Origin of the sequence: Rhodococcus sp. NKCM2511, assembly GCF_014905595.1 — a bacterium.
In the GTDB taxonomy this organism is placed as follows: domain Bacteria; phylum Actinomycetota; class Actinomycetes; order Mycobacteriales; family Mycobacteriaceae; genus Rhodococcoides; species Rhodococcoides fascians.
In genome coordinates this window covers 349,548-407,218 of sequence record NZ_BNHJ02000001.1, presented here as the reverse complement: position 1 = coordinate 407,218, position 57,671 = coordinate 349,548, and the positions used below count along the sequence as shown (strand labels likewise).

The 57,671-nt window shown below is 65.2% G+C and carries 51 protein-coding genes, 4 tRNA genes and 1 pseudogene (2 of these 56 cut by a window edge); 37 read left to right on the top strand and 19 right to left on the bottom strand.

What is annotated here, in order from left to right; genetic code table 11:
• The 4 genes in view from JLZ96_RS01700 to JLZ96_RS01685 are tightly spaced (at most 5 nt apart) and all read left to right on the top strand, a layout consistent with a single transcriptional unit that may run on beyond the window.
• Nucleotides 1-1,041: the 3' portion of a protoporphyrinogen oxidase gene (locus JLZ96_RS01700; protein ID WP_032388684.1), read on the top strand. The gene continues 315 nt to the left of window position 1, outside the view; 1,041 of the gene's 1,356 nt are visible here — the last part of the coding sequence; its start codon lies beyond the left edge, outside the window; it ends in the stop codon at nucleotides 1,039-1,041.
• A 5-nt stretch (nucleotides 1,042-1,046) separates the two neighbouring features.
• Complete coding sequence (hemQ, locus tag JLZ96_RS01695) at nucleotides 1,047-1,742, top strand: hydrogen peroxide-dependent heme synthase (RefSeq protein WP_027496920.1); 696 nt, start codon at nucleotides 1,047-1,049, stop codon at nucleotides 1,740-1,742.
• Nucleotides 1,739-2,443, top strand: a complete 705-nt coding sequence (locus JLZ96_RS01690; protein WP_230073514.1) for an HAD family hydrolase — start codon at nucleotides 1,739-1,741, stop codon at nucleotides 2,441-2,443. The genes hemQ and JLZ96_RS01690 overlap by 4 nt, the downstream gene beginning before the upstream one ends.
• Nucleotides 2,440-4,761 carry a molybdopterin-dependent oxidoreductase gene (locus JLZ96_RS01685; RefSeq protein ID WP_236253805.1) on the top strand — a complete coding sequence of 774 codons (2,322 nt, stop codon included), beginning with the start codon at nucleotides 2,440-2,442 and terminating at the stop codon, nucleotides 4,759-4,761. Before JLZ96_RS01690 ends, JLZ96_RS01685 begins: the two co-directional genes overlap by 4 nt.
• Here the strand turns inward: JLZ96_RS01685 and JLZ96_RS01680 are convergent.
• The 6 genes from JLZ96_RS01680 to JLZ96_RS01655 form a co-directional block, all read right to left on the bottom strand.
• Nucleotides 4,739-5,197, bottom strand: a complete 459-nt coding sequence (locus JLZ96_RS01680; protein WP_027496923.1) for a MaoC family dehydratase — start codon at nucleotides 5,195-5,197, stop codon at nucleotides 4,739-4,741. The genes JLZ96_RS01685 and JLZ96_RS01680 overlap by 23 nt on opposite strands.
• Before the next feature lie 88 nt (nucleotides 5,198-5,285).
• On the bottom strand, nucleotides 5,286-6,098 hold the full coding sequence (locus JLZ96_RS01675) for a polysaccharide pyruvyl transferase family protein (RefSeq protein ID WP_201009395.1): 813 nt from the start codon (nucleotides 6,096-6,098) through the stop codon (nucleotides 5,286-5,288).
• 124 nt (nucleotides 6,099-6,222) lie between these two features.
• Complete coding sequence (msrB, locus tag JLZ96_RS01670) at nucleotides 6,223-6,651, bottom strand: peptide-methionine (R)-S-oxide reductase MsrB (RefSeq protein ID WP_027496925.1); 429 nt, start codon at nucleotides 6,649-6,651, stop codon at nucleotides 6,223-6,225.
• Nucleotides 6,652-6,678: 27 nt separating this feature from the next.
• Entirely contained in the window at nucleotides 6,679-7,956 is a 1,278-nt protein-coding gene (locus tag JLZ96_RS01665) for a glycosyltransferase family 87 protein (RefSeq protein ID WP_239536511.1), read from the bottom strand.
• Between the two features lie 47 nt (nucleotides 7,957-8,003).
• A complete protein-coding gene (locus JLZ96_RS01660) occupies nucleotides 8,004-9,578 on the bottom strand; it encodes an alpha/beta fold hydrolase (RefSeq protein ID WP_201009394.1) in 1,575 nt (524 codons plus the stop codon).
• 48 nt (nucleotides 9,579-9,626) lie between these two features.
• On the bottom strand, nucleotides 9,627-10,412 hold the full coding sequence (locus JLZ96_RS01655; protein ID WP_032370461.1) for a pyrimidine reductase family protein: 786 nt from the start codon (nucleotides 10,410-10,412) through the stop codon (nucleotides 9,627-9,629).
• A gap of 34 nt (nucleotides 10,413-10,446) precedes the next feature.
• On the opposite strand from JLZ96_RS01655, the gene zapE reads away from it, so the two are divergent.
• Nucleotides 10,447-11,460: a cell division protein ZapE gene (gene zapE, locus JLZ96_RS01650; RefSeq protein WP_032365070.1), complete on the top strand. Its 1,014-nt coding sequence runs from the start codon at nucleotides 10,447-10,449 to the stop codon at nucleotides 11,458-11,460.
• Between the two features lie 21 nt (nucleotides 11,461-11,481).
• Here the strand turns inward: zapE and JLZ96_RS01645 are convergent, their stop codons facing one another.
• From JLZ96_RS01645 to JLZ96_RS01620, 7 genes are all read right to left on the bottom strand, one after another.
• The gene (locus tag JLZ96_RS01645) at nucleotides 11,482-12,009 is read right to left on the bottom strand and encodes a GNAT family N-acetyltransferase (protein WP_236253804.1); all 528 of its coding nucleotides are present in this window, start codon (nucleotides 12,007-12,009) and stop codon (nucleotides 11,482-11,484) included.
• Complete coding sequence (locus JLZ96_RS24910) at nucleotides 12,006-12,458, bottom strand: hypothetical protein (protein ID WP_027496931.1); 453 nt, start codon at nucleotides 12,456-12,458, stop codon at nucleotides 12,006-12,008. The genes JLZ96_RS01645 and JLZ96_RS24910 overlap by 4 nt, the downstream gene beginning before the upstream one ends.
• A 17-nt stretch (nucleotides 12,459-12,475) precedes the next feature.
• Nucleotides 12,476-13,183: an alpha/beta family hydrolase gene (locus JLZ96_RS01640; protein WP_201009392.1), complete on the bottom strand. Its 708-nt coding sequence runs from the start codon at nucleotides 13,181-13,183 to the stop codon at nucleotides 12,476-12,478.
• On the bottom strand, nucleotides 13,176-13,526 hold the full coding sequence (locus JLZ96_RS01635; RefSeq protein ID WP_201010777.1) for a hypothetical protein: 351 nt from the start codon (nucleotides 13,524-13,526) through the stop codon (nucleotides 13,176-13,178). Before JLZ96_RS01635 ends, JLZ96_RS01640 begins: the two co-directional genes overlap by 8 nt.
• 126 nt (nucleotides 13,527-13,652) lie before the next feature.
• A tRNA-Val gene (locus JLZ96_RS01630) sits at nucleotides 13,653-13,727 on the bottom strand.
• A 38-nt stretch (nucleotides 13,728-13,765) separates the two neighbouring features.
• A tRNA-Cys gene (locus tag JLZ96_RS01625) sits at nucleotides 13,766-13,836 on the bottom strand.
• A gap of 17 nt (nucleotides 13,837-13,853) precedes the next feature.
• Nucleotides 13,854-13,925: transfer RNA gene (locus JLZ96_RS01620), tRNA-Gly, on the bottom strand.
• A gap of 265 nt (nucleotides 13,926-14,190) precedes the next feature.
• On the opposite strand from JLZ96_RS01620, the gene JLZ96_RS01615 reads away from it, so the two are divergent.
• The 9 genes from JLZ96_RS01615 to pdxS all read left to right on the top strand — a co-directional run bounded on the left by JLZ96_RS01615 (nucleotide 14,191) and on the right by pdxS (nucleotide 22,392).
• A tRNA-Val gene (locus JLZ96_RS01615) sits at nucleotides 14,191-14,262 on the top strand.
• 147 nt (nucleotides 14,263-14,409) lie between these two features.
• Nucleotides 14,410-14,802 (top strand): TIGR02611 family protein, encoded by a 393-nt coding sequence (locus JLZ96_RS01610; protein ID WP_094621941.1) that lies wholly within the window; start codon nucleotides 14,410-14,412, stop codon nucleotides 14,800-14,802.
• Nucleotides 14,803-14,903: 101 nt separating this feature from the next.
• The gene (gene thrS, locus JLZ96_RS01605) at nucleotides 14,904-16,964 is read left to right on the top strand and encodes a threonine--tRNA ligase (RefSeq protein ID WP_032391465.1); all 2,061 of its coding nucleotides are present in this window, start codon (nucleotides 14,904-14,906) and stop codon (nucleotides 16,962-16,964) included.
• Between the two features lies 1 nt (nucleotide 16,965).
• Nucleotides 16,966-17,520: an HIT domain-containing protein gene (locus JLZ96_RS01600; RefSeq protein ID WP_032365076.1), complete on the top strand. Its 555-nt coding sequence runs from the start codon at nucleotides 16,966-16,968 to the stop codon at nucleotides 17,518-17,520.
• A gap of 25 nt (nucleotides 17,521-17,545) precedes the next feature.
• The gene (gene pgsA / locus JLZ96_RS01595) at nucleotides 17,546-18,229 is read left to right on the top strand and encodes a phosphatidylinositol phosphate synthase (protein ID WP_027496936.1); all 684 of its coding nucleotides are present in this window, start codon (nucleotides 17,546-17,548) and stop codon (nucleotides 18,227-18,229) included.
• Nucleotides 18,226-19,131, top strand: a complete 906-nt coding sequence (locus tag JLZ96_RS01590) for a phosphatidylinositol mannoside acyltransferase (protein ID WP_032372505.1) — start codon at nucleotides 18,226-18,228, stop codon at nucleotides 19,129-19,131. The genes pgsA and JLZ96_RS01590 overlap by 4 nt, the downstream gene beginning before the upstream one ends.
• Nucleotides 19,128-20,252: a glycosyltransferase family 4 protein gene (locus JLZ96_RS01585; protein WP_027496938.1), complete on the top strand. Its 1,125-nt coding sequence runs from the start codon at nucleotides 19,128-19,130 to the stop codon at nucleotides 20,250-20,252. The genes JLZ96_RS01590 and JLZ96_RS01585 overlap by 4 nt, the downstream gene beginning before the upstream one ends.
• Entirely contained in the window at nucleotides 20,252-21,277 is a 1,026-nt protein-coding gene (locus tag JLZ96_RS01580; RefSeq protein WP_201009391.1) for an NUDIX domain-containing protein, read from the top strand. Before JLZ96_RS01585 ends, JLZ96_RS01580 begins: the two co-directional genes overlap by 1 nt.
• A 239-nt stretch (nucleotides 21,278-21,516) precedes the next feature.
• Nucleotides 21,517-22,392, top strand: coding sequence for a pyridoxal 5'-phosphate synthase lyase subunit PdxS (pdxS, locus tag JLZ96_RS01575; protein ID WP_094652899.1), 876 nt, complete (start codon nucleotides 21,517-21,519; stop codon nucleotides 22,390-22,392).
• Between the two features lie 22 nt (nucleotides 22,393-22,414).
• On the opposite strand, the gene JLZ96_RS01570 is transcribed toward pdxS, so the two are convergent.
• The gene (locus JLZ96_RS01570; RefSeq protein ID WP_230591905.1) at nucleotides 22,415-23,068 is read right to left on the bottom strand and encodes a hypothetical protein; all 654 of its coding nucleotides are present in this window, start codon (nucleotides 23,066-23,068) and stop codon (nucleotides 22,415-22,417) included.
• A 40-nt stretch (nucleotides 23,069-23,108) separates the two neighbouring features.
• Here JLZ96_RS01570 and JLZ96_RS01565 point away from each other — a divergent pair, with 40 nt between their 5' ends.
• The 12 genes from JLZ96_RS01565 to JLZ96_RS01510 all read left to right on the top strand — a co-directional run bounded on the left by JLZ96_RS01565 (nucleotide 23,109) and on the right by JLZ96_RS01510 (nucleotide 36,325).
• On the top strand, nucleotides 23,109-23,960 hold the full coding sequence (locus tag JLZ96_RS01565; protein ID WP_027496942.1) for an acyl-CoA thioesterase II: 852 nt from the start codon (nucleotides 23,109-23,111) through the stop codon (nucleotides 23,958-23,960).
• Nucleotides 23,957-24,559, top strand: coding sequence for a pyridoxal 5'-phosphate synthase glutaminase subunit PdxT (pdxT, locus tag JLZ96_RS01560; RefSeq protein WP_027496943.1), 603 nt, complete (start codon nucleotides 23,957-23,959; stop codon nucleotides 24,557-24,559). Before JLZ96_RS01565 ends, pdxT begins: the two co-directional genes overlap by 4 nt.
• Nucleotides 24,560-24,647: 88 nt before the next feature.
• Nucleotides 24,648-25,406, top strand: a complete 759-nt coding sequence (locus JLZ96_RS01555; protein WP_027496944.1) for a YebC/PmpR family DNA-binding transcriptional regulator — start codon at nucleotides 24,648-24,650, stop codon at nucleotides 25,404-25,406.
• Between the two features lie 106 nt (nucleotides 25,407-25,512).
• Entirely contained in the window at nucleotides 25,513-26,130 is a 618-nt protein-coding gene (ruvC, locus tag JLZ96_RS01550; RefSeq protein ID WP_032370470.1) for a crossover junction endodeoxyribonuclease RuvC, read from the top strand.
• A complete protein-coding gene (gene ruvA, locus JLZ96_RS01545) occupies nucleotides 26,127-26,732 on the top strand; it encodes a Holliday junction branch migration protein RuvA (protein ID WP_201009390.1) in 606 nt (201 codons plus the stop codon). Before ruvC ends, ruvA begins: the two co-directional genes overlap by 4 nt.
• A gap of 54 nt (nucleotides 26,733-26,786) precedes the next feature.
• The gene (ruvB, locus tag JLZ96_RS01540; RefSeq protein ID WP_045841916.1) at nucleotides 26,787-27,815 is read left to right on the top strand and encodes a Holliday junction branch migration DNA helicase RuvB; all 1,029 of its coding nucleotides are present in this window, start codon (nucleotides 26,787-26,789) and stop codon (nucleotides 27,813-27,815) included.
• A gap of 138 nt (nucleotides 27,816-27,953) precedes the next feature.
• Complete coding sequence (gene yajC / locus JLZ96_RS01535; RefSeq protein ID WP_027496947.1) at nucleotides 27,954-28,379, top strand: preprotein translocase subunit YajC; 426 nt, start codon at nucleotides 27,954-27,956, stop codon at nucleotides 28,377-28,379.
• A 160-nt stretch (nucleotides 28,380-28,539) separates the two neighbouring features.
• A complete protein-coding gene (secD, locus tag JLZ96_RS01530) occupies nucleotides 28,540-30,309 on the top strand; it encodes a protein translocase subunit SecD (RefSeq protein ID WP_032365084.1) in 1,770 nt (589 codons plus the stop codon).
• A gap of 1 nt (nucleotide 30,310) precedes the next feature.
• Entirely contained in the window at nucleotides 30,311-31,492 is a 1,182-nt protein-coding gene (secF, locus tag JLZ96_RS01525) for a protein translocase subunit SecF (RefSeq protein ID WP_027496949.1), read from the top strand.
• Between the two features lie 20 nt (nucleotides 31,493-31,512).
• Nucleotides 31,513-33,216 carry an ABC transporter substrate-binding protein gene (locus tag JLZ96_RS01520; protein ID WP_201009389.1) on the top strand — a complete coding sequence of 568 codons (1,704 nt, stop codon included), beginning with the start codon at nucleotides 31,513-31,515 and terminating at the stop codon, nucleotides 33,214-33,216.
• Nucleotides 33,213-33,770 carry an adenine phosphoribosyltransferase gene (locus JLZ96_RS01515; RefSeq protein WP_094621915.1) on the top strand — a complete coding sequence of 186 codons (558 nt, stop codon included), beginning with the start codon at nucleotides 33,213-33,215 and terminating at the stop codon, nucleotides 33,768-33,770. Before JLZ96_RS01520 ends, JLZ96_RS01515 begins: the two co-directional genes overlap by 4 nt.
• A gap of 236 nt (nucleotides 33,771-34,006) precedes the next feature.
• The gene (locus tag JLZ96_RS01510) at nucleotides 34,007-36,325 is read left to right on the top strand and encodes a RelA/SpoT family protein (protein ID WP_308436828.1); all 2,319 of its coding nucleotides are present in this window, start codon (nucleotides 34,007-34,009) and stop codon (nucleotides 36,323-36,325) included.
• Between the two features lie 71 nt (nucleotides 36,326-36,396).
• Here JLZ96_RS01510 and JLZ96_RS01505 read toward each other — a convergent pair whose 3' ends face one another.
• Nucleotides 36,397-37,194, bottom strand: coding sequence for a peptidylprolyl isomerase (locus JLZ96_RS01505; protein ID WP_236253802.1), 798 nt, complete (start codon nucleotides 37,192-37,194; stop codon nucleotides 36,397-36,399).
• Nucleotides 37,191-38,054 (bottom strand): peptidylprolyl isomerase, encoded by an 864-nt coding sequence (locus JLZ96_RS01500; RefSeq protein ID WP_027496954.1) that lies wholly within the window; start codon nucleotides 38,052-38,054, stop codon nucleotides 37,191-37,193. The genes JLZ96_RS01505 and JLZ96_RS01500 overlap by 4 nt, the downstream gene beginning before the upstream one ends.
• A 191-nt stretch (nucleotides 38,055-38,245) precedes the next feature.
• On the opposite strand from JLZ96_RS01500, the gene JLZ96_RS01495 reads away from it, so the two are divergent.
• The 3 genes from JLZ96_RS01495 to JLZ96_RS01485 are packed head-to-tail and all read left to right on the top strand — an operon-like array spanning nucleotide 38,246 to nucleotide 40,840.
• Nucleotides 38,246-38,938 carry an MBL fold metallo-hydrolase gene (locus JLZ96_RS01495; RefSeq protein ID WP_201009387.1) on the top strand — a complete coding sequence of 231 codons (693 nt, stop codon included), beginning with the start codon at nucleotides 38,246-38,248 and terminating at the stop codon, nucleotides 38,936-38,938.
• A 2-nt stretch (nucleotides 38,939-38,940) separates the two neighbouring features.
• Nucleotides 38,941-40,212 (top strand): histidine--tRNA ligase, encoded by a 1,272-nt coding sequence (hisS, locus tag JLZ96_RS01490; RefSeq protein WP_201009386.1) that lies wholly within the window; start codon nucleotides 38,941-38,943, stop codon nucleotides 40,210-40,212.
• Complete coding sequence (locus JLZ96_RS01485) at nucleotides 40,202-40,840, top strand: hypothetical protein (protein WP_201009385.1); 639 nt, start codon at nucleotides 40,202-40,204, stop codon at nucleotides 40,838-40,840. The genes hisS and JLZ96_RS01485 overlap by 11 nt, the downstream gene beginning before the upstream one ends.
• Nucleotides 40,841-40,853: 13 nt before the next feature.
• Here JLZ96_RS01485 and JLZ96_RS01480 read toward each other — a convergent pair whose 3' ends face one another.
• Nucleotides 40,854-41,324 carry a DUF3237 domain-containing protein gene (locus tag JLZ96_RS01480; RefSeq protein WP_032370476.1) on the bottom strand — a complete coding sequence of 157 codons (471 nt, stop codon included), beginning with the start codon at nucleotides 41,322-41,324 and terminating at the stop codon, nucleotides 40,854-40,856.
• 119 nt (nucleotides 41,325-41,443) lie between these two features.
• Between JLZ96_RS01480 and JLZ96_RS01475 the strand changes: the two are divergent.
• Nucleotides 41,444-42,472: pseudogene (locus tag JLZ96_RS01475) on the top strand (Rv2578c family radical SAM protein).
• Nucleotides 42,473-42,483: 11 nt separating this feature from the next.
• Here JLZ96_RS01475 and JLZ96_RS01470 read toward each other — a convergent pair.
• Nucleotides 42,484-43,401, bottom strand: coding sequence for a neutral zinc metallopeptidase (locus JLZ96_RS01470; RefSeq protein ID WP_201009383.1), 918 nt, complete (start codon nucleotides 43,399-43,401; stop codon nucleotides 42,484-42,486).
• Between the two features lie 169 nt (nucleotides 43,402-43,570).
• On the opposite strand from JLZ96_RS01470, the gene aspS reads away from it, so the two are divergent.
• Nucleotides 43,571-45,358, top strand: coding sequence for an aspartate--tRNA ligase (gene aspS / locus JLZ96_RS01465; RefSeq protein WP_027496961.1), 1,788 nt, complete (start codon nucleotides 43,571-43,573; stop codon nucleotides 45,356-45,358).
• Between the two features lie 81 nt (nucleotides 45,359-45,439).
• Here aspS and JLZ96_RS01460 read toward each other — a convergent pair whose 3' ends face one another.
• A complete protein-coding gene (locus JLZ96_RS01460; protein WP_063216655.1) occupies nucleotides 45,440-46,504 on the bottom strand; it encodes a hypothetical protein in 1,065 nt (354 codons plus the stop codon).
• A 230-nt stretch (nucleotides 46,505-46,734) separates the two neighbouring features.
• Between JLZ96_RS01460 and JLZ96_RS01455 the strand changes: the two genes are divergently transcribed.
• The 6 genes from JLZ96_RS01455 to alaS form a co-directional block, all read left to right on the top strand.
• Nucleotides 46,735-50,124, top strand: coding sequence for a DUF2126 domain-containing protein (locus JLZ96_RS01455; RefSeq protein ID WP_032400787.1), 3,390 nt, complete (start codon nucleotides 46,735-46,737; stop codon nucleotides 50,122-50,124).
• Between the two features lie 127 nt (nucleotides 50,125-50,251).
• The gene (locus tag JLZ96_RS01450; RefSeq protein ID WP_201009382.1) at nucleotides 50,252-52,936 is read left to right on the top strand and encodes a circularly permuted type 2 ATP-grasp protein; all 2,685 of its coding nucleotides are present in this window, start codon (nucleotides 50,252-50,254) and stop codon (nucleotides 52,934-52,936) included.
• Entirely contained in the window at nucleotides 52,933-53,841 is a 909-nt protein-coding gene (locus tag JLZ96_RS01445; RefSeq protein ID WP_032382091.1) for a transglutaminase family protein, read from the top strand. Before JLZ96_RS01450 ends, JLZ96_RS01445 begins: the two co-directional genes overlap by 4 nt.
• 153 nt (nucleotides 53,842-53,994) lie before the next feature.
• Complete coding sequence (locus JLZ96_RS01440) at nucleotides 53,995-55,164, top strand: kinase (protein WP_027496966.1); 1,170 nt, start codon at nucleotides 53,995-53,997, stop codon at nucleotides 55,162-55,164.
• A gap of 133 nt (nucleotides 55,165-55,297) precedes the next feature.
• Nucleotides 55,298-56,605 carry a replication-associated recombination protein A gene (locus tag JLZ96_RS01435; RefSeq protein ID WP_371828538.1) on the top strand — a complete coding sequence of 436 codons (1,308 nt, stop codon included), beginning with the start codon at nucleotides 55,298-55,300 and terminating at the stop codon, nucleotides 56,603-56,605.
• A 43-nt stretch (nucleotides 56,606-56,648) separates the two neighbouring features.
• Nucleotides 56,649-57,671, top strand: partial view of an alanine--tRNA ligase gene (gene alaS, locus JLZ96_RS01430; protein ID WP_027496968.1) — the 5' portion only. 1,647 nt of this gene lie beyond the right edge of the window; 1,023 of the gene's 2,670 nt are visible here — the first part of the coding sequence; its start codon is at nucleotides 56,649-56,651; the stop codon falls past the right edge of the window.

Sequence of the window (57,671 nt, the reverse complement as noted above, 5' to 3'; positions counted from 1 at the left end):
CTGATGGGTATCCCATCGTCGGCGGAGTCCGTCCGAGAGCTGGTCGATCCGTCCGAGCTGCACATCATCGACACCGAGACCGAGCGGCCGTTTCGATGGGTCCGGGGCTCCGATGCCAGCGTGGCCGATCTCGTGGGCACACGTTTCGGGAACCAGGTGGTGAGCCGTTCGGTCGATCCACTGCTCGGCGGGGTCTACTCCGGTTCGGCGAGCTCCATCGGTGTCCGTGCTGCGCTGCCGACGCTGGCCGCTGCGTTGGACAACGGCGCGGCGAACCTGACCGAGGCTGTGCTGACGGCACTCCCGACTCCGTCCCCGGGGCCGGTGTTCGGTGGACTCCGGGACGGCTACGCGGTGCTGCTCGATGCCTTGGTTACAGCCACCGACGCTCGCGTTCTGCGCGAGACGAGCGTCGGCGAGATCCGCCGTGAGTCGGGCGGCTGGTTCGTCGATCGGGTGGGTGTGGTCGACGGGGTCGTGCTGGCGGTACCGGCACCGATACTGGCCGATCTCATCGCAGACCTCGCACCGGACGCGTCGCGCGCGGCCCGTGAGATCGAACTGGCGTCGTCGACGGTCGTGGCGATGGCGTTTCCGACGTCGACCGAGCTGCCGCAGAATTCGGGAATTCTGGTGGCGACGGACGCGGGGCTGGACGTGAAGGCGTTCACGCTGTCCAGTCGAAAGTGGCCGCACCTGGCCGAGCGTGAGGCGGTACTGCTGAGAGCCTCGCTCGGGCGATTCGGCGACGACACCGCCGCGCAGCGATCCGACGAGGACACGATCGACGTCGCGCTCGCCGACCTGGCCACGGTCGCGGGTATCGACACCCGGCCGCTGGCAGTGACCGTCCAGCGGTGGCCGGGCGGACTGCCGCAGTACGCTCCCGGACACCTCGACCGCGTCGCCGCCATCGAATCCGGAGTGTCCGAACTCGCCGGGCTCGCCGTGACCGGAGCGTGGCAGCGCGGCGTCGGGGTACCGGCCTGTATTGCGTCCGCCACCACCGCTGCCGCCCGTCTGGTCGAGGTGGCACGATAGGGGCCATGGCACGCCTCGATTACTCAGCGCTCAATTCGACTCTTCGGTACTTGATGTTCTCGGTCTACAAGGTCACACCCGGGGTTCTGGGCGACGACCGCGCGGCCGCTGCGAAGGAAGCAAGGGCATTCTTCGAGGGCCGTGAGGACAAGGGTGTCGTCGTGCGCGGGGTCTACGACATCGCCGGCATGCGGGCCGATGCCGACTTCATGGTGTGGACGCACGCCGAGCGCATCGAGGACCTTCAGGCGACGTACTCCGACTTCCGGCGCACCACCGCGCTGGGCAAGGCGAGCACGCCGGTATGGAGCAACACCGCACTGCACCGCCCCGCCGAGTTCAACAAGAGCCACGTGCCTGCGTTCATCGCGGGCGAGGATCCGGGCGCCTACATCTGCGTGTACCCGTTCGTCCGCTCGATCGACTGGTACCTGCTGCCCGACGAGGAACGTCGGACGATGCTCGCCGATCACGGGAAGGCAGCGCGCGACTACAAGGACGTGCGCGCCAACACCGTCCCCTCGTTCGCGCTCGGTGACTACGAGTGGATCCTGGCTTTCGAAGCACCCGAGCTCGACCGCATCGTGGACCTGATGCGCGATCTCCGGGCCACCGAGGCACGCCGACACGTGCGCGAGGAGACGCCGTTCTTCACCGGCCCTCGGGTCGAGGTGGACGCGCTCGTCGAATCACTACCGTGACGGGGACGGACACACCCATCGTCGACGCCGTTCTCTTCGACTTCTCCGGCACACTCTTCCGACTGGAAGAGGAGCCGTCGTGGTTCGACGGTGTGCACGATGCCGACGGCGTTCCGGTCGACGGAGCCGGAGCCGCCGAGCTCATGCGACGCATGACCGCTCCGGTCGGCGAGACCGTCGAGTTCGACGACGCCACTCGGCACGCATGGCGTCATCGCGATCTGGATCCGGCCCTGCATCGGCAGGCGTATCTGCACGTTCTGGCGCAGTCCGGCATCACCGACGAGGCACAGGCCGAATCGGTGTACGGACGAGTCATCGACGCCGACTCCTGGACGCCCTATCCCGACACGGAAGCGGCACTGTCGACATTGGCGGGACGGTCGATTCGGGTCGGGGTGCTGAGCAACATTGCCTTCGACATCCGTCCGGCGTTCACTGCTCGGGGCCTGGACCGGTACGTCGACGAATTCGTGCTCTCGTTCGAAGTCGGTCACGTCAAACCGCAACCGGAGATCTTCCGACATGCGGTGGCCGCTCTCGGCGTCGAGCCCGCGCGGACGCTGATGGTGGGCGACAGCGCCGAGGCCGACGGCGCGGCACAGGAGATCGGGTGCAGTTTCGCACTCGTCGATCCGGTGCCGACGGCCGAGCGTCCCGACGCACTGCTGGCAGCGTTGAGCGCGTTCGGGATTCGATGACCGGAGTGACCGGCGTCCAGCACATGGGCCACTGGGGGATGTTCCGCGCCGACTCGGACGGACGTGACGTCACCGCGATTCATCCTCAGGTGACGGACAGCAATCCTTCCCCGGTGCTGGGCAACCTCGTCGGCTCGGTGACCCATCGATCCCGAGTCACCTCGCCTGCGGTACGCAGGGGCTGGCTCGAGAACGGTCCCGGCCCCACCGACAGGCGCGGTAGCGAGGAGTTCGTCGACGTCTCGTGGGACGAGCTCACCGACCTGTTGTCGCGCGAGTTGCGCCGCGTGGTGGACACATTCGGCAACAACGCCATCTACGGCGGGTCGTACGGTTGGGCCAGTGCCGGCCGCTTTCATCATGCGCAGAGTCAGGTACACCGCTTCCTGAACTGCATCGGCGGCTACACGCGATCCGTGCACAGCTATTCGCTCGGTGCGACCGGCGTCATCATGCCGCACGTGCTCGGCGCGCACTGGAAGATGTTCTCGCGCTCCACATCCTGGTCCGTGATCGCCGAACACACCGAACTGCTGGTGGCGTTCGGCGGAGTTCCGGTGAAGAACACCGGCATCAATCACGGTGGTACGTCGGATCATCCGACCGTCGGTTCGCTCGACGCGATGCGCGCCCGCGGCGGGCAGATCGTCACCGTCGGTCCCTTGCGCAACGACATGTCGGGCGAGGCGCGGTGGATCGCCCCACGGCCCGGAACCGACGTGGCGATGATGCTGGCTCTGGCATACGTCCTGGCCGACGAAAAACTGCACGACACAGCGTTTCTGGAGAAATACTGCGAGGGTTACCCCGAGTTCGAGCGCTACCTTCTCGGTGTCTCGGACGACACTCCCAAGACCCCGCAGTGGGCGTCGGAGATCTGCGGTATCGAGCCGTCCGTAATCGCAGAGCTGGCACGGGACATGGCGTCGAAACGCACGATGGTGACCGTCACGTGGTCCCTGCAACGTACGCAGCACGGTGAACAGGCTCCGTGGATGGGCATCACGTTGGCAGCGATGTTGGGCGAAATCGGCGTGCCCGGTGGGGGATTCGGACACGGATACGGCTCGATGAACGAGCCCGGCCTCGCTCCTGTGCCCTATCCGTTGCCCACACTGCCGCAGGGAATCAATCCGGTGGCCGATCTGATTCCGGTTGCAGCTGTCTCGGACATGCTGCTCAACCCCGGGCACGAATTCGACTACGACGGCCGACGTTTGGTCTATCCCGACATCAAAGTGGTCTATTGGGCGGGCGGCAACCCGTTTCATCACCACCAGGATCTGGGACGATTGCGCCGGGCACTCGGCAGGCCCGATACCGTCGTCGTCCACGATCCCTACTGGACGCCGATGGCCAAGCACGCAGACGTCGTAGTCCCGTCGACCACATCGCTGGAACGGTCGGATCTGAGCTGCACACGCAACGATCCACTGCTCGTGGCCATGGCGCCGGCTGCCGAGCGATTCGCCGATTCACGCGACGATTACGACACTTTCGCGGAACTCGCTATGAAACTCGGTGTGGGGCAGCAGTTCACCGAGGGGCGCACGTCACAGCAATGGCTCGAGCACATGTACGGGCAGTGGCGCGAGTACTTGCGGGCCGACGGCGTGCAGACCCCGGAATTCGAAGACTTCACGCGTGAGGGCTCGTTCCGGATGAAGACCGAGGACGAGTTGACGTTCCTGGAGGATTTTCGCCAGGACCCGATCGGCAACGCGCTGCGGACACCGAGCGGCAAGATCGAGATCTTCTCGGCGACGGTCGCGGGGTTCGTTTACGAGGATTGCCGCGGGCACCCGATGTGGTTCGAGCCGCAGGAATGGCTCGGCGGGCCGCGGGCCGAGCAGTTTCCTCTGCACTTGATCGCCAACCAGCCGCGCACCAGGCTGCACAGTCAGCTCGATCACGGTGCGGTGAGCCGGAATTCGAAGGTTCAGGGCCGAGAGCCGATACGAATGCACCCGTCTGCGGCGGAGGCCAGGGGAGTGTCGGACGGCGATGTGGTGCGAGTGTTCAACGACCGCGGTTCGTGCCTGGCCGGGGTGGTCGTCGACGACGCGATGCTCGAAGCGGTAGTTCAGTTGTCGACCGGGGCCTGGTACGACCCGCTCGATCCGGCTGATCCCGATTCGATGTGCAAGCACGGCAGCGTGAACGTTCTCACCGCCGACGTCGGGTCGTCGTCGCTCTCGCGAGGGTGCACCGGGCAGCACGTGCTGGTGGAGATCGAACGCTACGACGCGCCGCTGCCGCCGATCACTGCGTTCGATCCACCGGTGACACGATCGGTCAGAACACCACCCGCGAGATGATCTCGGCAACCAAGGCCGGCTTGTCCTCGCCTTCGATCTCGAGCGTTGCGGTCGTCACGATCTGCAACGCTCCGCCCGACGCGTCCTCGACAGAGGTGAGGGTGGTCCGCAACCGGACATGGGATCCGACCTTGACAGGGTTGATGAAGCGAACTTTGTTGGAGCCGTAGTTGATTCCGAGTTTGGTGTTCTCGATGGTGTAGATCTGCCAGTTCAGCATCGACACGAGCGACAGACTCAGGAATCCGTGGGCGATCGGAGCGCCGAACGGGCTCTCTTTTTTCGCTCGTTCGACGTCGACGTGGATCCACTGGTGGTCGCCGGTGGCGTCGGCGAAGGTGTTCACCCGTTCCTGGGTGATCTGGAGCCAGTCGCTGGTTCCCAGTTCTTCGCCGACGGCCGCCTTGATCTGCTCTGGTGAGGTGAAAGTGCGCATGCTCACAGTATGCACCGTCGCAATAGGGCGCTCGAAAGCGATCATGTGGGAGCGAATGATGACCGGCTCGAGTGTCGGCCTGTCGAATTCAGGCTGTGTAGGGCGGAGCGAAAGGAAAGGCTCCGATCAGATTGTCCTGAATTTCTTTCAGATTCGGGACCAGCCGATATTCGTGCTGTAGCTGCGCGATTCGATCGTGATCTCGCGCAAGGTCCGACGAATGCTGGACAGCTTCTCGGTCGAATGCAGAGTAATAATCGTCGAATTTGTATCCGTTGCCGCCTATGTCTTGCGGCAGCTTTATCCATGCGTTGGGGATGCCGTACGAGTCTGCGACGATCAACCCGTGCAGACTCGTGGACATCACGAAGTCACATGCAGTGATGTCGGCGATGACCTTGGCCGGCTTTCTGGACGGGTCGATCAACGTGACTCTCTTGTCTCGCGCAAGCGAGCGCACTACGGGATCCTTCTTGTGCACCCAGTGGTAGACGAGGCCGATCCGGCCGGGTACACGTGGGGAGCGTGCATAGACTCTGTTCGCCAGCAGCCCGGGGTCCCCGACCGCGGCCTCGCGCTCGGACTTGATGCGTCCCAGCGACAGATGTCCGCGAACCGCGTAGAAGTCGAAATCGGGGTAGCTGAAGTCTCGTTCGTGGGCGGCGTCACTGAGCATGAAACCCGAGCCCCAGACCTTGAGACCCTTCCGGGCCTGCATGAGCTGGACCATTTCCAGGGTGGAACCTGCCCCGATCATGTCGCAGCGCTTCGCGCGACGCCAGGAACACTTCTGCCCGAACAATGTTCCGACCAGTCCCGGCGTCAATTCGTCACCGAAATTGGGTGTGACGCCGGTGATTTTCACCTGGCGCCACCAGAAGGTCTTGATCGACGTGGCCACAACCCCAAAGCTACCCTAACGATCGGGTCAAGCAGAGGTAATCTCCGGGTTCGCGGCTCGGTTTCGACGCATCCTCAGCACAGGTTCGCCGAGTGCGCGGCGATCCCCGGGATGTCCGGACCGATCAGGATGCAGGCTTGAGCACCAGAGAAATCGAGTTGATGCAGTACCGCTGGTCGGTCGGGGTGGGGTAGCCCTCGCCCTCGAAGACGTGGCCGAGGTGGCTGTGGCAGTTGCGGCAAACGACCTCGACGCGGCGCATACCGAGGGTGGTGTCCTCTTTCAGGATGACGGCGTCGCTGTCGGCCGGGTCGAAGAAAGACGGCCATCCGCAATGCGATTCGAACTTCTCAGTGCTGCGGAACAGTTCGGCTCCGCAGGCGCGGCACTCGTAGATGCCTTCGGTGGTGGTGTCGGTGTATTCGCCGACGCCCGGGCGCTCGGTACCGGCCTGACGCAGAACCGCGTACTCCTCGGGTGTCAGCTTCTCCCGCCACTGCGCGTCGGTGAGCTGGACGGCCGGAGCGGCATTGTTGTCTGTTGCTGAACTCATGCTGACACGCTAATACGATTTGCCGGGTTATGCCGTTTTCGCTGGTGACGCGGTCGGTAACAGGTAGCTGGGCTCGATTCCCTCGTCGAGCCGTCCCTCTGATCTCGCGGCGAACCAGCGTCCGACGAGCACTCCGAAGATCACGACGATCAGCAGCGCCCAACCGAAGGTGGTGCGGAGATAGTCGAGGGCCCGTCCGGTTTCGATCCACCGTCCGGACAACCAACGATCGGCGTTCATGAACCCGTAGATCGCGAGCCAGGCCGGCCAGTTCCGGAGTAGCGAGTTCCTGAGCACGACCGTCATGAGCAACGGGAACAGCATCATCGAGTAGTACATCTGGCCCAGTGAGCCCAGCAGCCAGTGCGCGGTGAGGATCAGGCCGGAGGTGGTGGCGAAGAAGAACAGTCGATCTTCTCGGCAGTACCGGTAGAGCAACCACAGCGAGACCAACACCATGATGCCCAGGACGGCGCGGATGCCGAGGGTCAGGAACTCGGGCACTCCGTAGTAACGGCCGTTGCCGACGACAGCGCTGTTGAAGTAGTCACGCGTCTGCAGCAGGTACGGCAGCGTCCGATCGATGAAATTCATGGGATCGACGGACAACGGCCAGGCGATGGCCATCATCACCACCGGGATGGCAATCGAGGTGATGAACACCTTCCACTGTCTCGTCATCAGGGGGAGCAGCAGCAGTGGTGCGAGCATCGGCTTGATCGCCAGGGTCAAGCCCATCGCGACACCGGCGGACAAATCCTTGCGCTGCAACAGGAATCCGAGAAACGCCACTTCGCCGAGGAGTACGAAACCGTTGAAGTTGGTGAACACCAGTGTGTTCGTCACCGTCTCGCTGACGAAGGCAGCCAGGAGCAGGGCGGGTGCAGCCACCGAGTCCAGTCGGAAGCCGAAGATGCGCAGCAGGATGTACAGCGCGACGAGGATGGCCACGGTGCTGGCAAGGATGAACAGCCAGCGAGAGCGCTCCGGGTCGATGATGGCGATGGGGGAGAGCAGCATCGTCGCGCTCGGCTGGTACAGGTAATGAGGATCGACCGAATCGAAGTTCGCGGTGTACACCGGCTGCCGGTTGAGGAACGCGAGAGCTGCGTTGTACACCGGGTTGAAGTCGTTGGTGACATCGCCGTTGACCGCCCTGATCACCACCCGATGCACGACGGTCATGATGGCGATCGGCCAGAGCGCGTACTTGATTACTTCGGCGGTGGTCCGCCCGGTACGCGGCTCCAGAAAGCTAAGTGACACCCGCGAACGGTACCCGAGACGGTCGGTGCGGCCGTTCAGGACACCCCGCGGGGCCCGTGTCTTTCGCGACCCTCCGAGGAGTCGAGTCAGGCCGGACAGACGGTGCCGTCGGTCGGAAGCGTCGTGTCTCGGGCGTAGGTGACAGCAGCACTCTGCAGGCACTGCGACCCGCCGATGCTCGGATGCCCGCTGCCCTGCCAGGCGGCCGACGCGACGGCGGCACCCGTCGCACCGATCAGGCCGGTGACCGAGGACAGGCCGCCGTTGCCGACGATCGGGTCGCCGGCGTTGGACAGCACCAGGACCGGAACGTCCAGCGAGGTGGGCAGTGGGACGGAGGGAGCTGTCGGCCAGGACGAGCACAGCAATGCCGTCAGGGCAGCGTCGGTTCCGTAGATCGGGTAGCGGTCGGCCCACCCCGGTGCCAGGTCGCGGACGCCCTGCGGAGAGGGCCACTGCTGCCCGTCCGTGCAGCGGGCGACGAACTGGCCGTCGGTGCTGTACGCCGCCCGGCCTCGTTCGGCGAGCGCTGCGAGCGCAGTCGTGTCGGAGGCGGCGGCAGCGGAGAGCGTCGAGGACAGATCTCTCGCCCGCGTCGACGCGTCTTCCGCGGTCGAGGCCAGCGCAAAGGTGATCGCGTCGAGAATTTCGTGTGTGGACAGCGGTGCGAATTCGCCGCCGGCGGCGCGCTTGATCAACTGTGCCACTGCGGCCGTCGGGTCACTTCCGAGCGAGCAGTTCAGCGCGACGCAACGCTGTGCGAAGGCAGCGAACGCCGCTTCCTTGCCCTGAGTTCGCTGCTCGGCGAGCGTTGCCGGGTCGGCGTTGACGCCCGTCGGCGAATCGAGGATCAGCCGCGCGACGTTGTCGGGAAACTTCGCGGCGTAGGCCATGGCGGTGAGAGAACCGTTCCCCGCTCCGATCAGGCCGATCCGGTCCACGCCCCACAACTGCCGAAGCCGATCGAGATCGTCCGCGGCGTACCCGGTGCCGAAGGCGAGTTCCTGCGGCTGCAGGGTGTCGGTGCATTCGATGGTGGCGTCTCGTCCGGCGTCGACCGCGCGGTCGACGGAGTCCGAGTCGGATCTGGAGAACTGTCCCAGGGCATCGACGGCAGCCTTGGTAGGCGCCTGGGGGGTGTCGTCGATGCAGTCCACGGCCGTCGAGCGTCCGATGCCGCGGCGATCCACGGCAACGATCGGATGTGCCTCGAGCAGCGTGGCGAGTGGGCCGGCGGCCATCGTGGCCAAGGTTGCGATCGACGAACGATCCGAACCGGACGTGAACACCAGGGGCCCGGCATCGACGGGTGTCCGGTCGAGTTTGGCCCGAAGCGCCCCGACGGCGAAGGTGCCGAACATCTGACCGCTGGCGTCGACATCGGCCTCGTACTCACCGCATTCGAGTGTCAGGCCCGGCGTGGTGGCGGTGAGCCCGAACATCCCGAGAGTGGCCGAGGTGCACTCGGACCAATCGAGGTCGGTGGTCGGAACATCGAGTGCAGCCGGTTCGGGCGGGGTTGCGGGCGACGACTCGGCGGGCTGACCGGGCGAGCGCTGCTCCACCGCCACTTCGGGACGGATCGACGGGCCGCCTCCACAGGCCGCGCAGACCGTGGCGACGAGGAGTACTGCGGCGAGCAACGAACGTTTCTGCGTCACGGTGCGAGGCTATCTACTTTTGCTTCGCTGCCGCGCCCGCGTCTCTCGTCACGGCCGCACCCAGCGGGTCAACAGCGTGCCGTCGGTGTCGCCGAGCACGAGTGCGCGCTGCATGGACGTATCGGCGGCGTGTGCGGCATGGGCGATGCGGCCGGCAGGCCCACTGATCACCTTCGGTGAGATCGTCAGGCACACGTCGTCCGCCGCCCCGTCGGACACCAGCTGACCGAACAGTCCTGGTCCGCCCTCGCACAGCACGCGACCGAACCCGAGCTGGGACAGAGACTCGACAATGTCGGTGGTCGACACCGATTCGCCGGACACCTCGAGCACCGTCGCCCCGGCCGTCCGGAGTTCGCCTACCGCAGAGCGGTCCGCCGCGGCGGACGTGAGCACCACCGGCATCACCGCTGTGTCCGTCAGTAGGCGAGACCGCGCATCGATGGAGCCGGAGGCGGTGACGACCACGATGGTCGGCACCGATTCCTGACCGTTCGCCTGCCGGCGAGAGATGACATCGGGAGACAGGGCGACCCCGCCGTAGTTCTCTCCGCGCACGGTGCCGGCGCCGACGAGCACCGCATCGCACAGCTCACGCAGGATGCCGAACAACCGGGTGTCTGCCGGGGTGCCCAATCCGGCCGAGGCACCGTCGGAGGTGACGGACCCGTCGATACTGGAGACGAAATTGGTACGGATCCACGGTCGGCCCACATCGGTCGGGTAGGCATACAGCGATCGCAGACCGTCGTCGTCCACTTCCGTTCCGATGGCGGGGAGCGCTGCGGCGGCCTGCTCCGATGTGAAGTAGGTCCCAATATCGAGAAGCTGCATGAGTCACATGAGACCACGTCGTTACGCTCGATCAATGCCCGCACGCCTTGTCGACCGAAATCCCGTGGTCCCCTCCGATCAGCTGATCGCGCAGATGGTTCCGCCGGCGATGTTCGACGACGTCAGCTTCTCCTCGTACATTCCCGATCCCAAGGAGCCGACGCAGGCCGCTGCGGTCGCGAAAGCCGAGGAATTCGCGAACAAGGTGCAGAAGATTCGCGGCAAGGGCAAGCGCGGGCTGTTCGGTAAGAAGACCCCGGCCACCGGTGCGGGGCTCTACCTCGACGGCGGCTTCGGCGTCGGTAAGACCCACTTGCTGGCCTCGATCTATCACAGCGTCCCCGAACCGAAGGCGTTCGGCACGTTCGTGGAGTTGACGCACGTCGTCGGTGCATTGGGCTTCAACAAGGCTCTCGAAGAGCTCTCGAACCACAGTGTTCTGTGCATCGACGAGTTCGAGCTCGACGATCCGGGCGACACGATGTTGGTCTCGCGACTGCTGTCGGAGCTCTCGCAGCGCGGCGTGTCCATCGTGGCGACGTCGAACACCCTGCCCGGCCAGCTCGGCGAAGGCCGCTTCGCGGCCGAGGACTTCCTGCGGGAGATCAAGAAGCTCGGTTCGATCTTCGAGTCCGTCCGCGTCGACGGTCCCGATTACCGGCACCGCGATCTGCCGCCGGCCCCGGAGCCGACGTCGGAGGCCGAGCTCGTCGAGCGTGCCGACGGTATCGAGGGCGCGACCCTGGACGACTTCGACGACCTGCTGGCGCACCTGAGCACGCTGCACCCGTCGCGCTACGGCAAATTGTTGGACGGTATTCCCGCGGTGTTCCTGAAGAACGTGCACCCGGCTTCCGATCAGGCAATTGCGTTGCGACTGGTCGTCCTCGCCGACCGCCTGTACGACGCGGGTATTCCGGTGACGGCCTCGGGTGGCAAGCTCGACGAGATCTTCACCGAGGAGATGCTCGCGGGTGGTTACCGGAAGAAGTACCTCCGTGCGACGTCCCGTCTGCTCGCACTGTCTCGTTTCGCTGCCGTCGGCTGACCTGCCTCGGTCGAGGCAGGCTCAGAGCTGCACCTGCATGACGTAGTCGTCGTGCGTCCGGTCGCCGACGACGAACGTCTTGGTGCCGACTGTCTCGAATCCGTACTTGGCATAGAACTTCTGGGCGCGGACGTTCTGTTGGTTGACGCCCAGCCACGCCCCTCGGCAGCCATGCCGACGAGCACTGTCCAGCGCCGACGTCATCAGGCGCGCTGCGACTCCGCCGCCGTGTTCGGTGGGTCGGACGTACAGCTTGCTGATCTCTACCGTCGGCTCGTGGGACAGCGCCGAGCGGATGCCGGAGTCGGTGGGAGTGCCGAACACCAGCATCGCGTATCCGAGTACCTGTGCCTCAGCCGACTCGTCGAGCAGTACGGTCCGGTTCGGGTCGACGATGTACGTCTCGAAGTGCTTGGCAGACAACACGTTCGAGATGAAAGTCTCGATATCACCGGGTTGCGTTCCCGGTGGGCAGGCCAACGGGAAGGTCAGTGCGGCCAGGTCGGCGACTCGGTGCGCATCCGCCGGGCCCGCCTCACGAACGCTCACAGCTGATCGACGGCATTCTTCGCGTCCCGCAACGACAGTCCTGTTCGATCGCGCAGCAGCTTGATCGCCGCAATCGCTTTGCCTTCCGATTTGAGTGCCGTCAATCGGGGGAGGAGGTCGTCCCATCGCACGGGACCCGAACTCGCTGCATCGAGAATGGTCGACGGGGGAGGAAACGGTGCTCCGCGTTGCATCGTCTCGATTGCGTTCTTGGCATCGAGCAATCCGGCACCGGTTCGATCACGGAAGACCTTGATGGCCTGAATCTTCTTGTCGGCGGCCAACAATCGGTGAATTTCTGCTCGCGCACCGTCGTCCAGTCCTACCAGCTTCAGGCTCTGGGACGTGGCACGCGATCTGTCCGGCTTTCGACGCGCGAGGAACCAGGCCGCGAGCACCGCGGTATCGACGAGGACCAGCGCAACGATGAACCATCCCCAGGTCGGCATAACGTCAGTACACCACTTCAGCGTGACGGGTCGAAGAGCGGGACGACGCCCGACGGATCGGCGAGCGGCGATTCGAACAGTGAGACAGCAGCATCGAGAGTCCGCTGCGCTGCGTCGTACTTCGCCGGTGCGAGATCGTGGCCTGCACCGTCGATGTCGATCAGCAGTGTGGGCGCGGGAACCATAGCGAACGCCGCCCCGAGTTCTTCGGTGGTAGCGAACGGATCCTTGGTGCCGTGCAGCACAACAGTGGGGGTACGTAGGTCGGGCAGATGGTGGGTCCGAAGCTTGTCGGGCTTTCCCGGTGGGTGCAGGGGATAGGACGTCAGCACCAGACCGTCCACGAGACCCGGCTGCTCCGACGCGATCATCGATCCCTGCCTGCCGCCGTACGAATGCCCGCCGAACACGACGAACCCGTCGGTTTCGGCACGCAGTCGATCGACGGCCGCGGCGATCCCCATCCGGTCCTCCTCGGAACGGGAGGGATGCGGAGGACCCTTGGCCTTGCGGACTCGGAACGGGAGGTCGAACCGCAACACCGTGAAGCCGGCCGCCGCCCACACCGACGCAATGTTCTGTAGGAGCACCGACCCACAGTTGCCGCCCGCACCGTGAGTGAGAGCGAGCCCTCCGCGCGACGGGATCGGCGGCGTGTGAACAAACGCGACGCCCCCGCCGAGTTCGATGTCGGCGGGGGCGTCGGGAACGTCGTGTTCAGCCATCGGTCGAGGACGTTACCTTTTCGTCGCTGCCGGCGTGATCGGTGTCCGTGCTGTCTGTTTCGGAGCTGTCGGATACATCCTGATCGTCGGCATCCACCATCTCACCGTTGTCGTCGACCATGTCGGCAAAGGCTGTACCCGCGACGGTGCCGTTGGTTCCGGGGAGAGCCACAGTGGGCCGAGCGCCGGGTCGGTATCGGTCGTCGAGTCCCTCGACCGATTTCTTCGCTTCTTCGAGTGTGGCGTCGTCGACCTGAGGCTCTTCGCTGTCGGTCGCGCTACCGGGGCCGGCCGTGTCGGTGGGTGTTTCGTCCGTGGGTGCACTGCGAGCATCGTCCGACACGTGAGTGTCCTTCCATCGAAGTGTGTGCGTCGTCTCCACTGTGCACTTCTATGGCGTGAATCACCACCGAGACTGGGCAAGACACAAAAAAGGACCCCCTCGAAAGGGGGTCCTTTGTTCTGACTGTGGTGCGCGATACTGGGATTGAACCAGTGACCTCTTCCGTGTCAGGGAAGCGCTCTCCCGCTGAGCTAATCGCGCATGTCCTCGCATCGGCCTTCGCAACCGATGCACTAGCGAGGTGGAGACGGGAATCGAACCCGTGTGCACGGCTTTGCAGGCCGTTGCCTCACCACTCGGCCACTCCACCATGGGTCGAGACCCTCGAGCGGATGACGGGATTCGAACCCGCGACCCTCACCTTGGCAAGGTGATGCGCTACCACTGCGCCACATCCGCATACCCCGGAGGCAATCACTGCTGGGCAGTTGCTGTCTCCGTGGTGCGGGGAAAACATTAACCCAACGGGAGTGAAACTCACAAATCTCGTGGTCAGCCCCAGAATTCGGGTCTCTGGCGGCTGTGAACCGTGTGAAAGATGGGGTCGGGCCGGGTCCGGGGGAGCGAGGTCTGCGCTCGATGCAGGCGTCGAATGCGACATCGACGAGCCGGAGCAGGCGATTCGATCCACTGCGACACCTCGTGTTAATGTTTTGCCTCGTTCGGTCCCGTGGCTCAGTGGAAGAGCGTCCGCTTCACACGCGGAAGGTCGCTGGTTCGATCCCAGCCGGGACCACAGACGAAGAAAGCCCGCACCGCTTGTCGGTGCGGGCTTTTTGGTGTTCCGTCCCGGTAATCTGACCCGGTGAGCACCGACGGATACACGTCCCGCGAGGCGGACGGCAAGACCAGCACAGCGGACTCGAGTGGTCCGGCAGAACAGCTGGCGAAGAAGCATCGACGGTTTCGGTCTCGCATCGCCGAGAACAAGTCGCTCGATCTCGCCTACCGGATCACTGTCGGTGTCGTCGGAGCTCTGGTGTTGGCGTTGGGTGTGCTGGCCATTCCGTACCCCGGCCCCGGCTGGCTGATCGTGTTCGCAGGACTGGGCATCCTGGCCTCGGAGTTCGAGTGGGCCAAGGGCGCGCTGCGCTTCGTCCGCAAGAGGTACGACGCGTTCATGGCCTGGTTCTCGAAGCAGTCGATCGTCGTCAAGGGACTCGGCGTGTTGTTCACGACGGTCGTCGTGCTCGCAACACTGTGGCTTCTGGGCACTTTCGCGCTGGTCGGAGGTTGGTTCGGCCTCGACTGGACCTGGCTCGAGAGTCCCTTGTGACGCACGCGCCGCGCTGAGGGCCGCGCGGTGGCCCGTTGCCGATAGGCTGTCGGAGGCCTTCCTGGCCAGATGAACCGATCGAGGAGTACATCGCTGTGAGCATGCCCGTTGTCGCCGCCGTCTCGCCCGCCCGCATCTCGGTGCAGGCAGGAACGACCGCAGGTACGGCGCTACGCGACACCGGCCTGCCGAACAAGGGTCCCGACGCGATCGTCGTCGTGCGAGATCCGGAGGGCAAACTCCGTGATCTGTCGTGGGCTCCCGACTCCGATACCGAGGTCGAGCCCGTGCCGGCCAACACCGAGGACGGGCGAAGCGTCATCAGGCACTCGGCTGCGCACGTTCTCGCTCAGGCCGTCCAGGAACTCTTCCCCGATGCCAAGCTGGGCATCGGACCGTTCATCAAGGACGGCTTCTACTACGACTTCGACGTGAAGCAGCCGTTCACCCCAGAGGATCTGACTGCACTCGAGAAGAAGATGAAGCAGATCGTCAAGGCCGGGCAACGGTTCTCGCGTCGGGTGTACGAATCGGTGGATCAGGCCCGTGAAGAGTTGGCGAACGAGCCCTACAAACTCGAACTGATCGACGACAAGTCCGGGATCGACGATCCCGAGGTCATGGAAGTCGGCGGGGGAGAGCTCACCGCGTACGACAACCTCAATCCCCGTACCGGTGAACGCATCTGGGGCGATCTGTGCCGCGGCCCGCACATCCCCACCACCAAGTACGTGCCGGCGTTCAAGCTCACCCGCAGCTCGGCTGCGTACTGGCGGGGCAACCAGGACAACGCCGATCTGCAACGCATCTACGGCACCGCGTGGGAGTCCACCGAGGCGCTCGATGCGCATCTCGAGTTGCTCGCCGAAGCCGAACGTCGTGATCACCGCAAGCTCGGTTCCGAGTTGGACCTGTTCAGCTTTCCCGACGAACTGGGTTCCGGTCTTCCGGTGTTCCACCCCAAGGGCGGCGTGATCCGCAACGAACTCGAGAACTACTCACGTCAGCGCCACATCGAAGAGGGCTACGAGTTCGTCAACACCCCGCACATCACCAAGGGCCATCTGTACGAGGTGTCCGGTCACCTCGATTGGTACCGGGACGGCATGTTCCCGGCGATGCACCTGGACGCCGAACTCGACGAGAACGGCGACGTGCGCAAGCCCGGCCAGGACTACTACCTCAAGCCGATGAACTGCCCGATGCACAATCTGATCTTCCGCTCCCGAGGGCGCTCGTACCGCGAACTGCCGCTGCGTCTGTTCGAGTTCGGAACGGTGTACCGCTACGAGAAGTCCGGCGTCATCCACGGTCTGACCCGAGTACGCGGCATGACTCAGGACGACGCGCACATCTTCTGCACTCGCGACCAGATGCGCGACGAGCTGACTCGTGCTCTGGAATTCGTTCTCGGACTGCTCAAGGACTACGGACTCGACGACTTCTACCTCGAACTGTCGACTCGCAATCCGGCGAAGTCCGTCGGCAGCGACGAAGTTTGGGAGGAGGCGACTACCACCCTCGCCGAGGTGGCCGAGGCGTCGGGTCTCGATCTGGTGCCCGACCCGGGCGGTGCCGCGTTCTACGGTCCGAAGATCTCGGTGCAGGCGAAGGATGCGCTCGGCCGCACCTGGCAGATGTCGACCATTCAGCTCGACTTCAACCTGCCCGAGCGTTTCGAGCTCGAGTACACCGGTTCCGGTGGTACCAAGGAGCGCCCGGTGATGATTCACCGTGCCCTGTTCGGATCCATCGAGCGGTTCTTCGGTGTGCTGACCGAGCACTACGCCGGTGCTTTCCCGGCCTGGCTGGCGCCCGTGCAGGTCGTCGGAATTCCGGTGGCCGAGGTGCATCAGGACCACCTCTTCGCGGTGGTGAAGGAACTGAAGAAGCGCGGAGTCAGGGCCGAGGTCGACGCGAGCGACGACCGAATGCAGAAGAAGATCTTCAATCAGACAGCGCAGAAGGTCCCGTTCATGCTGCTGGCCGGCGAGCGCGACGTCGAAGCAGGTGCCGTCAGCTTCCGATTCCGGGACGGCACTCAGGTCAACGGGGTTCCGGTGGCGGAGGCCGTGACCGTGATCACCGAGTGGATCGCCGCGCGAAACAACGCATCACCGACCGCCGAACTCGTGCAGACCAGTACCGCCGGAGTGAGCTGACATGGAAGAACACGACGAGTCGATCGTCGCCACCGGTGCCGGTGAACCGGATCGGCTGCAGCGATTGTGGACTCCCCATCGGATGTCGTATATCGCCGAGGCCCCACAGGGTTCGGCGGAGGGATCGGTGAAGTCGACCGAGCCGTTCTCCGACATCCCGAAGATGACGGACGAGGACGGACTGGTCGTCGCGCGCGGCGAATCGGTGTATGCCGTACTCAACCTGTACCCGTACAACCCCGGCCACACGATGATCGTGCCGTACCGACGTGTCGCGGCGCTCGAGGATCTCACGCCCGCCGAGAGCTCGGAGCTGATGGCGTTCACGCAGAAGATGATTCGCGTGATCAAGCGAGTGTCGAGCCCGCACGGTTTCAATGTCGGCCTCAACCTCGGGGCGGCTGCAGGCGGTTCGCTGGCCGAGCACCTGCACCAGCACATCGTGCCGCGGTGGGGTGGTGACGCGAACTTCATCACGGTGATCGGCGGTGCCAAGGTGATGCCGCAACTGCTCCGCGACACTCGGGCCCTGCTTGCCTCGGCCTGGAACGAATGAACCACCGGCAAGGGGAGAGTGCGGCGTGCTGAGCATCTTCGGCCGTGCGCCGGTCTCGAAGTTGACGGCCCCGTTGGGCCGCGCGCTCAACAGCACCGGCCTGACTCCGGACTCGGTGACAATCATCGGCACGGTCGTCACCGTGACCGCTGCGGTGACGATGTTCCCTGCCGGCTACCTGTGGTGGGGCTCGATCGTCATCACCCTGTTCGTTCTGTTCGACATGCTCGACGGCGCGATGGCTCGCGCACGCGGAGGCGGCACCAAGTACGGTGCCGTTCTCGACGCGACGTGCGACCGCGTTGCGGACGGCGCGATCTTCGGCGGCTTGGCCTGGTGGGCCGTGTATTCCGAGAACGACAAGCTACTGCTCGTTGCCACTCTCGTCTGCCTGGTCACCTCGCAGGTCATCTCGTACGCCAAAGCGCGCGCCGAGGCCAGCGGCCTGTCCGCGGACGGTGGTTGGATCGAACGACCCGACCGCCTCGTCATCGTTCTGGTCGGGGCCGGGCTCACCGGTGTCGGAAGACATTTCGACATACCGTGGCTGGACAGTCTCATCTATCCCGCAATGTGGATTCTTGCCGCGCTGAGCATCGTGACCGTGTTCCAACGAGTGCTCGCCGTCCGCGGATCCGAGGGTGCCCGCGACATCATCGTGCCGCCGGCTCCATCGGTCTCCGACGACGGCGGTGTGGAGCCGACATGAATCTGTCGGAACGCGCGTCCGACGCCGGGTACGCCGCGGGGTGGCGTCTCGTCCGGTCGTTACCCGAGGGTGTCGCCCGTCGGTTGTTCGACCGCGGTGCCGACTTCGCCTCGTCCCGTAACGGCGGCCCGGATCAGCTGCGCCGCAATCTCGCTCGGGTGCTGGGGACCACGGCGGAGCAGGTCCCGGATGACCTGATCCGAGAGAGTGTTCGCTCCTACGCCCGGTACTGGCGTGAGGCATTCCGGCTGCCGTCGATGGACCTGGCCGCTCAGGCGGCCGTCATCGATCGATGCGTGTACGGCAAGGAACATCTCGAAGCGGCGCTCGGTGCCGGCAAGGGAGTGGTGCTCGCACTACCGCACAGCGGCAACTGGGACATGGCCGGAATGTGGTTGGTACGGACGCACGGTGGACTCTCGACCGTGGCCGAGAGGCTGAAGCCGGAGTCGCTGTACCAACGCTTCGTGGCGTATCGCGAGAGCCTGGGATTCGAGATCTTTCCGCTCAGCGGCGGCGAGCAACCGCCCCTGCTCGCGTTGTCCGACAGACTGCGCCAGAACAAGGTGGTCTGCCTGCTCGGCGAACGAGACCTGGCCAAGCACGGAGTACCGGTGACCTTCTTCGGGGAACCGACACGAATGCCGGCAGGTGCGGCCAAGCTCGCCATCGACACCGGTGCCACGCTGCTCCCGGTACACGGCTATTTCGACGGCGATGGTTGGGGATTCGACATCTCGCCCGCGGTGGACGTCTCGCAGGGAGTAGCCGCTGCGACTCAGACGGTTGCGGATCATTTCGCCGCCGGAATCCGCGCTCATCCCGCCGATTGGCACATGCTGCAGCCGCTGTGGATGAGCGACTGGTCGGCAGAGCGCCGGGCCCGAATCGAGGGCACATGAGAATCGGCATGGTGTGCCCGTACTCGTTCGACGTGCCGGGCGGAGTACAGGCCCACGTCCAGCAGCTGGCCGAGGTCTTCATCGAGCGCGGTCACCGGGTCAGCGTTCTGGCTCCCGCCTCGGACGGCGTCGAGCTCCCCGAATTCGTGGTGTCGGCCGGAGAAGCCTTGGCCATTCCGTACAACGGGTCGGTCGCCCGGCTGCGATTCGGCCCGGTGACGTACTCACGGATCCGAAAGTGGATCTCGGAGAACGACTTCGACGTGCTGCACATTCACGAGCCCAATGCGCCGAGTCTGTCGATGCTCGCACTCAAGGCCGCGGACGGCCCGATCGTGGCCACGTTCCACACATCCACCACCAAGTCCCTCGTGCTCAGCACGTTCCAGGGCGTGCTGCGGCCCTATCACGAGAAGATCAGCGGCCGGATCGCCGTGTCCGAGTTGGCGCGGCGATGGCAGGTCGAGGCGCTCGGGTCCGATGCGGTCGAGATTCCCAACGGTGTCGACGTGCCGGCGTTCGCCGACGCGGACGTGCTCGACGGCTATCCGCGTCCGGGCCGGACGGTGCTGTTCCTGGGCCGCTTCGACGAACCGCGCAAGGGAATGGCCGTGCTGCTGGGCGCGCTACCGGCCCTCGTCGAATCTCACCCCGACATCGAAATTCTCATCGTCGGCAGGGGCGACGAGGACAAGCTCCGCAAGGAAGCAGGTGCGCTGGCCTCGCATCTGACCTTCCTCGGCCAGGTGGACGACGCGACGAAGGCTTCCGCGATGCGTAGCGCCGACGTGTATTGCGCCCCCAACCTCGGCGGCGAAAGCTTCGGCATCGTTCTGGTGGAGGCGATGGCAGCCGGAACCCCCGTGGTGGCAAGCGAACTGGACGCTTTCCGTAGGGTCCTACGCGACGGCGCATGTGGCCTGCTGGTTCCGATCGACGATTCCGCGGCACTCGCGGCAGCCGTCACCTCCATTCTGTCCGACGACGCCGTCCGCGAGCGTCTCGTCGACGCCGCCTCGGCGGCCGTGTCCACGTACGACTGGCCTGTCGTCGCCGAGCAGATCCTGCGCGTGTACGAGACGGTCACCCTCGGCGGACAGAAAGTGCGAGCCGCGAGCTGATGACACTGTCTGCCGTCACCATCCTGGTCCTCGGACTGATCGCGGTTCTGATCCTCGTCGTCGGGCTGTGGGCCTACGGAACCGCCAACCGACTCGATCGGCTCCACGTTCGCACCGACCTCGCCTGGCAGGCCCTCGATGCTGCACTCGCGCGCCGAGCCGTCGTCGCGCGAGCCGTGTCGGCCGCCACCCGGGGCTCGGTGTCGTCGAGCAAAGAGCTTGCTGCACTGGCAGATCGAGCCGAACGCGCCGACCGATCGCAGCGGGAGGAAGCGGAGAACGCGGTGTCCATGGCACTCGCCGTCGTCGAACCGGCCGCTCTGCCACCACAACTGGTCGCCGAACTCGCCGACGCCGAAGCACGCGTGTTGATCGCACGACGCTTCCACAACGACGCCGTCCGAGACACCCTCGCTCTGCGGGTCCGCCGTCCGGTCCGGTGGCTGCATCTCGGCGGCACCGCGGCCCTGCCGTCGTACTTCGAGATCGCGGAGCGCTCGGCCGCGGCAACGTTCGGTAGTGAGACTCGGGCGACGCCGCGTACCTCTGCGCGGGTGGTGTTGCTCGACGAGCGTGGCCGTGTCCTGCTCCTGCGTGGACACGACCCCACGGTGCCCGAGACGTTCTTCTGGTTCACCATCGGAGGTGCGGTCGAAAAGGGGGAGTCCCTTCGCGAGGCAGCGGTACGCGAAGTGCACGAGGAGACCGGCCTGACCGTCGACGCGTCCGACCTGCGCGGACCGCTGTGGCGTCGAGTTGCGACCTTCCCGTTCAACGGAACGTTGATCCGGTCCGAGGAACTGTTCTTCGCCTATCGGACGCAGGAGTTCGAGCCCGAGAGTGCCGGGTTCACGGACTTCGAGCGACGAACCGTCACCGGGCATCGCTGGTGTACCGAGGCAGACATCCGGGCGCTGAGTGCGGTCGGCGAAAACGTGTATCCACAGGATCTGGCCGAACTTCTCGACGAGGTCAACGTTGCGCTCGCGCGACGCGGCGACCCGGACGTCAGGGCCATCCGCTGACAATCTGGACCTTTCCGACCAGTCCAGCAATCGTCAAGTGGTTATGGGAAACGACGCGGTAGCGGCCTACAGTTCTGGGCGCGTCGCCGCGCCGGCCCGCCCCTTCGCGGGCAGGGCCGCGGGTCTGCGCGAAGATCCGGACTGCCGAGAACACAGGAGTTGGCTTGAGTACCCCACACGCCCCCAATTCGCCCGCTGCTTCCACTGGATCCGCTGACGGCGGGTCCAACGAGAACGGAATCGGCACCGCTCGCGTCAAGCGCGGTATGGCCGAGATGCTCAAGGGCGGCGTCATCATGGACGTGGTCACCGCAGACCAGGCGAAGATCGCCGAGGATGCCGGTGCCGTTGCCGTCATGGCGCTCGAGCGCGTTCCCGCCGACATCCGCGCGCAGGGCGGGGTGTCGCGGATGAGCGATCCGGACATGATCGACAGCATCATCTCCTCGGTCAGCATTCCGGTGATGGCCAAGGCCCGCATCGGGCACTTCGTCGAGGCGCAGATCCTGCAGAGCCTGGGTGTCGACTACATCGACGAGTCCGAGGTCCTCACCCCGGCCGACTACGCCAATCACATCGACAAGTGGAATTTCACCGTTCCGTTCGTGTGTGGTGCCACCAACCTGGGTGAAGCACTGCGTCGAATCACCGAGGGCGCAGCCATGATTCGCTCCAAGGGCGAGGCCGGCACTGGCGACGTCTCGAACGCGACGACCCACATGCGCAAGATTCGCGACGAGATTCGTCGTCTCACATCACTTCCCGAAGACGAGCTCTACGTCGCGGCGAAGGAACTGCAGGCTCCGTACGATCTCGTCGTCGAAATCGCCCGTGCCGGAAAGCTGCCCGTCACGTTGTTCACCGCCGGCGGTATCGCCACCCCGGCCGACGCAGCGATGATGATGCAACTCGGTGCCGAGGGAGTGTTCGTCGGATCGGGAATCTTCAAGTCCGGCAACCCGAAAGAACGTGCCGAGGCAATCGTCAAGGCCACTACCTTCTTCGACGACCCGGATGTCCTCGCCAAGGTCTCCCGTGGACTCGGCGAGGCGATGGTCGGCATCAACGTCGACGACCTGCCCGTCGCGCACCGGCTCGCCGAGCGCGGTTGGTGACCGTCCTCTTCCGGTTGCGTAGCTACTGACTGCGCTCCAGTGCCGGGCGGTCCGGATGGTCCCACCGGACCGCGAAGTCCGGCCGCTCGGCGTAGTCGTCGATCGCGTCGTAGTACTCGAGCAGTGCCGTGCAGGTCCATTGGTCGGCCGTGTCGGTTCTCCGACGCAGCGCACCCTCGGACAACCGCAACTGCACTCGAAGATCGACGTCCAGTCCTCGGCCCAGCAGCATCGGGCCGGCAATCAGGACTATGTGATTCGGCGCGGCCTCGACGGTACGAGCGCGGGCGGATCGATCGGTTGCCTCATCCCACAGACGCGGCAGATAGTGACCTCGGCCACCGGAACGCAGCGGCGCGATGACCTCGCGGATCACGGCATCGTAGTCGAACCACACAGTGCGGTAGCTCAATTCGTCCGTTCGCGAATACTCGAATCGAATGGACGCCGGCCGGACGTAATCGTGCAGGTCGACGACGTCGGCAGGCCTGCCCTGTGCGCGGGCGTGTTCGGCTGTGCGAGTGGCGAACTCGACCGGCTTCGCGGCGTCGGCACCGTCGACGACAACGATCGTTCGCGACCCGGCGGGGCACGCATCGACGATCGACCTGGTCAGAAGATCGGGAAATATCGGTATCGGTTGACCCACACCGACCATCTTGCCTGGTCCACTCATTGTTAGCCTGAGCCGTTGTCACAGAAAGGTGGACACAGCCATGGCCAGCATCGAGGACATTCTCGAATTGGAACGAATCGAGAACGACATCTATCGGGGACGCACGTTCCCGAGCCGGCTGCCGCGGACGTTCGGCGGCCAGGTTGCCGGCCAGGCGCTCGTCGCGGCCGTGCGCACCGTGGCACCCGAGTTCCGCGTGCATTCGCTGCACGGCTACTTTCTCCGGCCGGGTAACCCGAACGAGCCGGCCGTGTTCATGGTCGATCGTATTCGGGACGGCCGGTCGTTCTGCACCCGTCGAGTGACCGGAATTCAGCACGGCAAGGCCATCTTCACGATGTCCGCCTCGTTCCACGGCGACGACGACGGGATCTCCCATCAGGACCTCATGCCCGAGGTGGTCGGACCGGAATCGTTGCCCGACCCGACAACTCTGGCGGAGTACGACACCTCCTACTACAAGGAGTGGTCCGAATGGGACATCCGTCTCATTCCCGACGATCAGACCGTCAAGCATCCCAGTTTCGCTGCGCAGCAACGGGTCTGGTTCAGGTACCGCGACACGCTGCCCGACGATCAGGTGTTCCATGTCTGCGCGCTCGCCTACATGAGCGACATGACGCTCATCGGATCGGCCAAGGTGCCGCACCCGGACGCCGTCACGCAGACGGCCTCCCTCGATCACGCGCTGTGGTTCCTCAGGCCGTTCCGAGCGGACGAATGGCTGCTCTACGACCAGACGTCGCCGTCCGCTGATTTCGGACGAGCACTGGCACAGGGGCGAATCTTCGACATCTCCGGTCGTATGGTCGCCGCCGTCGTCCAAGAGGGACTGATGCGCTTCGAGCGGGACACCTCGAAGCCACACGTCGATCCCTTCGGATTGAAGTGACGCCGCCGACGATCGGCGTACTCGCACTGCAGGGCGATGTTCGCGAGCACTTGGCCGCATTGGAGTCGAGCGGTGCGCACGGAATCACCGTGCGGAGGCCGGACGAACTCGCCCGAATCGACGGGTTGATCATTCCCGGCGGCGAATCCACGACGATGAGCACTCTGCTCGGTGTATTCGATCTGCTCGGGCCGCTGCGCGCTCGTCTGGCCGAGGGTATGCCCGCGTACGGATCGTGCGCGGGGATGATCCTGTTGGCGTCGGACATTCTCGACACCAGGCCCGACGCGGAACACCTCGACGGTCTCGATATCACCGTGCGCCGCAACGCTTTCGGCCGACAGGTCGACTCGTTCGAGACCGATCTCGAATTCGCCGAGATCGAGGGCGGACCGATGCGCGCAGTGTTCATTCGTGCGCCTTGGGTCGAGCGTGTCGGTGCGGACGTCGAAGTACTCGCCACCGTCCCGAACGGGCCAGCTGCGGGCCGCGTGGTTGCCGTGCGGCAGAACCGAGTGCTGGCCACCAGCTTCCATCCCGAGGTCACCGGAGACGATCGAGTGCACCGACTCTTCGTGGACATGGTGCGCAGCGCGTAGAAACCCGTAATCGCCGGTTGGGGCGGAGCGATGACACGGGCGAGTAAAGTCGACAACACCGAATTCGAGCAGGAAGGGGCTCTATCGCATGAGCGGCCACTCAAAATGGGCCACCACCAAGCACAAGAAGGCGGTGATCGACGCCCGACGCGGCAAGTCGTTTGCCAAGCTCATCAAGAACATCGAGGTGGCGGCCCGCACGGGTGGTGGTGACCCCACGGGCAACCCGACGCTCTACGACGCCATCCAGAAGGCGAAGAAGACGTCGGTTCCCAACGACAACATCGAACGTGCGCGCAAGCGCGGAGCCGGCGAAGAAGCGGGCGGAGCCGACTGGCAGACCATCATGTACGAGGGTTACGGCCCCAACGGTGTCGCCATCCTCATCGAGTGCCTCACCGACAACCGCAATCGTGCAGCAGGCGAAGTTCGAGTAGCAATGACTCGTAACGGCGGAAACATGGCCGATCCGGGTTCGGTGTCCTACCTGTTCTCACGCAAAGGCGTCGTGACGCTCGAGAAGAACGGACAGAGCGAGGACGACGTGTTGATGGCGGTCCTCGAGGCCGGTGCCGAGGAAGTGAACGACAACGGCGACACGTTCGAGATCGTCAGTGAGCCGACCGATCTGATCGCAGTGCGTACCGCACTGCAGGACGCGGGCATCGACTACGACTCCGCGGAGGCGAGCTTCCAGGCTTCGGTCAACGTCCCGGTGGACGCAGACGGAGCGCGCAAGGTCTTCAAGCTGATCGACGCCCTCGAAGACAGCGACGACGTGCAGAACGTCTGGTCCAACGTCGACCTGTCGGACGAGGTCATGGCCGAACTGGACGACGAGGACTGACCCGGTCCGTTTGCTCACGGTGATCGACCGGGTGTCGTAGCCCTGATCCGTCGGTGCGCTCCGCTACGCTATCGAACAACAGTTCGTAAGCGGAAGGTGTGGTGACGTGCGGGTGATGGGTGTCGACCCCGGTCTCACCAGGTGTGGGCTCAGTTTGATCGAGGGAGGCGTCGGTCGCACAGTCGTCGCTCTCGACGTGGATGTGGTCCGGACTCCCGCCGACATGGATCTCGCGCAGCGTCTGCTGCGGATATCCGAAGCGGCGGAATACTGGCTCGATACACACAAGCCGTCGGTCGTGGCAATCGAGCGAGTGTTCGCTCAGCACAACGTACGGACGGCCATGGGCACCGCGCAGGCAGGCGGCGTCATCGCACTGGCTGCGGCCCGGCGCGGTATCGACGTCTGCTTCCACACTCCCAGTGAGGTGAAGGCAGCCGTCACCGGCAACGGTTCGGCCGACAAGGCACAGGTCACCGCCATGGTCATGCGCATTCTCGGGCTGCAGACCGCGCCGACTCCCGCTGATGCCGCAGATGCGTTGGCTCTGGGTATCTGTCACTGCTGGCGCGCCCCGATGATCGCCCGGATGGCCAAAGCCGAGGCGATGGCCGCCGAACAGAAGCGCAAGTACGACGCGCGTCTGGCCGAGGAACGCAAAGCTCGCGCCGCCGTGGCGCGCAAAATCGAGAAACTGGCCAAGAAGGAGGCGGGCGCACGGTGATCGCATCCATTCGCGGGTCGGTGATCGACATCGCTCTCGATCACGCAGTACTCGAGGCGGCCGGTGTCGGATATCGCGTCAATGCCACACCGGCGACGTTGGCGACGTTGCATCGGGGGAGCGAGTCCACTCTGCTCACCACCATGATCGTGCGCGAGGACTCGCAAACGCTGTACGGGTTTCCCGACAAGGAATCACGTGAGCTGTTCGAGCTGCTGCTCACGGTTTCCGGAGTCGGGCCACGAATTGCGATGGCCACGCTTGCGGTACACGAACCCGACTCCCTGCGAACAGCATTGGCGGACAGCGACATCGGGGCCCTCACCAGAGTTCCCGGTATCGGCAAGCGCGGGGCCGAGAGGATGGTGGTCGAGCTGCGCGACAAGGTCGACGCCGTTGTCGGCCGCGCCGGCAGTTCCGTGGTGCCCGGTTCCGGGGTCGGCAACTCGATGCGCGATCAGATCGTCGAAGCCCTGATCGGTCTCGGATTTCCGGCGAAGCAGGCCGAGGAGGCCACCGACGCGGTACTCGCACAGCAGCCCGAGGCCACGACGTCCGCCGCACTGCGGGCCGCGTTGGCCTACCTCGGTAAGTCCAGGTAGGTCGGCGTGACCGAGGACGACGAGTTCGGGGAATCCCAGGTCGGTGCGGAGGCCATGTCCGACGACCTCGACATCGAGACCAGTCTGCGTCCGAAGAACCTCACCGATTTCATCGGTCAGCCTCGGGTGCGTGAGCAACTGCAGCTGGTGCTCTCGGGGGCGAAGATGCGCGGCGGCACCCCCGATCACATCCTGATGTCGGGTCCGCCCGGCCTGGGAAAGACCAGCATGGCGATGATCATCGCCGCGGAACTCGGCACGTCACTGCGGTTGACCTCCGGGCCCGCCCTCGAGCGTGCGGGCGATCTGGCCGCGATGCTCAGCAACCTCGTCGAAGGGGACGTGCTGTTCATCGACGAGATTCATCGGATCGCCCGGCCGGCCGAGGAAATGTTGTATCTGGCCATGGAGGACTTCCGTGTCGACGTGATCGTCGGCAAGGGGCCGGGAGCGACATCCATTCCCTTGGAGGTCGCCCCGTTCACTCTCGTCGGTGCGACCACCCGGTCCGGCGCGCTCACCGGACCGCTGCGCGACCGCTTCGGGTTCGTGGCGCACATGGATTTCTACGAGCCGAGTGAACTCGAACGAATTCTGATGCGATCCGCCGGGATTCTGGGTGTCCCCATCGACCGTGACGGCTGCGCCGAGATCGCAGGACGCTCGCGTGGCACACCCCGAATCGCGAACCGACTGCTGCGCCGAGTTCGCGACTACGCGGACGTGCGCGGGGACGGCACCGTCACCCAGGACACCGCCAAGGCCGCGCTCGTGGTCTACGACGTGGACAAGCTCGGACTGGATCGCCTCGACCGTGCCGTCCTCAGCGCGCTGATCCGAAGTTTCGGCGGGGGACCGGTGGGAGTGTCCACTCTCGCTGTCGCCGTCGGCGAGGAGCCCTCGACGGTCGAGGAAGTGTGTGAGCCGTTCCTGGTACGGGCCGGGATGATCGCCCGCACGCCGCGCGGTCGCGTCGCCACCGCCGCCGCCTGGCACCACCTCGGTCTCACCCCACCGCCGGACCTCGCAGTCGGGGGAATTTCGGTGCGATCGGCCGAGGTCCAGCAGGGATTATTCGAGTGAAACGGCCGCAACACGAGACGAACGGACCGAGCGGGCCACAGGTGATGGCACACTGGGTAGCTGCGAGGCCCGCACCAGCGATGTTCTCGCACGAGACAATGACGATTATCGAACCGAACTTCGAGGACTGACCTTCCGATGGATTTGCTGTTTCCGCTGCTGATCGTGGCCCTTCTGGTACCGCTGTTTCTCAACGCGCGCCGACAGAAGAAGGTGCTGGCCAAGACCACGGAAATGCAGGACTCGCTGAAGGTCGGCGACGAGGTCGTCACCACCGCAGGCCTGTATGCACGAGTGGTCCTGGTCGAGGACGACACGATCGACCTCGAGATCGCCGACGGCGTCATCACGACGTGGTCACGCGCCGTCGTGCGTGAGGTTCTGCCCGACGACACCGAGTTCGACGACGGCGAGTCGGACGAGAACACCTTCGATTCGGTGCCCGGCGCCGGCACCGCCGCGGTCGGCCCCACCGAGCCGGCAGCTCCGTCGCTGCACAAGGACGTCGGGAACCCCGCCGACGAAACCGTCGAGCAGACGACGAAGCGCCTCGAAAAAGAGTGACGTAACGAAGATCCGAACCGCTGTCGGAGACACAATCCGGCAGCGGTTTCGTCTGCGGTGAGCGTCGTGGTGCACAATCGCACCGCCCGCCGCTGACACAACGAGGCACGAGCCAACAGGAACAGACACTTTTCCACCGCCCAGAGGAGAATCACACACCGTGGCACCTTCCAGCGGATCGGTGCATCCCGCCCGCTATCTCGCCGTCTTCGCGGTGCTGATGGCGGCGGTGTATGCCCTGGTCTTCTTCACCGGAGACAAAGACCCCTCGCCGAAGTTGGGAATCGACCTGCAGGGCGGCACGCGAGTGACGCTGACTGCACGCACGCCCGACGGGAATGCGCCGTCGCAGGACAGCCTCAAGCAGGCGCAGCAGATCATCGAGACCCGCGTCAACGGTCTCGGCGTGTCCGGTTCCGAGGTGGTCATCGACGGCGACAATCTCGTCATCACGGTGCCCGGTGACGACAGCTCTCAGGCGAGAACTCTGGGGCAGACCGCTCGACTGTTCATTCGTCCGGTGGTGGGGTCGGTTGCACCATCCGCAGGCCAGGCGACGCCGGGTTCTCCGCAGACCCCGACGGACCCGGCTGCGCCGGCAGATCCGGCGACAGCCGTCGATCCTGCTGCTCCAGCTGCTCCGCAGAGTCGGGTGTTTCCGGCGCAGGATCCGACGACGGTAGACCCGACCCCCGCTCCGACAACCGGTGCTCCGGCCTCGGACGCACCCGCGACGGACGCCCCGACCTCGAGTGATCCCGCCGAAAACGCGTCGCTGTCCGACGCCGATCGCGCAGCCCAGGAGATCGCCGACGCGAAGGCGCTTCGTCAGAGCGAGGATCAGCAGATACAGCAGCTCGCCATGCAGTCGCTCGATTGCAACGCCGCGGACCCGCTTGCCGGCAACGACGATCCTGCACTCCCGCTCGTGGCCTGCTCCACCGACGGAACAGCTGTCTACCTTCTCGGTCCGACGATCATCGACGGTCAGCAGATCGCCGACGCGACGTCGGGATTCGACAACCAGCAGGCTCAGTTCCAGGTGAGCCTGACGTTCGATTCCGAGGGGTCGAACACCTGGGCGCAGTTCACGGCTGCGAACCTGCAGAAGCAGGCCGCATTCGTACTGGACTCGAAGGTGATCAGCGCGCCGGTCATTCAGGGTGCCACTCCCGCCGGTAGTGCCACGTCGATCACCGGCAACTTCAACGCGCAGAGCGCTTCCGAACTGGCCAACACGCTCAAGTACGGTTCGCTGCCACTGTCGTTCGTGTCCTCCGAGGCCGAAACGGTCTCGGCCACATTGGGATTGGCGTCACTCGAAGCAGGCCTGATCGCCGGTGCCATCGGCTTGGCACTCGTGCTGGTCTACTGCCTGCTGTACTACCGAGCCCTCGGCCTGCTCACGGCTCTGTCGTTGGCGCTGGCCGGGCTCGTCGTCTACGGCATTCTGATCCTGCTCGGCAGGTGGATCAGCTTCACCCTCGACCTCGCCGGCATCGCCGGCCTGATCATCGGTATCGGTATGACCGCGGACTCTTTCGTGGTGTTCTTCGAACGCATCAAGGACGAGATTCGCGAGGGCCGCAGCTTCCGATCAGCAGTGCCCCGCGGTTGGGCCCGCGCACGCAAGACCATCCTGTCCGGGAACGCGGTCAGCTTCATCGCCGCTGCCGTTCTGTACGTACTGGCAGTGGGTCAGGTGCGCGGCTTCGCGTTCACCCTGGGACTGACGACCATCCTCGACGTCATCGTCGTGGTGCTGGTGACGTGGCCGCTGGTGAATCTGGCGTCGAAGTCGAAATTCTGGTCCAAGCCGTCCGTCAACGGTCTCGGCGCGGTCCAGCAGATCGCGCTCGAACGAAAGCGCGCCGCCAACAAGGCAGTCGCCGTCAAGACCGGCGCCGCGTCGCCGTCGAAGGAGGCATGACATGTCCGATACGGCCACCTCGACCCCATCGCCTCTCGACGATTCGAGCGTCGACCAGTCCACGCAGCCCAGGCACAGTTGGTTATCTCGTCTCTACACCGGCACCGGTGCATTCGAGATCGTCGGACGCCGCAGGTTCTACTACGTGCTGACCGGCGTCATCGTGCTGATCTGCCTGCTCAGCTTCCTCGTGCGTGGGTTCACGCTCGGTATCGACTTCGAGGGCGGCACCCGCATCGCATTGCCCGCCGCGGACAACATCTCCACCGAGCAGGTCGAAACCGTCTACAACGACTCGCTGGGTATGCCCCCGGTGTCGGTCCAGACGGTCGGCTCGGGTGCCGCGGCCACGGTGCAGATCCGTTCCGAGGCGCTCGATCCAGCCGAAGTCGACACTCTTCGACAGGCGCTGTTCCAGTCATTCCAGCCGCAGGACAACTCGGGCACCGCAACGCCCAATGCCATCAGCGTCTCCGACGTGAGTGAGACATGGGGGAGTCAGATCACCCAGAAGGCTCTGATAGCCCTCGCGGTGTTCCTGGTGATCGTCAGCATCTACATCGCCATCCGATACGAACGGGACATGGCGCTGGCGGCCCTGGCCGCATTGGGCTTCGACCTCGTCGTCACCGCGGGCGTCTATTCACTCGTCGGCTTCGAGGTGACCCCGGCCACGGTGATCGGTCTGCTGACCATTCTGGGATTCTCGCTGTACGACTCCGTCGTGGTGTTCGACAAGGTGGAGGAGAACACCCGAGGCATCTTGAACCTGCACCGCAAGACGTACGCGGAGCAGGCCAACCTTGCCGTGAATCAGACTCTGATGCGATCGATCAACACGACCGTGATCGGCGTTCTGCCGGTTATCGCGTTGATGATCGTCGCGGTCTGGCTGCTGGGCGTGGGAACGCTCAAGGATCTCGCTCTCGTGCAGCTCGTCGGCATGATCGTCGGTGCCTACTCGTCCATCTTCTTCGCCACGCCGCTGTTGGTGACCCTGAAGGAGAAGTGGGGCCCGGTCGCGGTCCACACTCGCAAGGTCCACTCCAAGCGTGCCGACGCGGCGGCGCGCGCCGCCGGTCTCGCACCCGAACCGGTGGCCGTCGGCGTGGATGTCAGCAAGGCGTCGGCACCGCAGCCCGGCAATCGCCCCACTGGGAAGCGGAACAAGAAGCGCCGATAGCGAGATCGTAGAGATGGAGAGTGCACGTGGAACGTAGGTGGAGCGCGGCACTGCTGGCAGCGGGTCTGGCCGCAGCGTCGCTCACCGCATGTTCGGCCTCGGAGGACAAGGTGCCTTCCATCGGGTACTCGTTCGACAACGTGGTGAACAACTACAACGCCAGGACCGTCGACGGGGCCGCGTCGGGAGCGCGTCAGGCGTTCACACGAGTCCAGGTCGGGTTCAGCTATCTGGGACCGGACGGTGATGCGCTGTCGGACAACGACATCGGTACCGTCGCGGTCGTGCCAGGGGACGTTCTGACGCTGCAGTACACGATCGCGCCTGCGGCGAAATACTCCGACGGCGCACCGATGGCGTGCGATGACCTGGTGCTGGCGTGGGCCGCCAACAGCGGCCGGTTCGCCACCGACCGTCCCCTGTTCGACGCGGCGTCGACGGCGGGATACTCCGACATCGCGAGCATCGACTGCGTCCCCGGGTCCAAGGACGCCACCGTCGTCTTCGCCCCGGGCCGCAGCTACCAGAACTGGCGAGCTCTGTTCGGCGCCACCGATCTGTTGCCCGCACACGTGGCTGCGCGCGCGGCCGGGGTACCGAACGTCGTCGATCCCATAGTGGCCGGCGATGACGGTGTCGTCTCTCGGATCGCCGATTTCTGGAACACCGGGTGGACGTTGACGCCCGGTTCTGTCGACACGTCTCTTTTGCCGTCGGCCGGTCCGTACCGCGTCGACTCGTACACCGCCGAGGACGGGTTGGTTCTGGTCGCGAACGACGCCTGGTGGGGCATTCCGCCCGAGACGCAGAGAGTCGTGATCTGGCCCAAGGGCACCGACGTCCCGGCGAAGATTGCCGACGGATCTCTGGACGTGATCGACCAGGGTGCGGGCGCGATCGATCTGGGTTCGACAGAGGGGTTCGAGACCGTCACGGAACCGTCGCGAGGCGTCGAGCAGCTGACGTTCGCGACCCAGGGCGCGCTGGCGGAGGCGAGTGCTCGCCGGGCCGTGGCCGCATGCATCCCGCGAACGGACCTGTTCGACACACTCGGGCACCCTGGCTTCGAGGCACCGCCGGCCGGGCCCGGCTCCAGCGTCGTCGATTCTCGGCTGATGCAACCGGACACACTGGTGTACCCCTCGGTGGCCGCGACGGTCGGCGACCGGTACCAGCGGTCGGACCTGGACCGCGCGGGCAGGGAACTGGCCGCGTCGGGTAACAGTGCGCTGACCGTGCGCGTCGGCTACCTGGCACCGGACGCGCGCCGCGCTCAGCTGGTCAGCCGAATGGCGAGCGATTGTGCGGCGGCGGGGATCACCGTCGAGGACGCGAGCTCACCGGAGTTCACGCCGTCCGCGCTTCGTGCCGGAACAGTGGACGCCGTTCTCGGCGGCGCGGGGTCGCTGCCAGGGCCGACCGGCTCGGCGTCGTCCGTCGTCGCACGGTACTCGTTGCGAACCGGTATCGGCCTCAACGTGGGCGGGTACAGCAACGGGCGGATCGACTCGATCGTCGACCAGCTGGCGGTGACCGACGATCCCGAGCGCGTGCTGGCGTTGGCGACCGAGGGCGAGAACATTCTGTGGAACGACATGCCGTCGCTTCCGCTGTACAGCGAGCCGCGCACCACCGTCGTCAGCGACGGTATGCAGGACGTCGTGGCCAACCCCACGGCGGCCGGTGCCGGCTGGAACATGGATCGGTGGGTACTTCTGAAATGAGCGATGCGACAGTGACTCAGGACGGCGGGGTGCGCGGTGATGCCGTATCGGCCGTGCATCGGCTGACGCGGTGGGTGGACGATTTTCCCGTGGACGGGGTGCGGTTCGGCGACCTGACCCCGGTGTTCGCGGAGGGGCCCGCGTTGCGCAGTGTCGTCACGGCACTGGCGGAGGGTTTCGAGAACGTCGATCTGGTGGCCGGCATCGATGCCCGAGGGTTTCTGCTGGGAGCGGGCGTGGGACTCGAGCTCGGTTGCGGGGTGCTCGCTGTACGCAAGGCGGGCAAACTGCCGCCGCCCGTGCACTCGCGAACCTACGATCTCGAGTACGGAACCGCAGAACTGCAGATTCCGACCTCCATCGAGCTGGCCGGTCGACGGGTGCTCGTGGTCGACGATGTCCTCGCCACCGGCGGTACCGTCGATGCGACAGCTCGGTTGTTGGCCGAGCAGGGCGCGGTGGTGGTCGGGGCGACCGTGGTGCTGGAAATCGAGGCGCTGGACGGCCGCGGCAAGTGCAGTGACTACCCGCTCGCCTGCCTGGTTCGAGTCTGAGGACTAAAGTCGACTGATACAGCGTCGACCGGATCTGTCCTGGCGTCGGCGCGAATGTGTGGCAGGAGGTGATGAGAGTGACCCGTTACATCGATCAGCCCTTGCCAGAGCGGCCCGCAGTCGCCGATCGGCCGGGAACCGGTGCGGATTCGGTCGCGTCCGGCGATACGAGCGCGGTCGTCGATACCGCAGTGGTCAACGATCCGGTGGGGGACAGACCGGGCGTGCGCGAGCCGGTGTCGGGTGATCCGGCACAGGCCGACGACCAGGCACCCTCGGGTGCACGCAATTCGGCACCCGTGCCCACCTCGGCCTCCCGTCGAGTTCGGGCGCGGCTCGCTCGTCGCATCACGGCCGGACGCAGCGCGGCGGTCAAGCCCGTCCTCGAACCCCTGGTCAGTCTGCATCGCGAGCTGTATCCCAAGGCCGATCTGACGCTGCTGCAGCGGGCCTACGACGTCGCGGACGAGCTGCATTCCACACAGATGCGCAAGTCCGGCGATCCGTACATCACCCATCCACTTGCCGTGGCGAACATCCTCGCCGAACTGGGTATGGACACCACAACGTTGGTTGCGGCCCTGCTGCACGACACGGTGGAGGACACCGGCTACTCGTTGGCCAAGTTGACCGAGGAGTTCGGCGACGAGGTGTCCCATCTGGTCGACGGGGTCACCAAGCTTGACAAGGTCGTACTGGGGACGGCCGCCGAGGGCGAGACCATCCGAAAGATGATCATCGCGATGGCGCGGGACCCGCGGGTGTTGGTCATCAAGGTCGCCGATCGACTGCACAACATGCGCACGATGCGATTCCTGCCCCCGGAGAAGCAGGCCCGCAAGGCCAAGGAAACACTGGAAGTCATTGCGCCGCTTGCTCATCGGCTGGGTATGGCCACCGTCAAATGGGAGCTCGAAGACCTGGCCTTCGCCATTCTCCATCCCAAGAAGTACGACGAGATCGTTCGGCTGGTCGCCGATCGGGCACCGTCCCGCGACACGTACCTCGAGAAGGTACGGGCCGAGATCAACGCCACACTGGCGGCTTCGAGAATCAGCGCCGTCGTCGAGGGACGTCCCAAGCACTACTGGTCGATCTACCAGAAGATGATCGTCAAGGGCCGCGACTTCGACGACATTCACGACCTCGTCGGAGTGCGAATTCTGTGCGACGAGATTCGCGACTGCTATGCCGCGGTCGGCGTCGTGCACTCGCTGTGGCAGCCGATGGCGGGCCGCTTCAAGGACTACATCGCGCAGCCACGGTACGGCGTCTACCAGTCGCTGCACACCACGGTGATCGGGCCCGAGGGCAAGCCACTCGAAGTGCAGATTCGCACCAGGGACATGCACCGCACCGCGGAGTTCGGTATCGCTGCTCACTGGCGATACAAGGAGACCAAGGGCAAGCACTCGCAGGACAACGCCGAGGTCGACGACATGGCGTGGATGCGCCAGTTGCTCGACTGGCAGCGTGAAGCGGCCGACCCGGGCGAGTTCCTCGAATCTCTGCGCTACGACCTGGCGGTCAAAGAAATTTTCGTTTTCACCCCGAAGGGCGATGTCGTCACGCTTCCCGCCGGATCCTGTCCGGTCGACTTCGCCTATGCGGTGCACACCGAAGTGGGTCACCGCTGTATCGGAGCCCGGGTCAACGGTCGCCTGGTGGCACTCGAACGAACCCTCGACAACGGCGAGGTGGTCGAGGTCTTCACGTCCAAGGCCGTCACGGCCGGGCCGAGTCGAGATTGGCAGGGCTTCGTCGCGTCACCGCGTGCGAAGACCAAGATCCGTCAGTGGTTCGCCAAGGAACGTCGCGAAGAGGCCCTCGAAGCCGGTAAGGACGCCATCGCGAAAGAGGTCCGTCGCGGCGGACTTCCGTTGCAGCGCTTGATGAATGCCGAGTCGATGTCGGCCATCTCCCACGAACTGCGGTACGTGGATGTGTCGGCGCTGTACACCGCGGTCGGTGAGAACCACGTTTCTGCTCGCCACGTCGTGCAGAGGCTGGTCGCTCATCTCGGTGGTGTCGGTGACGTCGAGGAAGAGCTCGCGGAGCGCTCTACGCCGTCGACCATTCCGACCAGACCGCGTCAGGTCGGAGACGCCGGGGTGCTGGTCACCGGTGCCGAGGGTGTCGTGGCAAAACTCGCCAAGTGCTGCACCCCTGTGCCCGGGGACGAGATACTCGGGTTTGTCACCCGCGGCGGGTCGGTCAGCGTCCACCGCACCGACTGCACCAATGCGCGGTCGCTCGAGGAGCAGTCCGAGCGCTTCATCGAGGTGCAATGGGCACCGTCGGCCTCCTCGGTGTTCCTCGTGGCCATTCAGATCGAGGCCCTGGACCGGCATCGGTTGCTCTCGGACGTCACGAAGGCTCTGGCCGACGAGAAGGTCAACATCCTCTCGGCATCCGTCGCGACGTCGGGCGATCGGGTGGCTATCAGCAAGTTCACGTTCGAGATGGGTGACCCCAAGCATCTGGGGCACGTGCTCAACGTCGTGCGCAACGTGGAGGGCGTGTACGACGTGTACAGGCTCACGTCGGCGGCCTGACCGAATTCCGACCCGATACGACAACAGGGTGAGCAGAAAATTCTGCTCACCCTGTCCTCGTTGCGCGGTAGTCAGGTTGCCGAGGTGATGACCACCGGATTCGCCGGCGCTCCGTCCTCTGCACCGCCGCTGACTCCACCGGCCGCAATAGCGTCCAGGGTCTGCAGGCCGGCATCGGAGATGGTGCCGAACACCGTGTACTGCGGCGGCAGCACCGAGTCGGCGTACACCAGGAAGAACTGGCTGCCGTTGGTGTCAGGGCCTGCATTGGCCATGGCCAGGGTGCCACGGGGGTAGACGACCGGGTTCTGGGCCTGCGCGGGATCGTCGGCGAACGCCGTTGTGGGGTATTCGTTGGCGAAGCTGTAGCCGGGGCCGCCACGACCCGATCCCGACGGGTCGCCGCATTGCAACACTTCGAGGCCGGGGGAGGTGGTCAACCGATGACACGGTGCGCCGTCGAAGTAGCCCTGCTGAGCCAGGCTGACCACACTGTTGACGGCGCACGGGGCCTCGGTACGGTCGAGCGTCATTCCGATGTCGCCCTGGGTCGTCGACAGCGTCACGTCGACCGTTCCGAAGACGTCGATGTTCTCGGTCGGAGGCGGAGCAACCTCCTTGGCGGCCGGAGACTCCGCCGGGTACGCACACGAGATCGTATCGGTGGTCGGCTGCGGAACGGGCGGCAGCGCACCGAACCGCGACAGATTCAGCGGCGGCCGCGGGGTGGTCGTCGTGGCCGACGTCGAGGCAGCGGTCGTCGAACCGGTCGGAGCGGGCGTGGCAGCGGTCTCCGTCGATCCGGAGCAGCCGGCGAGAAGAAGTGCCGCAGCGGAGGCTGCGATCACCAGACCGGGTACGCGTGTCACAGGTCGCTCTGCATCGAGGTGATGTCCACCGGCTCGGCCGGTGCGCCGTCGGAGGCACCGCCTTGCGCACCCTTGGCCGCGATGGCATCCAAGGTGGCGAGACCGGTCTCGTCGATCGTGCCGAAGGCGGTGTAGGCGGGCGGGAGTTGCGAATCGCCGTAGACGAGGAAGAACTGGCTGCCGTTGGTTCCCGGGCCGGCGTTGGCCATCGCCAGGGTTCCGCGGGGGTACAGGACAGGAGTCTGCGCGGCAGGGTCGCCCTCGGCGTACGTGTCGGTGGGGAACTCGTCGGCGAACTGGTAGCCCGGTCCGCCACTACCGGAGCCGGTGGGATCGCCGCACTGCAGCACCTGCAGGCCGGCACCCGTCGTCAGGCGGTGGCAGGTGGTGCCGTCGAAGTAACCCTGATTGGCCAGGGACACGAAACTGTTCACCGTGCACGGGGATTCGGGGTTGTTCAGTGTCAGGCCGATGTTGCCGGCGGTGGTGGCCATGCTGTAGCTCAAGGGCTCGTCGCTGGTGGGGATGTTCTCGGTGCGGGGAGGGGTGTTGGGCTTGGCGGCCGGCTGTGCGGCGGCAGGGTACGAACAGTTCACCGTCTCGGGCAGCGGTTCCGTACGGCCCGCAGCGATGATCGAATCGGCCGGTGCAGACGTGGTCGAGTCCTGCGCCGTGCTCGCGTCGTCGTCACCGCGGGTCACCACGAAGACGACCGAGACAACGGCCACGACCGCAACCACACCGAGGATGGAGCCGGCGATCGTCAACTGCTTCCGACGTCGTGCTCGCTCTGCACGTCGTACGAGTTGGCGTTCGAGCTTTCGCTTGGCAGCCTCGCGCCGTTGCTCGTTGCTGGGCAATTCGTGTCCTCCCGCTTGTCCTGGTTCGACCACGCCTGCTCGCTGAGCGGGTGGGTCGTGTGGTAGCCGGCCGACAATCGGCCAACGCGAGTTTGCCATCATTGCCTGAGAGCATGCTGGGGGGACCCGACGAGAACCTCCCCACTAAGCTGGCTCGGTACTTCGGCCTCTGCCTCTTAGGAGCGATTGTCTTGCTCGTCACCGGATTCCCCGCAGGAATGTTTCAGACGAACTGCTACATCCTCGCTCAGGACGACGCATCCGAGTGCGTCGTGGTCGATCCCGGCCAGGATGCCGCCGATCCGTTGGTCGACTTCCTGACGCGATCCTCGCTGACCCCGACAGCGGTGCTGCTGACCCACGGTCATCTGGACCACACGTGGTCCGTGGAGCCGGTCTGCTCGAAGTACGGAATCCCCGCATACATTGCGCCCGAGGACCGATACATGTTGGCGAACCCGATCAAAGGGACCGGTCCGACGCTCGCTGCCGTGCTCGGCGACCTCGAGTTCCACGAGCCGGACGAGGTGATCGAGTTGGCACACGAGCAACGTCTGAGCCTGGCGGGAATCGACTTCACTGTCGTGCACACTCCGGGGCACACGCAGGGCTCGGTGGTGTTCCTCGCCGAGGCGGACGGCCCCGACGGGACTGTTCCGTTGGCGCTGACCGGCGACACCCTGTTCGCCGGATCGATCGGCCGGACAGATCTGCCCGGCGGCGACCACGACCAACTTCTACGGTCCATCGCGTCGCGGTTGCTGCCGCTGAGCGACGACACCGTCGTGCTCCCCGGACACGGCGGCCAGAGTTCCATCGGCCAGGAGCGCGGGTCCAATCCGTTCCTCGTTGGACTCGGTGACCCCGAGCAAGGAAAGCTGTGACCGTGAGCAAGCCGACCACCTTTTCCGCGCCCAAGGGCATTCCCGATTACTTCCCCCCGAATTCGGCCGAATTCGTCGCTGTCCGTGAGGGCCTTCTCGGTGCCGCGCGCGCAGCCGGGTACGGCCACATCGAACTCCCGATCTTCGAGGACACCGGGTTGTTCGCCCGGGGAGTCGGCGAATCGACCGACGTGGTCAGCAAGGAGATGTACACCTTCTCCGACCGCGGCGATCGGTCGGTGACTCTGCGTCCCGAGGGGACTGCGGGCGTCATGCGTGCGGTGATCGAGCACGGCTTGGACCGCGGGGCGCTGCCGGTCAAGTTGGCCTACGCCGGGCCGTTCTTCCGGTACGAGCGCCCGCAGGCCGGCCGCTACCGCCAACTGCAGCAGGTCGGAGTCGAGGCGATCGGGGTCGACGACCCGGCGTTGGACGCCGAGGTCATCGCCGTGGCCGACGCCGGGTTCCGCGCCCTCGGTCTCACCGGTTTCAGGCTCGAGATCACCTCGCTCGGCGACGACACCTGCCGCCCGCAGTATCGAGAGTTGCTGCAGCAGTTTCTTTTTGCGCTTCCGTTGGACGAGGACACGCGTCGACGCGCCGAGATCAATCCCCTGCGGGTTCTCGACGACAAGCGGCCGGAGGTGCGCGAGATGACTGCCGACGCGCCGTTGATGCTCGACCATCTCTCCGATTCGGCGAAGCAGCATTTCGACGAGGTGTTGGCCTACCTCGATGTGATGAACGTTCCGTACCTGGTCAACCCGCGCATGGTTCGTGGGCTCGACTACTACACGAAGACGACGTTCGAGTTCGTGCACGACGGCCTCGGGGCCCAATCGGGCATCGGCGGCGGCGGACGCTACGACGGCCTGATGGAGCAGTTGGGCGGGCAGGCACTGTCGGGTATCGGATTCGGGCTCGGTGTCGACCGCACCGTCCTCGCGTTGGCCGCCGAAGGAAAGACCGCAGGCACGACGTCGCGGTGTCAGGTGTTCGGCATCCCGATGGGTGCCGCGGCCAAACTCGCGATCGTCGACATCGCAGCTCAGTTGCGTGAACGTGGAATCGCGGTGGACATGGCGTACGGAAATCGGGGCATGAAGGGAGCGATGAAAGCGGCTGATCGTTCGGGAGCACGCTACGCACTCGTGCTGGGCGATCAAGAGCTGTCGGCCGAATCCATCGTGGTGAAAGACCTTTCGAACGGCGAGCAGGAGACGGTCGCGTTGGCCGACGTGGTCGACGTCCTCGGAGTGCGCCTTGGCCGATGACCCTCGGCCCCCGGCAGGTCCGGTAGCCCTCGATCTGGTCTCGGCGGAGTTCCTCGCGCCGCGGTTACGCAAGATCGTGGTCGGTTCGCTGCTGCTCGGGGTCGTGCTGGGCGTCGTTCTGGCGCTCTTCGCCCCCGTGTGGGTGGCAGTCCTCGTCGGAGTGATCGTCGGTGGTCCGGCAGCGCTGTCGGGTTGGCTGGGATTGCGCCGCCGGGTGTGGCTCGACGGGCCCCGGCTGTGCGCGCGGGGACTGCGCACCCGACGGCTGAACATGCCGGAGGTGGTGACGGCGGAGATGACCATCCGCACGGCCGGAATCGACCAGATCTCGCTGCGGCTCTACGACGGTCGTACTCGCATCGTCCTGCCATTGGCGCTGTACACCAGAGGCGGCGGCCGCGAACTGCCGATTCTTGCGTTGCGCACGCTCGCCGATTCGCTGTGGACCACCGAACTCGTTCCCGCGGCGGCCATCGCGTCGGTGCTGGTGGATCAGCTGCGGGCCGAGGCTCGCGACGCCGGGCTCGACGAGCGACCTCTCTACCGAGCGATCGAACTTGTTCGCAGCAAAGGTCGCACTCCGCATGCGACGTTGACCGACCGTGAGGTCGCGCAGCTGCTCGGATGAGAGCGGACGGCTCTCAGGTCACCAGGAATGCGTCGAGCACCACGGCCTCGGCCGATCGTGAGCCGGAGGTGACGACGAGGGCCCGGTTGAGGTACGTGAACTTCGGAACAGCGGTCGACACTCGCAACGTGCCGCGGAAGTAGTAGGTCGCCGGGTCGACCTCTCGGTCGGGATCGTTCAGAGCGTCGATGACCTCGGCCGGTCCGAACTGGACTCCTCGGTAGTCGAGCGAAAGGTAACCGCCGGTTGCCAATTCGAGGACGAGATCGCTGCTGAACTCGGTGCACCCGTCGGGCCGGGTGACGCTGACGACGGTCGATCGAGCAGCCAGAGTGCCCTCGATGTCCGGGCCGGGTGCGGCCCCGCCGAGGACGGTGGTGACGACTCGGTCGCCTTCGGGCACCGAACCGATCTCGATGGCCGGTCCCAGGGTGAGGCCCAGGCGCAGAATGGGTTCCAGGGTCGGTGTGTTCGGGGCGGTCACGTGCGGTGCACTCCTAGGATCGACTTCGGGCCCTACGCTATCGCTTGTCGGCTGCCGGATCCGACCGGGGGAGCGATGCCGACCTTGACACGGCATAGAACAAATGTTCGACTGTGTGCATGCGATGGGCCGGTCAGACTCTCGATGCCGCAGACGAGGGCGCGCTACCGGGGCTGGAACGGTCCGGGCTTGTCCGCAGCCTGCAGACCCCGGAGTTCGAGGGCATCACATTTCACGAGGTGCTGTGCAAGAGTGCCCTGAACGAGGTTCCGGGCGAATCGCAGGTGCCGTTCTCGTGGACCGTCAATCCGATGCGCGGATGCTCGCATGCGTGCCGGTACTGCTTCGCGAGGCCGACACACGAATACCTGGACCTCGATTCCGGCAACGATTTCGACTCGCAGATCGTCGTCAAGACGAACGTTGCGGCAGTCCTCCGCAAAGAGCTCGCACGTCGATCCTGGAAGCGGGAGCCGGTCGCGCTGGGGACCAACACCGATCCCTATCAACGCGCCGAGGGGCGATATCGGTTGATGCCCGGCATCATTCGCGCGTTGACCGAGTCGGGTACGCCGTTCTCGATCCTGACCAAGGGAACGCTGTTGCGACGGGATCTGCCGCTGCTGACCCTGGCCGCACAGAAGGTCGACGTACACGTGAGCATCAGTTTGGCGATCCACGATGCAGATTTGCAGAAGCAGCTCGAACCCGGAACACCCAGTCCGCGAGCAAGGTTGGACCTCATCCGCGCCGTGCGGGATGCGGGACTCGACTGCGGTGTGCTGGTGGCGCCGGTCATTCCGTTTCTCACCGACGGAGCCAAACAACTCGACGGGCTGATCGCTGCGCTGGCCGAGGCCGGGGCGACGACCGTCACGGCGCTGCCGATGCATCTTCGATCGAGCACCAAGGACTGGTACATGAGCTGGCTGGTGAAGGAGCACCCGGCGTTGGTACGCAGATACCGCCAGCTCTACGGACACGGGGCGTACGTCACTCCCGAGTACAAGCAGTGGCTGAAGGCGAGAATCGATCCGCTGCTCGACACCTAGGGTTTCGCCGCCGACCAGACCCGCGCGTTGCCCGCGAACGAGCCTGCCGAACCCCGCGGGTTGGTGACCTCGGGGCCGGCACTCACGCTGTTCTGAGCAGTACTGGTTCAGGGATTGTCGAGGTCGCGAGCCGAGAACGTGTCGCAGGCGGCCACTTGTCCGGTCTCGTAGCCGGTGGAGAACCACGCCTGGCGCTGGGCGGACGAGCCGTGCGTCCAGCCCTCGGGGTTGACCCGGCCGGTGGACGCCTGCTGAATCCGGTCGTCGCCCACCGAGGATGCGGCGGACAGTGCGTCGTCGATCTGGGCGGAGGTCAGCGGTTCGAGAAATGGGACGCCGCTCTTCGGGTCGACGGTCTCGGCCGCGTAGTGCGCCCAGATTCCTGCGTAGCAATCGGCTTGCAATTCCACCCGCACGCCACCGGACTCGGGACCCTGAGGGTCTTGCTGTGCGCGCCCGATGTCGCCCAACTGGTTCTGGATGTGGTGGCCGATCTCGTGCGCCACGACGTACTCCTGTGCCAGTGGCCCACCGCTGGAGCCGAACTGATCGACCAGGACCTGAAAGAAGCTCGTATCGAAATACGCCGTGGAATCGGCCGGGCAGTAGAACGGCCCGACGGCGCTGGTGGCGTTGCCGCAGCCGGTGTTCGTTGCTCCGGAGAACAACCGCACGTCCGGCTGGACGTAGGCGACGCCGGTTTGAGGCTGCAGCTGCGATTCCCAGACGGTGTCCAGGCTTCCCACCGTGAAGTCGACGCGGCAGTTCACGTTGCTGTTCGCGTCTGCTACGTCGCAGTCGAGAGTTCCCGACGTCCCGGAGCCGTTCTGACCCGCAGAGCTGTCGCCACCGCTGATCTGGTTCAGGATTGCTCCCGGGTCGCCGCCGAAGAGCAGCGCGAGGACGATGATGACCAGCCCACCCGCGCCACCGCCGATCGCCAACTTGCCGCGTCCGCCGCCTCCGCCGCTACCACCGACGGAGACTCGGCCCGGTGTCGTTTGCGAGCCTTCTCTGAACGTCATGTTGGAGTTCCCCTCCGCCGAGCCCGCATCTGCGGTGCGAACCGATGCCGCCACTGTCGGCCTTAGCTTCGCATGCCGGGACGGCATCTCGTTTCCTTCTATGGTGATGTGCTCCGTAGGATCGGTGAGCGAAGAACACGATCAGCGGATTTTTCTCGAAAGGACACCCGTGCTGCGCACCCATCTCGCCGGCTCATTACGCCCCGAGCACGTCGACCGAACTGTGACGTTGACGGGATGGGTGGCCCGTCGACGCGACCACGGTGGCGTCATCTTCATCGATCTGCGTGACGCCTCCGGTGTGTCTCAGGTCGTCTTCCGCGAGGGAGCAGCACTCGAGCAGGCCCACCGACTGCGCGCCGAGTACGTGGTGAAGGTGACCGGCAAGGTCGAGGGTCGTCCGGAGGGCAACGCGAACTACGAGATCCCCACCGGCGCCATCGAGGTCGAGGCATCCGAGATCGAGGTCCTGTCCGAGGCCGCACCGTTGCCGTTCCAGCTCGACGATCAGCCCGGTGAGGAAGCACGCCTCAAATACCGCTACCTCGACTTGCGCCGTGAGGGCCCCGGCCATGCCATTCGACTGCGTTCGCACGTCAACGCCGCCGCCCGATCGGTTCTGGCGCACCACGAGTTCGTCGAGGTCGAGACCCCGACGCTGACGCGGTCCACCCCCGAGGGCGCACGGGATTTCCTCGTTCCCGCTCGTCTGCAGCCGGGTAGCTTCTACGCACTGCCGCAGAGCCCACAGCTGTTCAAGCAGCTGCTGATGGTCGGCGGTATCGAGCGGTACTACCAGATCGCTCGCTGCTATCGAGACGAAGACTTCCGTGCCGATCGTCAGCCCGAGTTCACCCAGCTCGACGTCGAGATGAGCTTCGTCACCCAGGACGACGTCATCCTGTTGGCCGAAGAAATTCTGGCGTCGCTGTGGAAGCTCGTCGGGCACCACTTCACGGCACCCATCCCGCGGATCACCTACGCCGAGGCCATGCGCCGGTACGGCTCCGACAAGCCCGATCTTCGATTCGACATCGAACTGGTCGAGTGCACGGATTTCTTCTCCGACACCACGTTCCGCGTCTTTCAGGCTCCGTACGTCGGTGCGGTCGTCATGCCCGGCGGTGCGTCGCAGCCCCGTAAGCAGCTCGACCGTTGGCAGGAATTCGCCAAGCAGCGTGGACACAAGGGCCTGGCCTACGTGCTGGTCGGTGAGGACGGCACCCTCGGCGGCCCGGTCGCGAAGAACTTGACCGACGCCGAACGGGACGGCCTCGCTGCGCACGTCGGCGCGAAGAACGGCGACGCGATCTTCTTCTCCGCCGGTCCGGTCAAGGCCTCCCGCGGACTGCTCGGCGCCGTCCGCGGCGAGATCGCACGCAAGCTCGACCTGATCGACCCCAAGGCGTGGGCGTTCGTGTGGGTCGTCGACGCGCCGCTGTTCGAGCCCACGTCCGACGCCACCGCCAGTGGCGACGTCGCCGTCGGGTCCGGGGCGTGGACGGCCGTGCACCATGCGTTCACGTCGCCGAAGCCGGAGTCGATGGACACATTCGACACCGATCCGGGATCTGCTCTGGCCTACGCCTACGACATCGTCTGCAACGGAAACGAGATCGGCGGCGGCAGTATTCGTATCCACCGCAAGGACATTCAGGAACGAGTGTTCGCGATCATGGGGATCGGCAAGGAAGAGGCCCAGGAGAAGTTCGGCTTCCTTCTCGATGCCTTCAGCTACGGCGCGCCGCCGCACGGCGGAATCGCGTTCGGTTGGGATCGCATCACCGCGCTGCTTGCCGGAGTCGATTCCATCCGTGAGGTCATCGCATTCCCCAAGTCCGGTGGCGGCATCGACCCGTTGACCGACGCGCCCGCACCGATCACCGCGCAGCAGCGCAAGGAATCGGGCGTCGACTTCACGCCGGAGAAGAAGGAAGAAGCGCCGACAGAGGCCTAGCCTCCACCCGAGGTCCGCAAGAACGAATGTCCCCGTAACGCAGTGCGTTACGGGGACATTCGCGTCTGTCGTGGTGCGAGATCAGCGCGCGGGAGTCAGGGGCCCGCCGGTGAGTACGCGGTAGGCGTAGTTGGTGGCGATCACCGAGACCGGAAGGGTGACGAGCAGACCGAGGCCGCACAGCACAATGCCGATGAAGTTGATGGCGGCGAGGGCCAGCAACAGCAGCAGGACCGGGCCGAAGTTCTTGACCGTCAGGTCGATAGACGACTTGATCGACTCGATCGCCGACTGGTTTCGATCGATCAGGAAAGTCAGTGCGAAGTTCGCGAGGAAACCGATCACGACCAGCAGGACGGTGCCCAGGAAAGGAACGAAGCTCAGCACGACGCTGGCCACCGTCCAGATCACAGCCAGTACCGCAATCTGCGGAACGTTCGTGAGTTGGAAGAACCTGCCGAACGTCGGCTTCTGTGGCCCACCCGTTTCGTCCAACGCTCCCCGTACGTATGCCGCATTCACGAAGTAGGACACGAATGTCGCGATCGTGGTCACCACCAGGAATGCGCCCGACGTCGCCGCGACGGCAGTACTTTCACCTCGGTCGGCAGCAGCGACCGCGGCCGTCAGGGTCGATGCGAACGTGACGATGAACACGGCGACGCTGACCGCCCACACGATGGCCGTGATACCGAGCCACGGTCCGGTGTTGGCCTTGAACTTGTCGAAGCCGTAGCTCAGTGCAGCACCGACGTCGAGTCGACCGGGGTTGGGTCCGAGAGGTGTCTGTCCGTAGTTCTGATTTCCGTAGTTCCCGTAGTTTCCCGGCGGCGGTGGGTAGTTTCCGGGAGGGGGTGGGTAGCCGCCCGGAGGCGGATAGCCGCCCTGAGGTGGGTAGTTTCCGGGCGGCGGTGGGTAGTTTCCGGGAGGGGGAGGATAGCCGCCCTGAGGCGGGTAGTTGCCGGGCGGTGGCGGGTAGCTGCCCTGATGCGGGTAGTTGCCGGGCGGTGGCGGGTAGCTGCCCTGATGCGGGTAGTTGCCGGGTGGTGGGTACCCGTTTCCCGGTGTCTGCGGCGTGTTCGGGTCCGGCTGGTCCGGGTTGGGTCCGCGACCGTATTGCGGTCCGTCGGGCGGGTTTTCACTCACGGTTCACCCTTCATGTCTGGCGTGGTATGTCGACGATTCGTCCGCATTTTCGAAGCTGAGCGAACCGTAGACCGATGAGGCGTGTCAAGGCGTTCGACACGTGGACGGTCGTGCGGGCCCGAATACCGTCGGGCATCGTCGATGGTTCGAATTCTTGCCGAGCGCACCGGGCCGGGGCCCACTAGGGTTGTTGTTTCTACCCATACCGGGACTATCACGAGGGGCTCGCCGTGGGCATCAAGGTTGCACTCGAACATCGCACCAGTTACCGATTCGACCGCACGGTCAAGATCTTTCCGCACGAGATCAGGCTGCGACCGGCACCGCATTCGCGCACTCCCATCGAGGCGTATTCGCTGAAGATCGAGCCGGCCGAGCATTTCGTCAACTGGCAGCAGGACGTCTTCGGCAACTTTCTCGCCCGCGTGGTGTTCCCCGAGCGAACCGACCATCTGTCCATCACGGTCGGACTCGTTGCGGACATGGCGTCGATCAATCCGTTGGATTTTTTCGTCGAGGAATGGGCGGAGCACTTCGGCTTCGCATACGAGGAACACGATCTGCCCGATCTCGAGCCCTATCTTCGCCCGGTGGACGAGGACAAGGCCGGTTCCGGGCCCGGGCCGGTCGTGTCCGCGTGGGTGGAGAAGCTGCAGGCCGCCGTCGTCGAGCGCGGAGAATCGTTGCGCACCATCGACTTTCTCGTCATGGCCAATCAGGCCGTGATGGCGGACGTCGGCTACTCGGTGCGGATGGAGCCCGGAGTGCAGACCCCGGACCTGACGTTGACGTCCGCCGTGGGATCGTGCCGTGACTCCGCGTGGTTGCTGGTGTCGGTCCTTCGTCAGATGGGCCTGGCCGCGCGTTTCGTCTCGGGTTACCTCGTCCAATTGTCCTCGGACGTGAAATCGCTGGACGGTCCGTCTGGGCCGGTCGAGGACTTCACCGACCTGCACGCCTGGACCGAGGTGTACCTCCCCGGTGCCGGTTGGGTCGGAATGGACCCCACCTCGGGCCTGTTCGCCGGCGAGGGTCACATTCCACTGTCGGCCACGCCGCATCCGTCGACCGCGGCCGCGATTTCCGGCGCGACGAGCAAATGCACAGCCGAACTGGACTTCTCGAACACGGTGGTGCGTGTTCACGAGGATCCGCGCACAACGTTGCCCTACACGGCCGAGCAGTGGGACGCGATCGAGGCCACGGCCGAGAAGATCGACCGGCGCATGCTCGACCAGGACATTCGATTGACCGTCGGTGGTGAGCCGACGTTCGTCGCCATCGAGAACCAGGAAGCGCCCGAGTGGAACACCACCGCAGACGGTCCGCACAAGCGCAAGCTGGCCAGCGTTCTCGCAGAACGACTTCGAACCATCTACGCGCCCGACGGCATGGTCCAGCGCAGCCAGGGCAAATGGTATCCCGGTGAGCCTCTCCCACGATGGCAGGTGGGTTTGTTCTGGCGCACCGACGGCCAGGCACTGTGGCACGACTCGGACCTCATAGCCGATCCGTGGTCGGCGGACGATCTGCGTCCTGATCCAGTCGACAATTCCGTATCGCAGAAGCTGATCGACCGACTGGTCGACGGATTGGGTCTGCCCGCCTCGCAAGCGCGTCCGGCCTACGAGGACCCGCTCGTCAAGCTGTTGGATCTGGTGCGTCAGCCCTACGGGGATCCGCCGGCCGACGCCGACGATCTCGAACCGGGGACAGATTCCGCAGCTGCGAGAAGGCTTCTCCTCGAACGGCTCGACGCCAGTACCGACGAACCGGCGGCATTCGTGTTGCCGATCTCGCGGACCGAGGACGGCACTGGCTGGCAGAGCGCAGACTGGAAGCTGCGACGTGGGCGAATCGTGTTGTTGGAGGGGGATTCTCCCGCCGGGCTCCGTCTGCCGCTACGAGCGATCTCGTGGGACGGGGGTCCGGTCGAGAACCCGGCCGATCCCACCGCACCGAAACCCGATCTGCCGACCCCGCAGCTGACGCAGCAACCACCCCGGGCCGTCGACCCGGCCGAGTCACGCTACGCGCAGGCGGTGCGGGAGACGTCCGGAGTGGGTGGAACTGCGGTGACCGCACTGGTCGCCGAGGTACGCGACGGCGTACTGCACGTGTTCATGCCGCCGATGGATCGATTGGACGACTTCGTCGATCTGGTCTCTCGGGTGGAGCGCGCCGCATCCGCGATCGAGACACCGGTCGTCCTCGAGGGCTACGGCCCGCCTTCGGATCCCCGTATCCAAACCCTCACGGTCACTCCGGATCCCGGGGTCATCGAGGTGAACGTTCAGCCGACGTCGTCGTGGGCGGAGCAGAACGAGCTGATGGAGCGCTTGTATCTCGAGGCGCGAAAATCACGGTTGAGTACCGAGGGTTTCGACAACGACGGCACCACCCGGGGCACCGGCGGTGGCAACCACATCACCCTGGGTGGCGTCACACCGTCCGATTCGCCGGTGCTGCGCCGACCGGACCTGCTGGTGTCTCTGTTGACACACTGGCAACGTCACCCGTCGCTGTCGTACCTGTTCTCGGGTCGATTCATCGGTACCACCTCGCAGGCCCCCCGAGCCGACGAAGGTCGTGAGGAGTCGCTCTACGAGCTCGAGGTTGCGTTCAGCGAGATCAAGCGTCTGACCGGTGCCGACCGTTCGGCATCGCCGTGGGTCGTCGATCGGGCGCTGCGGCACCTGCTCACCGACATCACCGGAAACACGCACCGTGCCGAGTTCTGCATCGACAAGCTGTACAGCCCCGACTCCACCCGCGGCAGGCTCGGTCTGCTCGAACTTCGCGGATTCGAGATGCCGCCGCATCATCAGATGGCGATGGTGCAGTCCTTACTCGTGCGCTCGATGGTCTCGCGATTCTGGGATACCCCGCTCGAAGCACCACTGATTCGGCACGGTGCCAACCTGCACGGTCGATACATGTTGCCGCACTTCGTGATCGGTGATATCGGCCGGGTCGCCGAGGACCTCCGCGAGCACGGCATCGAATTCGATACCAGCTGGCTGGACCCGTTCACCGAGTTTCGTTTCCCGCGCATCGGTACCACCGTCGTCGGCGATGCCGAGATCGAACTGCGCGGTGCAATCGAGCCGTGGAACACGCTCGGGGAGGAGTCGACGTCGTCGGGCACGGCGCGCTACGTGGACTCCTCGGTCGAGCGCATCCAGGTTCGCGTTGCCGGTGCCGATGTGGGCCGCTACCTGTTGACCTGCAACGGGGTGCCGGTACCGATGTTGCGCACCGAGCGACAGGACGTCCAGGTCGCCGGAGTTCGCTATCGCGCCTGGCAACCGCCGAGCGCGCTGCACCCCACGATCGAGGTGCAGAGTCCCTTGCGATTCGATCTGGTGGAGATGCAAACCGGACGCGCAGTCGGCGGGTGCTCGTATCACGTGGTGCACCCCGGCGGACGGTCGTACGACGGTCCACCGGTCAACTCGGTGGAGGCGGAAGCGCGACGCAACGGTCGTTTCGAGGAGGGCGGGTTCACGTCCGGCAAGGTGGACATAGCAAGATTGCTCGAGATGCACGCTCGCCAAGCGATCGACGTGACTGCGCCCGGCATGCTGGACCTGCGCCGGACCGGGGTTCACACGTCCTGAGGCGGGCAAGAAAAGAACGAGTCGACCGGTAGCGATTTCGGTCCGACGCGGAACGGGTGGATTCGGCAACGACCACGCCTCATCCGGCGACGGAGTGTGATCGACCGACGGAAGGAACAACGGCTCGATGGTGCCCGTGGATACCGCTCACAGCGAGGCGGGCCGCAGCGAGACGGCGGCCGGTGCGCCCGACCCCGTGTCACCCGACCTCGTGTCACCGTGGCTCGAATATCACGGTCGACGTGAGGCCGTGACGGGTCGCAGAGATCTGTTCGACGAGATGCTCGCTGCCGACGACAAGGTGCGTCCGCACTGGGCGGAGTTGGTCGACGGTATGCGCGACGCCGGCCCGGGTGCCATGCAGACGTTGCAGTCCCGGGTCAGCCGGCTGGTCGACGATCACGGAATCACGTACAACCCGATTCCGACGGGCGGCAACGAGCCCGGGCCCAGTTCCGTGCGGTGGGGATTGGACAGCGTCCCGTACGTCGTTGCAGCGGACGAATGGGATCGGCTCGAAGCGGGGCTGGTTCAACGTTCGCAACTGCTCGACGCCATCCTGACCGACATCTACGGTGCGCAGGAGACAGTCCGGCGCGGTCTGATTCCGCCCGAGCTGATCTTCGGCAACCCCGGCTATCTTCGACCGGCGCACGCCATCACCGTCCCGGGTCCGCATCAGTTGTTCATGCACGCAGCCGACATCGCGCGCGGGTCCGACGGCCGGTTCTCGGTCGTTGCGGATCGCACTCAGGCACCGTCCGGGGTGGGGTATGCGCTGGCCGATCGGCGAGTGATGTCGCGGGCGATGCCGGAGCTGTTCCAGGCGAGCAATCCGAGGCCGCTGTCGACGTTCGCTCGGGCGATGCGCTTAGCGCTGCGTGACGCTGCACCCGCGTCCGCCGAGGATCCTGTCGTGGTGGTGTTGACGCCGGGGTCGCATTCCGAGACGGCGTTCGATCAGGCTTATCTGGCAACGGTTCTGGGCTTCCCGCTCGTCGAGAACGCCGATCTGGTGGTGCGGGACGGCTGTTTGTGGATGCGTTCGCTCGGCACACTGCGACGGGTGGACGTGGTGTTACGACGCGTCGACGCCGAGTTCGTTGACCCGCTCGATCTGCGTCAGGATTCGCATCTGGGTGTGGTCGGTCTGGTCGAGGTCCTGCGGCGCGGTGCGGTGAGCGTGGTCAACACTCTCGGTAGCGGAGTCCTCGAGAATCCCGCACTGACACCGTTGCTGCCGGCTCTGAGCCGGGCTCTGCTGGATGAGGATCTGACTCTCGATTCGGTCCCCACCTATTGGGGTGGTGATCCGATCGCACTCTCGCACATGCGAACTCGCTTCCGATCGCTGGTATTGAGATCCACCGTGTCCCGACGCGCGGTCGTGGGTCACGATCTCACCGAGCAGGCGGCCCGGGCGCTGTGGGACGAGGTCGAGGCAGCTCCGTGGAAATGGACCGGTCAGGAAGTGCCGGAGTTCTCGCTGGCTCCGGTGGGTTCGTCGTGGGGCAGCGGGTCGGGGGAGCAGTTGGCGGTTGCTCCGGCCCAGGTCGGAATGCGCTTGTTCACCGTCGCGCAGCGGGTCGGCTACACCCCGATGCGAGGCGGTCTGGGTCAGGTCATGATCACGGCGCCGGTCACCGAACCACTGATCACCGTCGCCTCCAAGGACGTGTGGGTCAAGTCGGTGGAGAGGGTCACTCCGGCCGATTCTGCTCCGCACACCCCGCCTGCCACGGTGGAGGAGTTGCCGCAGTACGCCGCGTCCAACGTCGAGGTGGTCAGTTCCCCGCGTGTGCTGGGCGATCTCTTCTGGTTCGGTCGGTACAGCGAACGCGCGGAGGACATGACACGTCTGCTCATCGCCGCCCGGGAGCGGGATCAGGACTATCGCTCGATGCCGTGGCTCGACGGCAGCGACAGCCTGCCGCTTCTGCTGGAAGCGGTCACGAAGGTATCGCGCACGGGACCGGGATTCCTGGACGAGACGATCCGCGCCGATGCGATGGCCGAAATGCGTTCGCTGATGCTCTCGGTGGAGCGCCTCGGTTCACTGGCGCAGTCGGTCGATCGGATGCAACAGGCAGCTCGTGCGGTGCGCGATCAACTCTCGAACGACACCTGGGCAGTGCTCGCTCGCATCGACACCGCGCTCGATGAGTTGGGCGAGTCGGCCGTCAACAACGGTGCCCAGCTGGCTGCATCGCAATCGAGCGTGCTGCGCGGTCTGCTCGCGCTGTCCGGACTGGCGTCGGAGTCGATGGTTCGCGACGCCGGTTGGTACCTGATGGACGCGGGCAAGCGAATAGAGCGGGGATTGCAACTGACAGCGTTGCTGTCAGCGACTCTGAGTCACGCCCTGACGCCGTCCACCGAACAGGCGGTCATCGATTCGGTGCTGTCTGCGGCAGAGTCCTCGGTGATCTATCGCCGACGCAACAGTGGTCGTGCACGGCCGGCTGCAGTTGCGCAGCTCCTGCTGTTCGACGCCGGCAACCCTCGCGCACTGGTGTACCAACTCGACCGCCTTCGTGACGACCTCGGGGCGCTACCGGATGCGTCCGGTAGCTCGCGGCCCGAACAACTCGTCGAGCAGATGCGGGTTCGGTTGCGGCGCGTCGACCCGGGTGATCTGGAGTCGGTCGACGCCACCGGGCGGCGGGTGGAACTGATCGATCTCGTGGACGGTATTCACGATTCGCTCGAAGAACTGTCCCGAGTTGTTCTCGCGACGCACATGTCGCTGCCGGGCGGTACCCAGCCGCTGTGGGGCAGCGTCGGTGCGCGGATCGGAAGCGGGGCACGATGACGAGTCGTCGGTACCGAATCAAGCACATCACCACGTACACCTACTCCGATCGCGTCACGTCGTCCTACGGGCGAGGATTTCTCGCGCCGCGGGACATGGACGGGCAGCACTGCGTCGAGAAGTCGGTCACGGTGGAGCCGCCACCCACCGATCAATCGTTCGGCGTCGATGTCTACGGCAACGAAGACGTGTACTTCCACGTGACCAACGATCACGAGAAGCTGGTCGTCACGGCGGATTCGCTCGTCGAGGTGTACCCGCGGCCGGTGGACGAGACCACGTCGTGGCCTGCGACTGCCCCGTGGGAATCGGCCCGGATGGCCATGTTCGACCCCACCAGGACCGATGCAGCGGAGTCGGCACGTTCATCGGCGGTGGAGTTCGCCCTCGATCTGCCGACGCCGGAGATCACGGACGAGGTGCGAGCGTACGCCGCGCCCAGTTTCACGCCGGGGCGTCCGCTCGCGGACGTCATCGTCGATCTGACGCACCGAATCTTCACCGACTTTCGGTATCTGTCCGGGTCCACGACGGTATCGACCACCGTGGTCGACGTCCTCGCCGCACGTTCGGGGGTCTGTCAGGACTTCGCTCGGTTGGCCATCGCCTGTCTGCGGTCGCAGGGGTTGGCGGCACGGTACGTGTCGGGCTATCTCGCCACGGAACCGCCACCGGGCAAAGAACGCATGATCGGTGTCGATGCGACCCACGCGTGGGCCGCGGTGTGGATGCCCGACGACCGCTGGCTGGCCTTCGATCCGACCAATGATCAGCTGGTCGACGAGCGGTACGCGACGGTCGCCTGGGGCCGCGACTATGCCGACGTTCCGCCGTTGCGCGGGGTCATCTACACCGAGGCCGAGAAGAGCACGATCGCGGTGTCGGTCGACGTTGCACCAATGTAATTCGCGCTGCATACTTTGGTGGCTTCGGGGTAACCGGCCAGCTGGTCGGGTCTACGAATGGGATCTCGAAAGCCGCAAAACGGACAATTGTGTCTCTTTCGTAGCCGGCGACACGGCACAGTACGACGTAGCGAACAGGTAGCTTGGACAACGATGACCGCAACACTTGCAGACCCTGTATCCGAGGTAGTGGCAGCAGCCCAGCGACTACTGACCAAGCGCACCGGGGCACCGGTGACGCTGATCGATCCCGTCGACCTCGGGGGTAGTGGCCAAGCCATCGTGTTGCGAGTGAAGGTGTCCGAGAATCCTTTTCAGCTTCCGCGAACCCTTGTCATCAAGCAGGTGCGCGATCTTCCCGGAGAATCGGAGCTGCATTCCGAGCTCACCGATGTCGCCGGGTCGAGTGCATTTCTACGCGAGGCCGCCTCGTACCAGTTCGCGAATGCGCTGGCCACCGACAGCAGGCCGGGGCCGGAGCTGCACGCCTACGATCTCGATGCTCGGCTGTTGATTCTGAGCGACCTCGGTGACGCCAGTGCGATCCCCACGCTGCTGCGCAGTTCCGATGCATCGATGGTCACCAACTCGTTGATGGCCATGGCTCAGGCGCTCGGGCGCATGCATGCGGCAACCGTGGGCCGTGAGGACGATTTCGCAGCATTGCTTCGGCGGGTCGGCCAGCCCGACTCGGCAGACGGAATTTCCGCGCAGATACCCGACGCCCTCGCCGCGGTACCCGGCATGTTGACCGGATTGCTCGGAGTAGGGGCACCACCGGACGTCCTTCTCGAACGGGTCTCGCGCAGCGGACGGCTGTTCGCTCACGGGGCGTTCCGTGCCTTCAGCCCGTCGGATCTGTGTCCCGACAACATCATCGTCAACGACGAAGGCGTTCGATTCCTCGACTACGAGTGGGGCGGTTTTCGAGACGCCACTCTCGACATCACGTACGCGTTGGCGTCGTTCCCGGGGTGTTTGTGCAGTTTCGAGCTCTCGCACGATCGGGAGCAGGCCATGATCGACGCGTGGCGTTCGGAGGTCGTCGGCATCTGGCCTGCACTGGCGGACGACCACGTGCTGGCGACCAAGCTGCTCGACGCGAGGTTGATCTGGGTGTGGCTGACCACGTACTGGTTCCTACCCGACGATCACACTCGAATTGCCGCGGCGCGCGCACACCAGCTGTCGGTACCGCGGTCGCAGGCGCTGATTTCGCGGTGGTCGGTGCTCCAGGACAGCGCAGTGCGTTCGGGAGAGCCCGATATCGCCGACTACGCCGAGTCGGTCGTGTCCGCTCTGCGCGCGAAGCGGGACCGCTGAGCGCGAACGCGTTCGCCTTTCGTACCGTCGAATCGGTAGCGTTCGACCGGTGAGCGGCGGTTTCGGAAGTGACATCTCGGACGACGAGTCGGACGGCGACGGATTGTTCGATCCGCCCGCGGCACCGGATCCGATGATCGACGAGCCCCGTCCGACTTCCACGTACCCGCGACCCGACGCACCGCTCGCTGTGCGCATGCGACCGACGACGCTCGACGAGGTCGTCGGGCAGTCTCATCTGCTGGCACCCGGCGCACCGTTGCGTCGTCTCGTCGAGGGATCCGGAGCGTCCTCGGTGATGCTGTACGGCCCGCCCGGAACAGGAAAAACCACGCTGGCGTCGTTGATCTCGGGGGCGACCGGTCGCAAGTTCGAGGCGTTGTCCGCCCTCTCGGCCGGGGTCAAGGAAGTGCGCAACGTCATCGAACTCGCGCGCCGCCGGCTGTTGTCCGGTGAGCAGACCGTGTTGTTCATCGACGAGGTCCACCGTTTCTCCAAGACGCAGCAGGACGCACTGCTCGCCGCCGTCGAGAACCGAATCGTGTTGCTCGTGGCCGCCACGACGGAGAATCCGTCCTTCTCGGTGGTGTCACCACTGCTGTCGAGATCGCTGGTGCTGCAATTGCAGCCGCTCGGCTCCGAGGACATCGAACTGTTGCTGACCCGTGCGGCAAACGATCCCCGAGGCCTGGACGGTGCGGTGACCATCGCCGAGGACGCAATGGATCACCTGGTGCGGCTCGCGGCCGGTGACGCCCGCCGAGCGTTGACGGCCCTCGAGGCGGCAGCGGGTGCCGCAACCGACGGAACGCTGGACCTCGCGACGGTCGAGGCCAGTGTCGACAAGGCCGCGGTGCGCTACGACCGTGACGGCGACCAGCACTACGACGTCATCAGCGCGTTCATCAAGTCCATCAGGGGATCCGACGTCGATGCCGCACTTCATTACCTCGCACGCATGATCACCGCGGGGGAGGACGCCCGCTTCATCGCGCGGCGGCTCGTCGTCCATGCGAGCGAGGACATCGGGATGGCCGATCCCACCGCACTGCAGACGGCCACCGCCGCGGCGAGTGCCGTGCAGATGATCGGGATGCCGGAGGCGCGACTGGCGCTGGCGCAGGCAACCATTCACCTGGCGACAGCGCCCAAGTCCGGTGCCGTGATCGGCGCCCTCGGAGCGGCCATGGCGGACGTCGCCGCAGGCAAGTCCGGATCGGTGCCTCCGCATCTGCGCGACGGCCACTACAAGGGTGCCCAGGGGTTGGGCAACGCGGTCGGATACAAATACCCGCACAGCAGTCCGGGTGGCGTGCTGGGGCAACAGTATCCGCCCGACGAACTGGTGGGCGTGAACTACTACGAGCCCACCGAACACGGTGCCGAGCGCGAAATCGCGACCAGGGTGGGGAAACTGCGGCGCATCATCCGAGGCCGATAGGCCCTCGAATCGGCACAGGGTCTGACGACGCTAACCTGTATCAGTGCAGACCCATGAGATCCGCAGGCGTTTCCTCGACCATTTCGTGAAGGCGGGACACACCGAAGTACCCAGTGCGTCGTTGATCCTCGACGATCCCAACCTGCTGTTCGTCAACGCGGGCATGGTTCCCTTCGTGCCGTTCTTCCTCGGGCAGCAGACGCCGCCGTACAAGACGGCGACGAGCGTCCAGAAGTGCGTGCGCACCCTCGACATCGAGAACGTCGGTATCACCACTCGGCACAACACGTTCTTCCAGATGGCCGGAAACTTCTCGTTCGGCGATTACTTCAAGCGCGACGCGATCAAGCATGCCTGGACCCTGCTGACCGACAGCGTCGAAGACGGCGGCTACGGGTTCGATCCCGAGCGGATCTGGGCCACGGCCTACCTCGACGACGACGAGGCGATCGAGCTGTGGAAGGAGATCGCCGGTCTGCCCGACGAACGCATCCAACGTCGTGGAATGGCCGACAACTACTGGTCCATGGGAATCCCCGGACCCTGTGGACCCTGCTCGGAGATCTACTACGACCGAGGCCCCGAGTTCGGTGCCGAAGGCGGCCCCGAAGCCGACGAGGACCGGTACATCGAAATCTGGAACCTCGTCTTCATGCAGAACGAACGCGGCCAAGGCATCAGCAAGGACGATTTCGAGATCCTCGGCCCACTGCCGAAGAAGAACATCGACACCGGCATGGGCGTCGAGCGCGTGGCATTCCTGCTCCAAGGCGTCGACAACGTGTACGAGACCGATCTCGTGCGGCCGGTCATCGCCAAGGCAGAGGAGCTGTCGGGTCGGACCTACGGCAGTAACCACGACGACGACGTCCGCTTCCGCGTCATCGCCGACCACGCGCGCACCGCTGCATTGCTGATCTCCGATGGAGTCAATCCCGGCAACGACGGCCGCGGCTACGTGCTTCGGCGCCTGCTGCGTCGCATCGTCCGATCCGCGCGACTCCTCGGCGCACCCGACGAGACGATGGCGCAGTTCATCACCGTCGTCCGCGACACCATGGCCGAG

Coding starts and splice junctions, on each gene's coding strand:
- JLZ96_RS01435 (WP_371828538.1), top strand. CDS start 55,298: ATGATCGACGAGCCCCGTCCGACTTCCACGTACCCGCGACCCGACGCA.
- JLZ96_RS01655 (WP_032370461.1), bottom strand. CDS start 10,412: ATGCAGCTTCTCGATATTGGGACCTACTTCACATCGGAGCAGGCCGCC.
- JLZ96_RS01470 (WP_201009383.1), bottom strand. CDS start 43,401: ATGACGTTCAGAGAAGGCTCGCAAACGACACCGGGCCGAGTCTCCGTC.
- JLZ96_RS01585 (WP_027496938.1), top strand. CDS start 19,128: ATGAGAATCGGCATGGTGTGCCCGTACTCGTTCGACGTGCCGGGCGGA.
- thrS (WP_032391465.1), top strand. CDS start 14,904: ATGCCCGTTGTCGCCGCCGTCTCGCCCGCCCGCATCTCGGTGCAGGCA.
- JLZ96_RS01445 (WP_032382091.1), top strand. CDS start 52,933: ATGACGAGTCGTCGGTACCGAATCAAGCACATCACCACGTACACCTAC.
- msrB (WP_027496925.1), bottom strand. CDS start 6,651: ATGAGTTCAGCAACAGACAACAATGCCGCTCCGGCCGTCCAGCTCACC.
- yajC (WP_027496947.1), top strand. CDS start 27,954: ATGGATTTGCTGTTTCCGCTGCTGATCGTGGCCCTTCTGGTACCGCTG.
- JLZ96_RS01555 (WP_027496944.1), top strand. CDS start 24,648: ATGAGCGGCCACTCAAAATGGGCCACCACCAAGCACAAGAAGGCGGTG.
- JLZ96_RS01640 (WP_201009392.1), bottom strand. CDS start 13,183: ATGGCTGAACACGACGTTCCCGACGCCCCCGCCGACATCGAACTCGGC.
- JLZ96_RS01450 (WP_201009382.1), top strand. CDS start 50,252: ATGGTGCCCGTGGATACCGCTCACAGCGAGGCGGGCCGCAGCGAGACG.
- hemQ (WP_027496920.1), top strand. CDS start 1,047: ATGGCACGCCTCGATTACTCAGCGCTCAATTCGACTCTTCGGTACTTG.
- JLZ96_RS01580 (WP_201009391.1), top strand. CDS start 20,252: ATGACACTGTCTGCCGTCACCATCCTGGTCCTCGGACTGATCGCGGTT.
- zapE (WP_032365070.1), top strand. CDS start 10,447: ATGCCCGCACGCCTTGTCGACCGAAATCCCGTGGTCCCCTCCGATCAG.
- JLZ96_RS01685 (WP_236253805.1), top strand. CDS start 2,440: ATGACCGGAGTGACCGGCGTCCAGCACATGGGCCACTGGGGGATGTTC.
- JLZ96_RS01570 (WP_230591905.1), bottom strand. CDS start 23,068: ATGAGTGGACCAGGCAAGATGGTCGGTGTGGGTCAACCGATACCGATA.
- JLZ96_RS01440 (WP_027496966.1), top strand. CDS start 53,995: ATGACCGCAACACTTGCAGACCCTGTATCCGAGGTAGTGGCAGCAGCC.
- JLZ96_RS01680 (WP_027496923.1), bottom strand. CDS start 5,197: ATGCGCACTTTCACCTCACCAGAGCAGATCAAGGCGGCCGTCGGCGAA.
- JLZ96_RS24910 (WP_027496931.1), bottom strand. CDS start 12,458: ATGCCGACCTGGGGATGGTTCATCGTTGCGCTGGTCCTCGTCGATACC.
- JLZ96_RS01600 (WP_032365076.1), top strand. CDS start 16,966: ATGGAAGAACACGACGAGTCGATCGTCGCCACCGGTGCCGGTGAACCG.
- JLZ96_RS01565 (WP_027496942.1), top strand. CDS start 23,109: ATGGCCAGCATCGAGGACATTCTCGAATTGGAACGAATCGAGAACGAC.
- ruvB (WP_045841916.1), top strand. CDS start 26,787: ATGTCCGACGACCTCGACATCGAGACCAGTCTGCGTCCGAAGAACCTC.
- JLZ96_RS01590 (WP_032372505.1), top strand. CDS start 18,226: ATGAATCTGTCGGAACGCGCGTCCGACGCCGGGTACGCCGCGGGGTGG.
- JLZ96_RS01515 (WP_094621915.1), top strand. CDS start 33,213: ATGAGCGATGCGACAGTGACTCAGGACGGCGGGGTGCGCGGTGATGCC.
- secF (WP_027496949.1), top strand. CDS start 30,311: ATGTCCGATACGGCCACCTCGACCCCATCGCCTCTCGACGATTCGAGC.